Origin of the sequence: Curtobacterium sp. MCBD17_021 (genome assembly GCF_003234525.1) — a bacterium.
In the GTDB taxonomy this organism is placed as follows: domain Bacteria; phylum Actinomycetota; class Actinomycetes; order Actinomycetales; family Microbacteriaceae; genus Curtobacterium.
In genome coordinates this window covers 56,544-112,876 of sequence record NZ_QKTS01000009.1, presented here as the reverse complement: position 1 = coordinate 112,876, position 56,333 = coordinate 56,544, and the positions used below count along the sequence as shown (strand labels likewise).

General features: G+C 71.4%; 54 protein-coding genes (1 of these 54 only partly in view). 27 read left to right on the top strand and 27 right to left on the bottom strand.

Features of this window, described 5'->3' with window-relative positions:
- Nucleotides 1-80: 80 nt before the first annotated feature.
- The 5 genes from DEI83_RS09945 to DEI83_RS09925 all read left to right on the top strand — a co-directional run bounded on the left by DEI83_RS09945 (nt 81) and on the right by DEI83_RS09925 (nt 6,231).
- The gene (locus DEI83_RS09945) at nt 81-1,355 is read left to right on the top strand and encodes a glycosyltransferase family 4 protein (RefSeq protein WP_111081793.1); all 1,275 of its coding nucleotides are present in this window, start codon (nt 81-83) and stop codon (nt 1,353-1,355) included.
- Complete coding sequence (gmd, locus tag DEI83_RS09940) at nt 1,352-2,380, top strand: GDP-mannose 4,6-dehydratase (RefSeq protein ID WP_111081792.1); 1,029 nt, start codon at nt 1,352-1,354, stop codon at nt 2,378-2,380. The genes DEI83_RS09945 and gmd overlap by 4 nt, the downstream gene beginning before the upstream one ends.
- Nucleotides 2,380-3,351 (top strand): GDP-L-fucose synthase, encoded by a 972-nt coding sequence (locus tag DEI83_RS09935; protein WP_111081791.1) that lies wholly within the window; start codon nt 2,380-2,382, stop codon nt 3,349-3,351. Before gmd ends, DEI83_RS09935 begins: the two co-directional genes overlap by 1 nt.
- A 39-nt stretch (nt 3,352-3,390) precedes the next feature.
- Nucleotides 3,391-5,211 (top strand): DUF4012 domain-containing protein, encoded by a 1,821-nt coding sequence (locus tag DEI83_RS09930; RefSeq protein ID WP_181431159.1) that lies wholly within the window; start codon nt 3,391-3,393, stop codon nt 5,209-5,211.
- 456 nt (nt 5,212-5,667) lie between these two features.
- Nucleotides 5,668-6,231 (top strand): hypothetical protein, encoded by a 564-nt coding sequence (locus tag DEI83_RS09925; RefSeq protein ID WP_111081789.1) that lies wholly within the window; start codon nt 5,668-5,670, stop codon nt 6,229-6,231.
- A 337-nt stretch (nt 6,232-6,568) separates the two neighbouring features.
- Here the strand turns inward: DEI83_RS09925 and DEI83_RS09920 are convergent, their stop codons facing one another.
- The 3 genes from DEI83_RS09920 to DEI83_RS09910 all read right to left on the bottom strand — a co-directional run bounded on the left by DEI83_RS09920 (nt 6,569) and on the right by DEI83_RS09910 (nt 8,675).
- Entirely contained in the window at nt 6,569-6,904 is a 336-nt protein-coding gene (locus DEI83_RS09920) for a hypothetical protein (protein ID WP_111081788.1), read from the bottom strand.
- Nucleotides 6,901-8,061 carry an ATP/GTP-binding protein gene (locus tag DEI83_RS09915; protein WP_258371159.1) on the bottom strand — a complete coding sequence of 387 codons (1,161 nt, stop codon included), beginning with the start codon at nt 8,059-8,061 and terminating at the stop codon, nt 6,901-6,903. Before DEI83_RS09915 ends, DEI83_RS09920 begins: the two co-directional genes overlap by 4 nt.
- Before the next feature lie 71 nt (nt 8,062-8,132).
- Nucleotides 8,133-8,675 (bottom strand): VanZ family protein, encoded by a 543-nt coding sequence (locus tag DEI83_RS09910; protein WP_146243291.1) that lies wholly within the window; start codon nt 8,673-8,675, stop codon nt 8,133-8,135.
- 285 nt (nt 8,676-8,960) lie between these two features.
- Here DEI83_RS09910 and DEI83_RS09905 point away from each other — a divergent pair, with 285 nt between their 5' ends.
- Entirely contained in the window at nt 8,961-9,284 is a 324-nt protein-coding gene (locus DEI83_RS09905; protein ID WP_111081786.1) for a hypothetical protein, read from the top strand.
- A 339-nt stretch (nt 9,285-9,623) separates the two neighbouring features.
- Nucleotides 9,624-16,385 (top strand): Ig-like domain-containing protein, encoded by a 6,762-nt coding sequence (locus DEI83_RS09900; RefSeq protein ID WP_146243290.1) that lies wholly within the window; start codon nt 9,624-9,626, stop codon nt 16,383-16,385.
- A gap of 82 nt (nt 16,386-16,467) precedes the next feature.
- Here DEI83_RS09900 and DEI83_RS09895 read toward each other — a convergent pair whose 3' ends face one another.
- Complete coding sequence (locus DEI83_RS09895; RefSeq protein WP_111081784.1) at nt 16,468-17,199, bottom strand: SOS response-associated peptidase; 732 nt, start codon at nt 17,197-17,199, stop codon at nt 16,468-16,470.
- 66 nt (nt 17,200-17,265) lie between these two features.
- Here DEI83_RS09895 and DEI83_RS09890 point away from each other — a divergent pair, with 66 nt between their 5' ends.
- Nucleotides 17,266-17,904 carry an NAD(P)H-dependent oxidoreductase gene (locus DEI83_RS09890; RefSeq protein WP_111081783.1) on the top strand — a complete coding sequence of 213 codons (639 nt, stop codon included), beginning with the start codon at nt 17,266-17,268 and terminating at the stop codon, nt 17,902-17,904.
- On the opposite strand, the gene DEI83_RS09885 is transcribed toward DEI83_RS09890, so the two are convergent.
- The 3 genes from DEI83_RS09885 to DEI83_RS09875 form a co-directional block, all read right to left on the bottom strand.
- Nucleotides 17,889-18,566 carry a maleylpyruvate isomerase N-terminal domain-containing protein gene (locus DEI83_RS09885; protein WP_111081782.1) on the bottom strand — a complete coding sequence of 226 codons (678 nt, stop codon included), beginning with the start codon at nt 18,564-18,566 and terminating at the stop codon, nt 17,889-17,891. The genes DEI83_RS09890 and DEI83_RS09885 overlap by 16 nt on opposite strands.
- Nucleotides 18,567-18,601: 35 nt before the next feature.
- Entirely contained in the window at nt 18,602-19,276 is a 675-nt protein-coding gene (locus DEI83_RS09880; RefSeq protein WP_111081781.1) for a hypothetical protein, read from the bottom strand.
- A gap of 81 nt (nt 19,277-19,357) precedes the next feature.
- Entirely contained in the window at nt 19,358-20,143 is a 786-nt protein-coding gene (locus tag DEI83_RS09875; protein ID WP_111081780.1) for an SDR family oxidoreductase, read from the bottom strand.
- A gap of 92 nt (nt 20,144-20,235) precedes the next feature.
- Between DEI83_RS09875 and DEI83_RS09870 the strand changes: the two genes are divergently transcribed.
- The 3 genes from DEI83_RS09870 (at nt 20,236) to DEI83_RS09860 (ending at nt 21,797) form a co-directional block, all read left to right on the top strand.
- Nucleotides 20,236-20,820: a TetR/AcrR family transcriptional regulator gene (locus DEI83_RS09870; RefSeq protein WP_111081779.1), complete on the top strand. Its 585-nt coding sequence runs from the start codon at nt 20,236-20,238 to the stop codon at nt 20,818-20,820.
- Nucleotides 20,821-20,953: 133 nt separating this feature from the next.
- Complete coding sequence (locus tag DEI83_RS09865) at nt 20,954-21,379, top strand: organic hydroperoxide resistance protein (protein ID WP_111081778.1); 426 nt, start codon at nt 20,954-20,956, stop codon at nt 21,377-21,379.
- Nucleotides 21,380-21,416: 37 nt separating this feature from the next.
- Complete coding sequence (locus tag DEI83_RS09860; RefSeq protein WP_111081777.1) at nt 21,417-21,797, top strand: YchJ family protein; 381 nt, start codon at nt 21,417-21,419, stop codon at nt 21,795-21,797.
- 151 nt (nt 21,798-21,948) lie between these two features.
- Here DEI83_RS09860 and DEI83_RS09855 read toward each other — a convergent pair whose 3' ends face one another.
- Nucleotides 21,949-22,821 carry a shikimate dehydrogenase gene (locus DEI83_RS09855; RefSeq protein ID WP_111081776.1) on the bottom strand — a complete coding sequence of 291 codons (873 nt, stop codon included), beginning with the start codon at nt 22,819-22,821 and terminating at the stop codon, nt 21,949-21,951.
- Nucleotides 22,822-22,891: 70 nt separating this feature from the next.
- On the opposite strand from DEI83_RS09855, the gene DEI83_RS09850 reads away from it, so the two are divergent.
- On the top strand, nt 22,892-23,911 hold the full coding sequence (locus DEI83_RS09850; RefSeq protein WP_258371158.1) for an iron-siderophore ABC transporter substrate-binding protein: 1,020 nt from the start codon (nt 22,892-22,894) through the stop codon (nt 23,909-23,911).
- A 185-nt stretch (nt 23,912-24,096) separates the two neighbouring features.
- On the opposite strand, the gene DEI83_RS09845 is transcribed toward DEI83_RS09850, so the two are convergent.
- A complete protein-coding gene (locus DEI83_RS09845; RefSeq protein ID WP_220034282.1) occupies nt 24,097-24,501 on the bottom strand; it encodes a DUF1304 domain-containing protein in 405 nt (134 codons plus the stop codon).
- 78 nt (nt 24,502-24,579) lie between these two features.
- Between DEI83_RS09845 and DEI83_RS09840 the strand changes: the two genes are divergently transcribed.
- The gene (locus DEI83_RS09840; protein ID WP_110823490.1) at nt 24,580-24,897 is read left to right on the top strand and encodes a chorismate mutase; all 318 of its coding nucleotides are present in this window, start codon (nt 24,580-24,582) and stop codon (nt 24,895-24,897) included.
- Nucleotides 24,894-26,078: a beta-propeller fold lactonase family protein gene (locus DEI83_RS15935; protein WP_181431158.1), complete on the top strand. Its 1,185-nt coding sequence runs from the start codon at nt 24,894-24,896 to the stop codon at nt 26,076-26,078. Before DEI83_RS09840 ends, DEI83_RS15935 begins: the two co-directional genes overlap by 4 nt.
- Nucleotides 26,079-26,129: 51 nt before the next feature.
- On the opposite strand, the gene DEI83_RS09825 is transcribed toward DEI83_RS15935, so the two are convergent.
- From DEI83_RS09825 to purS, 4 genes are read right to left on the bottom strand one after another with little or no spacing between them, the layout of a single operon-like run.
- Complete coding sequence (locus DEI83_RS09825) at nt 26,130-27,065, bottom strand: 2-hydroxyacid dehydrogenase (protein WP_111081775.1); 936 nt, start codon at nt 27,063-27,065, stop codon at nt 26,130-26,132.
- Between the two features lie 5 nt (nt 27,066-27,070).
- Entirely contained in the window at nt 27,071-29,452 is a 2,382-nt protein-coding gene (gene purL, locus DEI83_RS09820) for a phosphoribosylformylglycinamidine synthase subunit PurL (protein ID WP_258371157.1), read from the bottom strand.
- A 47-nt stretch (nt 29,453-29,499) separates the two neighbouring features.
- Complete coding sequence (gene purQ / locus DEI83_RS09815) at nt 29,500-30,195, bottom strand: phosphoribosylformylglycinamidine synthase subunit PurQ (protein ID WP_111074887.1); 696 nt, start codon at nt 30,193-30,195, stop codon at nt 29,500-29,502.
- Nucleotides 30,196-30,197: 2 nt separating this feature from the next.
- Nucleotides 30,198-30,446, bottom strand: a complete 249-nt coding sequence (gene purS, locus DEI83_RS09810) for a phosphoribosylformylglycinamidine synthase subunit PurS (protein WP_110823495.1) — start codon at nt 30,444-30,446, stop codon at nt 30,198-30,200.
- Nucleotides 30,447-30,606: 160 nt separating this feature from the next.
- Between purS and DEI83_RS09805 the strand changes: the two genes are divergently transcribed.
- Both DEI83_RS09805 and DEI83_RS09800 read left to right on the top strand, forming a co-directional pair.
- Nucleotides 30,607-31,233: a PadR family transcriptional regulator gene (locus DEI83_RS09805; RefSeq protein WP_111081773.1), complete on the top strand. Its 627-nt coding sequence runs from the start codon at nt 30,607-30,609 to the stop codon at nt 31,231-31,233.
- Nucleotides 31,230-32,882, top strand: a complete 1,653-nt coding sequence (locus DEI83_RS09800; RefSeq protein WP_375334662.1) for a DHA2 family efflux MFS transporter permease subunit — start codon at nt 31,230-31,232, stop codon at nt 32,880-32,882. Before DEI83_RS09805 ends, DEI83_RS09800 begins: the two co-directional genes overlap by 4 nt.
- 192 nt (nt 32,883-33,074) lie before the next feature.
- Here the strand turns inward: DEI83_RS09800 and DEI83_RS09795 are convergent, their stop codons facing one another.
- Entirely contained in the window at nt 33,075-34,445 is a 1,371-nt protein-coding gene (locus tag DEI83_RS09795) for an acyltransferase (RefSeq protein ID WP_111081772.1), read from the bottom strand.
- 164 nt (nt 34,446-34,609) lie between these two features.
- Here DEI83_RS09795 and DEI83_RS09790 point away from each other — a divergent pair, with 164 nt between their 5' ends.
- Nucleotides 34,610-35,098 carry a Fur family transcriptional regulator gene (locus DEI83_RS09790; protein WP_111081771.1) on the top strand — a complete coding sequence of 163 codons (489 nt, stop codon included), beginning with the start codon at nt 34,610-34,612 and terminating at the stop codon, nt 35,096-35,098.
- 123 nt (nt 35,099-35,221) lie between these two features.
- Nucleotides 35,222-36,724, top strand: a complete 1,503-nt coding sequence (locus DEI83_RS09785) for a catalase (RefSeq protein ID WP_111081770.1) — start codon at nt 35,222-35,224, stop codon at nt 36,722-36,724.
- A 220-nt stretch (nt 36,725-36,944) separates the two neighbouring features.
- On the opposite strand, the gene DEI83_RS09780 is transcribed toward DEI83_RS09785, so the two are convergent.
- A complete protein-coding gene (locus DEI83_RS09780) occupies nt 36,945-37,511 on the bottom strand; it encodes a GNAT family N-acetyltransferase (RefSeq protein WP_181431157.1) in 567 nt (188 codons plus the stop codon).
- Between the two features lie 240 nt (nt 37,512-37,751).
- On the opposite strand from DEI83_RS09780, the gene DEI83_RS15930 reads away from it, so the two are divergent.
- Nucleotides 37,752-37,901: a hypothetical protein gene (locus DEI83_RS15930; protein ID WP_181431156.1), complete on the top strand. Its 150-nt coding sequence runs from the start codon at nt 37,752-37,754 to the stop codon at nt 37,899-37,901.
- A gap of 32 nt (nt 37,902-37,933) precedes the next feature.
- Nucleotides 37,934-38,224 carry a hypothetical protein gene (locus DEI83_RS09775; protein ID WP_146243289.1) on the top strand — a complete coding sequence of 97 codons (291 nt, stop codon included), beginning with the start codon at nt 37,934-37,936 and terminating at the stop codon, nt 38,222-38,224.
- A 173-nt stretch (nt 38,225-38,397) separates the two neighbouring features.
- Here the strand turns inward: DEI83_RS09775 and DEI83_RS15715 are convergent, their stop codons facing one another.
- From DEI83_RS15715 to DEI83_RS09755, 3 genes are all read right to left on the bottom strand, one after another.
- Nucleotides 38,398-38,787 carry a hypothetical protein gene (locus DEI83_RS15715; RefSeq protein WP_146243288.1) on the bottom strand — a complete coding sequence of 130 codons (390 nt, stop codon included), beginning with the start codon at nt 38,785-38,787 and terminating at the stop codon, nt 38,398-38,400.
- Between the two features lie 190 nt (nt 38,788-38,977).
- Nucleotides 38,978-39,877 carry a VOC family protein gene (locus tag DEI83_RS09760; protein ID WP_111081765.1) on the bottom strand — a complete coding sequence of 300 codons (900 nt, stop codon included), beginning with the start codon at nt 39,875-39,877 and terminating at the stop codon, nt 38,978-38,980.
- Nucleotides 39,878-39,919: 42 nt separating this feature from the next.
- Nucleotides 39,920-40,699 (bottom strand): SDR family oxidoreductase, encoded by a 780-nt coding sequence (locus tag DEI83_RS09755; RefSeq protein WP_111081827.1) that lies wholly within the window; start codon nt 40,697-40,699, stop codon nt 39,920-39,922.
- Between the two features lie 106 nt (nt 40,700-40,805).
- On the opposite strand from DEI83_RS09755, the gene DEI83_RS15925 reads away from it, so the two are divergent.
- On the top strand, nt 40,806-40,961 hold the full coding sequence (locus tag DEI83_RS15925; protein WP_181431155.1) for a hypothetical protein: 156 nt from the start codon (nt 40,806-40,808) through the stop codon (nt 40,959-40,961).
- Nucleotides 40,958-41,653 (top strand): signal peptidase I, encoded by a 696-nt coding sequence (lepB, locus tag DEI83_RS09750; RefSeq protein WP_258371156.1) that lies wholly within the window; start codon nt 40,958-40,960, stop codon nt 41,651-41,653. The genes DEI83_RS15925 and lepB overlap by 4 nt, the downstream gene beginning before the upstream one ends.
- Before the next feature lie 28 nt (nt 41,654-41,681).
- Here the strand turns inward: lepB and DEI83_RS09745 are convergent, their stop codons facing one another.
- Nucleotides 41,682-42,005 (bottom strand): hypothetical protein, encoded by a 324-nt coding sequence (locus tag DEI83_RS09745; protein WP_111081764.1) that lies wholly within the window; start codon nt 42,003-42,005, stop codon nt 41,682-41,684.
- A gap of 103 nt (nt 42,006-42,108) precedes the next feature.
- Here DEI83_RS09745 and DEI83_RS09740 point away from each other — a divergent pair, with 103 nt between their 5' ends.
- On the top strand, nt 42,109-43,311 hold the full coding sequence (locus DEI83_RS09740; RefSeq protein ID WP_111081763.1) for a GAF domain-containing SpoIIE family protein phosphatase: 1,203 nt from the start codon (nt 42,109-42,111) through the stop codon (nt 43,309-43,311).
- A 15-nt stretch (nt 43,312-43,326) separates the two neighbouring features.
- On the opposite strand, the gene DEI83_RS09735 is transcribed toward DEI83_RS09740, so the two are convergent.
- Nucleotides 43,327-44,202, bottom strand: a complete 876-nt coding sequence (locus tag DEI83_RS09735; RefSeq protein ID WP_111081762.1) for a phosphoribosylaminoimidazolesuccinocarboxamide synthase — start codon at nt 44,200-44,202, stop codon at nt 43,327-43,329.
- A complete protein-coding gene (gene purD / locus DEI83_RS09730) occupies nt 44,199-45,467 on the bottom strand; it encodes a phosphoribosylamine--glycine ligase (protein ID WP_111081761.1) in 1,269 nt (422 codons plus the stop codon). Before purD ends, DEI83_RS09735 begins: the two co-directional genes overlap by 4 nt.
- A gap of 57 nt (nt 45,468-45,524) precedes the next feature.
- On the opposite strand from purD, the gene DEI83_RS09725 reads away from it, so the two are divergent.
- Entirely contained in the window at nt 45,525-45,884 is a 360-nt protein-coding gene (locus tag DEI83_RS09725; protein WP_111081825.1) for a sterol carrier family protein, read from the top strand.
- A 330-nt stretch (nt 45,885-46,214) separates the two neighbouring features.
- On the opposite strand, the gene DEI83_RS09720 is transcribed toward DEI83_RS09725, so the two are convergent.
- Nucleotides 46,215-48,791, bottom strand: coding sequence for a LuxR C-terminal-related transcriptional regulator (locus tag DEI83_RS09720; RefSeq protein WP_111081760.1), 2,577 nt, complete (start codon nt 48,789-48,791; stop codon nt 46,215-46,217).
- A 113-nt stretch (nt 48,792-48,904) separates the two neighbouring features.
- On the opposite strand from DEI83_RS09720, the gene DEI83_RS09715 reads away from it, so the two are divergent.
- Nucleotides 48,905-49,303 (top strand): hypothetical protein, encoded by a 399-nt coding sequence (locus DEI83_RS09715; protein ID WP_111081759.1) that lies wholly within the window; start codon nt 48,905-48,907, stop codon nt 49,301-49,303.
- A 143-nt stretch (nt 49,304-49,446) separates the two neighbouring features.
- Here the strand turns inward: DEI83_RS09715 and purF are convergent, their stop codons facing one another.
- On the bottom strand, nt 49,447-50,904 hold the full coding sequence (gene purF, locus DEI83_RS09710) for an amidophosphoribosyltransferase (RefSeq protein WP_111081758.1): 1,458 nt from the start codon (nt 50,902-50,904) through the stop codon (nt 49,447-49,449).
- Between the two features lie 71 nt (nt 50,905-50,975).
- On the opposite strand from purF, the gene purM reads away from it, so the two are divergent.
- On the top strand, nt 50,976-52,070 hold the full coding sequence (gene purM / locus DEI83_RS09705; protein ID WP_111081757.1) for a phosphoribosylformylglycinamidine cyclo-ligase: 1,095 nt from the start codon (nt 50,976-50,978) through the stop codon (nt 52,068-52,070).
- Between the two features lie 294 nt (nt 52,071-52,364).
- Here purM and DEI83_RS09700 read toward each other — a convergent pair whose 3' ends face one another.
- A complete protein-coding gene (locus DEI83_RS09700) occupies nt 52,365-52,568 on the bottom strand; it encodes a DUF3073 domain-containing protein (protein WP_111081756.1) in 204 nt (67 codons plus the stop codon).
- Between the two features lie 162 nt (nt 52,569-52,730).
- Between DEI83_RS09700 and DEI83_RS09695 the strand changes: the two genes are divergently transcribed.
- A complete protein-coding gene (locus DEI83_RS09695) occupies nt 52,731-53,870 on the top strand; it encodes an FAD-dependent oxidoreductase (protein WP_111081755.1) in 1,140 nt (379 codons plus the stop codon).
- Between the two features lie 82 nt (nt 53,871-53,952).
- Here DEI83_RS09695 and DEI83_RS09690 read toward each other — a convergent pair whose 3' ends face one another.
- From DEI83_RS09690 to DEI83_RS09675, 3 genes are all read right to left on the bottom strand, one after another.
- A complete protein-coding gene (locus tag DEI83_RS09690) occupies nt 53,953-54,201 on the bottom strand; it encodes a DUF3072 domain-containing protein (protein WP_111081824.1) in 249 nt (82 codons plus the stop codon).
- Nucleotides 54,202-54,332: 131 nt separating this feature from the next.
- Nucleotides 54,333-55,202 (bottom strand): hypothetical protein, encoded by an 870-nt coding sequence (locus DEI83_RS15920; RefSeq protein ID WP_181431154.1) that lies wholly within the window; start codon nt 55,200-55,202, stop codon nt 54,333-54,335.
- Nucleotides 55,203-55,262: 60 nt separating this feature from the next.
- Nucleotides 55,263-56,333 carry the 3' portion of an APC family permease gene (locus tag DEI83_RS09675; RefSeq protein WP_258371155.1) on the bottom strand. The gene runs 1,173 nt beyond the window's last position, so only the last 1,071 of its 2,244 coding nucleotides appear in the window; its start codon lies off the right edge, out of view; the stop codon is at nt 55,263-55,265.

Here is a 56,333-nt window from a genome sequence, read left to right as displayed (position 1 = left end):
CGAGCTCAGCGTCGAGCTGCTGCTGTAGGGCGGTTGGCTGCAGGCACGGAACTGTTTAGCCGTGCTGCTATCGTCAGGACGTGAAGAAGCGTCAGTCGGTCTTGATGGTCGGCATCAACTACGCGCCGGAGAGTACGGGGATCGCGCCCTACTCGGCGGGGCTGGCGCGAGAGTTGGTGGGCCGAGGCTTCAAGGTCCGGGTGATCTCTTCGTTCCCGCATTACCCGCAGTGGTCCTTCGGCAGTGGGCGTCCGCCGAGGTCAACAGCGGACGACGAAGACGGGGTGCGGGTGGTGCGTCGGCGCCATCGCCTCCCCATGAAGCCGGGTGGTTTCGCCCGGGCTGCTTCTGAAATCTCGTTCGGGTTGGCTGCGGTTGGCACGAGGTTCGGACGGCCTGATGTGGTCGTTCTCGTCTCCCCAGCGCTACTTGCGTCCGCGGTGGCGTTCGTGAAGGTCCGACTCCGGACAGTGCGGCGTACGCCGGTGGTCATCTGGGTGCAAGACCTCTACTCGCTTGGCCTTCGAGAACTGAGTGACGAGAAGCCAAGCATGGCTGAGAGGATCGTCTCGAGGGTGGAGCGGTGGGTCCTTCGCTCCGCCGATGCTGTCGTGGTCATCCACGAACGGTTTCGGGACACAGTGGTCAACGAGATGGGCGTGGATCCCGAACTCGTCACGGTCGTTCGCAACTGGTCACACATGGAAGCAGGCGAGCAGGCGGACCGTCAGGCGGCTCGACGCGAGCTCGGCTGGTCTCCTGAGGACTTCATCGTCCTGCATGCCGGAAACATGGGCTTGAAGCAGGGGCTTGAAAACGTGGTCGAGGCCGCCCGGCTCGCGGACGCGACAAGCAGCCGTGTTCGGTTCGTGCTCATGGGCGACGGGAATCAGCGCGTCCATCTCGCGGAACTCGGTACGGATGTTGCCGCACTATCGATGATCGGCTCGTTGCCGGATCGGGACTTCCGCAACGCACTCGGCGCAGCGGACGCGCTCTTGGTGAACGAGCGGAGCGGAGTCGCTGGCATGGCCGTCCCCAGCAAGCTGACGTCGTACTTCAGTACCGGACTCCCGGTCATCGGCGCCACGGACCCTGGAAGTGTGACCGAGAGCGAAATCCTCCTCGCCGGTGCAGGCCCGGTGGTTCCCGCTGGAGATCCGAGGGCCCTGCTCGACGTAGCCGAACAACTGGCGGCAGAGCCAGACGTCGCTCGACGCATGGGCCAGAGCGGCCTGCGCTTCCGGTCTACCCGGTTAACTCCGCGAGCATCATTCGATATCTTTACCGGGCTACTCAGGGGGCTGGCAACGAGCCGGAGCGCCTCCTCCATCAGGGAATCGGGGAACGGTTGACCAAGCGCGCGCTCATCACGGGCATCACGGGGCAGGACGGGTCCTACCTCGCGGAGCTGCTGCTCCGAAAAGGATACGAAGTGCACGGAGTCATCCGCCGGGCGTCCACTTTCAACACTTCGCGGATCGACCACCTCTACGTCGATCCGCACAACCCCGAAGCCAAGCTGTTCCTGCACTACGGAGACCTGGGAGACGGAGCTCGCCTGGTGAGCCTCCTCGGGGAGCTCAAGCCGGACGAGGTCTACAACCTCGCAGCGCAGTCGCACGTACGGGTCTCGTTCGATGAGCCGGAGCACACCGGCGACGTAACGGGCGTCGGTTCGATGCGCATGCTCGAGGCGGTCCGGATGTCTGGGATCCACACGCGGTTCTACCAGGCGTCCTCCTCCGAGATGTTCGGTGCGACACCGCCTCCGCAGAACGAGGAGACTCCGTTCTGGCCGCGCTCCCCGTACGGCGCCGCCAAGGTGTACAGCTACTGGGTGACCCGAAACTACCGCGAGGCGTACGGGATGTTCGCCGTCAACGGGATCCTCTTCAACCACGAGTCCCCGCGTCGCGGAGAGACCTTCGTCACCCGGAAGATCACGCGGGCAGCGGCTCGCATCAAGGCGGGGCTCGAGGACCACGTGTACCTCGGTAACCTCGACTCGGTTCGCGACTGGGGGTACGCCGCCGAGTACGTTGAGGGAATGTGGCGCATGCTGCAGGTCGACGAGCCGGACGACTTCGTGCTCGCGACGGGTGGCGACTTCACGGTCAAGGACTTCCTCTCGACTGCGTTCTCGCACGCAGGGCTGAACTGGGAAGACCATGTCCGGTTCGACGAGCGCTACCTGCGACCCAGTGAGGTCGACGCTCTGGTCGGTGACGCGTCGAAGGCCAAGGAGAAGCTCGGCTGGGAAGCCACGGTCGACACCGCGCAACTGGCGCGCATCATGGTCGACGCTGACATCGAAGCGCTCGAGCACGAGGGCCGCCCGTGGATCGACAAGGTGAAGCTCGCGAGCTGGGAGGCGTGATGTCGGACAACGAGTTCGTCCCCGGGCCGCTCGACAGGACGGGGCGCGTCTACGTCGCCGGGCACCGGGGCCTCGTCGGTTCCGCAGTCTGGCGGAAGCTTGAGTCCGAGGGGTTCACGGACCTGGTTGGACGCACTTCTTCGGAGCTCGACCTGAAGGACCGCGATTCGGTTTTCGCGTTCTTCGCCGAGCAGCAGCCGCGGTATGTCGTCCTGGCGGCGGCCAAGGTCGGGGGCATCATGGCGAACAACACGTACCCGCACGATTTCCTCAGCGAGAACCTCCAGATCCAGGTGAACGTCATGGACGCCGCCGTCGAGCACGACGTCGAGCGCCTCATGTTCCTCGGGTCGTCGTGCATCTACCCGAAGTTCGCGGAGCAGCCGATTCACGAGGACTCGCTGCTCACGGGTCACCTCGAGCCGACCAACGATGCCTACGCCATCGCGAAGATCGCCGGCATCATGCAGGTCCAGGCGGTTCGCCGTCAGTACGGCAAGCACTGGATTTCGGCGATGCCGACGAACCTCTACGGACCCGGCGACAACTTCTCGCCGCAGGGGTCGCACGTCCTGCCCGCTCTCATCCGCCGGTACGACGAGGCGGCGAAGTCTGGTGCGGACCGTGTCGAGAACTGGGGGACCGGTTCGCCCCGACGTGAGTTCCTGCATGTCGACGACATGGCCGCAGCAGTCCTGCACCTGATGGAGCACTACGACGGGCCGGAGCAGGTCAACGTCGGCACCGGTTCGGACGTGACCATCAAGGAGATCGCCGAAACGGTCGCGACGATCGTCGGGTTCGACGGGGAGACCGTCTGGGACACAACGAAGCCCGATGGCACTCCCCAGAAGCTGCTCGACGTGTCCAAGCTCGCGGATGCGGGTTGGACCGCCGGTATCGGTCTCGAGGACGGGCTTCGGAGCACCATCAGCTGGTATCGCGAGCACGTCGGGACGATCCGCGAATGACAACGCAGGTCGAACATGAGCAACCGTAGGATGAGTGCCATGTCCGACCTGCCCGAGTCGCGACGCACTGCTGCAGGCCGGGGTTCCAGGGCCCGGATCGTGCTGTGGATCGTCCTTGCGCTCGTCCTCCTCTTGATCGTCGCCGTTGCCTGGGTCGGAGTTCGCGGGCTGCTCGCGAAACAGCACCTCGAGCAGTCGGTCGCCCTCGTGAGCACCCTGCGCTCGCAGATCACTGACGGCGATACATCGGCGGCGCAGCGCACGGCGAAGCAGCTGGAAGACCATGCGTCGTCGGCGCGGAGCTTGACGAGCGATCCCATCTGGAGCGCCGCGCAGATCACGCCCTTCTTCGGGTCGAACCTCCGGGCCGTACGCGAGGTCGCGGTCGTCGTGGATGAAGTCGCAACCGGGGCAGTGCGACCGGTCACCGAGGTCATCGGCGACCTCAATCAGGACGCGCTCACACCGAAGGGCGGTCGCATCGAACTCCAGCCGCTCGTGGACGCGCAGCCGTCAGTCGCCCGCGCGACGAAGACCTTGGCGAAGGCCAGTGGTGAAGCGAAGGCCATCGACACGAGCGCGACATTGTCACCGGTGACGTCGGCGGTCAACCAACTGCGCAATGCGCTCGGATCGGTCGCCAAGCAGGCGGACGCGGCCAACAAGGTGGTGCAGCTCGCGCCGGCCATGCTCGGACACGACGGCGACCGCGACTACGTCCTGCTCTTCCAGAACAACGCCGAGCTGCGTGCCGGGGGCGGTATCCCTGGCGCGGTGGCCCTGCTGCAGGCGAGAGACGGGGCAATCGCGCTCGCTGATCAAGCCGCGGGGTCGTCCTTCGGGCCGTATGACAAGCCGGTGCTACCGCTGTCGGCGGCGACGACGAGCCTGTACGGCGACATCACGGGTCGCTACATGCAGGACGTGAACCTCACGCCGCGCTTCGACGTCACGGGTGCCTTGGCGCGCGAGATGTGGAAGCAGAAGTTCGGGCAGGAGGTCGACGGTGTCCTTGCCATCGATCCAGTGACCCTCGGCTACATCCTGCGCGCAACCGGTCCGGTGCAACTGCCGACGGGTGACACTCTGACGTCAGAGAACGCCACGAAGCTCCTGCTCAGCGATGTCTACGCCAAGTACCCGGACCCGGCGGTGCAGGATGCGTTCTTCGCGTCCGCGGCGAGTGCGGTGTTCGAGAAGGTATCGAGCGGCGGGTTCGACTCGAAGAAGTTCATCGCCGCGTTGACGGACGGTACGAGGGACGGGCGCCTTCGGCTGTGGAGTGCCGACAAGGCGGAGCAGGTACAGATCGCCGGGACAGCTGTAGCAGGTGATCTCCCGACCGCATCGATGCAGACGCGGGAGTTCGGCGTCTACCTGAATGACGGCACCGCTTCGAAGATGGACTACTACCTCGACAAGAAGGTGTCGGTCGGCAGCTCGGTGTGCCGGAAGGACGGGCGACCAACTTCCGTGGTCGAGGTCACGCTCAAGAACACGGCACCAGCCGACGCGGCAACCAGTCTTCCGGCGTACGTGACGGGCGGAGGGGCACTCGGCACCGAACCGGGCAAGATCAAGACGCTGATGGCGGTCTACGCGCCGCCGAACGCGATCTACCTCGGCGCCTCGCAGGACGGCAAGGGAGCAGCGCTGCAGACCGCCATGGACGGCGAGCACCCGGTCGCGCAGATCCAGACTCTCCTCGCCCCCGGACAGAGCACGACGTTCCGCGTGGCCTTCCTCGGTGAAGCGAAGTTCGCGAAGGCCGGTGTTCAGGCGGAGTCGACACCGGGGGTCCGGCAGACCAAGGTGGAGCCGCTGCAGTTCGACTGCACCGAGCCGGTCCCGGTCGGCTGAGGCGTCGGGGCGCAAGGGCGAACTGTAGGCCTGTCGACCGGTGTCCCGTCGGCAGGGCAGGACGGCGATTCGCCGCTATGCGCGCTCCGTGGATGTCCCCAGTCCGGGGGGCCTGGGCTTGCCTGAGTTGATCGCAAGGCGTGTCAAGTCGATCGGGGGCCGGCGCCAACGGCACGGTGACGCCGCTGGATCCTCCTGTGAACTGGGATTTCGCGTGAGGTCGGAACCTGCTGGTCGCGCCTCGACCGAGCGATCACGCCGCGCCTGGGAGCTGACCCAGCCCCTGTTCACGAATTCGTTGCACGAAGGGTGGCAACAAACTGTGAACATCCGCTACATTGAGGGAACTTCGCCAATCGCACCTGCCATGTCTGTGGTCACGGGGGGATTGACATCTGCGGAGGCAGGGCTCTGGTATCAGGGTCTGTCGGATCAGATCACTAGGGGAACCACTTCATGAAGAAGCTCATCGCCGCGGTCGTGCTGGCTGGCGCCGCACTGCTCGCCACTCCCGCCGCTGCAAACGCTGCTGGCTACGCACCCGACTCGGACGTCTCGATCTCCGGCAACTACGTTGCTGGTGGCATCGTCGTCATCAACTTCAGCGAAGGCGCCTTCCAGGACAACGAGACGGTCAACGTCCAGATCACCGGCGCCGGCGTCAACGACGCCACGCTCGGTGCCCTGCCCGTGACCACCGTCTCGCGTGCGTACGTCGCCGACGCTGACGGCTCGCTCGACGTTCGCGTCACCCTCCCGGTGGGCGGCTCGGGCAGCTACAACCTGACCGCCACGGGCGCCACCTCCGGTGTCGTCGGCGTCGCGTCCTTCACCATCGCCCCGGCTGACGTTGCTGCTGGCGCCGGCTCGACCGGTGGCACCGGCACCAACGGTTCGCTCGCCTTCACCGGTTCGACCGTCTCCACCCTGGCCCTCTGGGTCGCCGGTGGCGCCGTCGTCCTCGGTGGCGGCCTGCTCGCCGTGCGCGGCTCGGTCCGTCGCCAGCGCGAGACCGTCTGAGCTTCAGCTCACTGAGCGAAACCCCCGGAACCGTGAGGTTCCGGGGGTTTCGTCGTGTTCAGGAGGTGCCGGTCGTCACGTGACGACGAGGAGGATCCCGACGACACCGATGACGGCGAGGGGGGCAACGACCCACAGCCACCACGGGAAGGCGGAGGGACGACGGTACTGTCTGCGATTCGGGTTCACGAGCCGACCGTACGTCGGGCGGACATCCGGCAAGGGTCCGGCTGCGCCTCCTGGCAGGGCCACGCGGCACATTCTCGGCTTCTCGTAACATACGCGGTGGTCGTGACCCCTCCCGGTCCTCCGGACAGCGGACACGGAACCGACTCCGCTACGGCGCCTTCGGCAGCTCCCACACCTCGTCGTACCGCTCCCGCACGAGCGGCCAGACCTGCGCGACCGCGTCGTCGACCGAGCGCACCGAGTCGCTGAGCGGCGGGGTCAGCACGAACTCGTGGGGGATCGGCCGCCCGGAGCGGTCCCGGCGTCCTTCCGGGTCGGGGAAGCGCACGGCGAGCATCCCTGACCGGCGACGCACCACGGCCGGCACGTCACGGACGCCGTCGAACGCCTGCTCGTAGCGCGTCAGCGGGTCCTGCCCGGGCTGCTCGGTCGCGAGGAACCGGAAGCCCCACGTCCGGCCCCGGGTCGCCCAGATGAAGCTCATGCGTCACCCCGGCGCAGGACGCGCTGTTCCACTCCGCGGTCCAGGTCCTCGCCGAATCGCGCCAGCACGCGGGAGGTGAACTCCTGCTCTGCCGCGGCGTCGTCCTTGAACTTCGCGACGCGCTTCGTGGCGAAGCTGACGGCCCGCGAACCGATGCCGCCGCCGATCCAGCCCGCAGCCGCACCGACGAGCGGGGACTTGCCGTAGCGCGAGGTGGCGAGGAACCCGACGATGGGCCCGACGAACTCGAGCAGCTGCTCGGCCACCTGGGCGCCCCGCTGCCGGGTCGTCGCCCACTTCGCGAAGCGCTCGAACGGCAGCATCGCGGTGATCGGCAGGAGCAGGTCCACTCCGGTGCGGTCGGTCACGTCGATGGACCCCGGCTCGAACTTCGCCGACGACAGCAGCAGGAAGTCCTCGCCGACGTCGAGCGCGTCGGGGTCCTGCACGAAGCTCTGCAGCACGGTGCGGAGTTCGTCGAGCTCGCCGCCGCCCTTGCCGATGACGACCTCCCGGAAGGCCTCGACGTCCATGTCGGGCAGCAGGTCGGACTTCGACAGGGCCAGGGTCCAGATCCGCGGGAAGCGGGTCAGCCGCTTGCCGTCCTCGAGCACGTCGTCACGCAGGGCGTAGAGCCCGGTGTGGAAGTCCGTCAGCAGGGCCTTCAGGTAGCGGTCCTCCTCGCCGGCGTGCTCGGCCAGCAGCTGTCCGTCCACCAGGAGCATGGCGACGTCGGCGCTGAGGAGCGAGCGGAAGGTCTCGACGCGGCGGGTGGCCTCGTCGGCGGAGCTCGGGTCCTCCTCGAACCACTCGCCGGGGTAGTCGTGCCACACGATCCGCAGGGGCTTCGATGCCTTCTGCTTCGAGCGGCCCTTCGGCACGGACTCCGCCGACGGCTCGATGACGAAGCGGTACGAGGTCGACGCGAAGCGGGTCGAGCTCGGCACGGTGTCACCGTCGCGCATGCCCAGGTAGTTGCGGTGCAGGGTGCGGCCCTGGGCACGGTCCTCCGCGGTCACGGCGTACCGGTTCGCGCGACGGACGCTCGGCTCCTGCGCCGCGCCGTAGAACGACGAGAGCAGCACGGTCTTGCCGCTGCCACTTCCTCCGAAGACGGCGATGTGCTGTTCCATCATCGGGGTGCTGTTCGAGGCCATGCCCCCGACCGTAGGCGGGTGGACGTGCGGAGAGGCTGAGCCGCCCTCGGTGAACCGCGTGCGACCGGCCGTCAGGACCGCCGTCGCCGCGCGCCCACCCCGAGCAGCACGACCCCGAGCAGCGCACCCACGACGGCGCCCATCGTGTTCGCCACCACGTCGTCGATGGTCGCGACCCGCGCGGGCAGGAACAGCGCCTGCCCGGTCTCGATGGCCGCGCTGACGAGCAGCCCCGCCGCCGCGCCGGCCCACCACCAGCGCGCCCCGGCGAGCAGCACGACGAGCAGCCCCAACGGCACGAAGAACGCCACGTTCGCCAGGGACTCGAACAGCTCGTACCCGAACCAGCTCGGCGCGCCACGGCGCTGCGCGGCGGCGATGAGCCGGTCCAGCAACGGCTGCGCCCGCGCGTCGACGGGGGAGCCCCAGAACCCGATGAGGACCACCGCCACCCCGTAGCCGACGGCGAGCACCCCGGCCACGCTGCGGCTCCGCCCCGTCGCGTGCGCGCTCGTCCTGCCACGGCGACGCAGGGCGCTGCCGGACCCGGCCATGCGGCCGACCGACGGCGGCGGCACATCGCGCACGCGGTCGTCCGGGTGATCAGGGGTCACAGGGAGTGACGCTACCGGGGCGGGCCTCCCGGCCGCGTCCGCCGTCTGGCGGACAACCGGACGGGAGGCCCGGCCCACGTTGCTGGATTCCGTCCACATCGCGAGTACCCCGGTTTGTCCTCTGTACCCCGGAAACGTGACGTGTTGTCCCGGTTTTCCGGGGGTCCGGACCGACGCGGATCAGGAGAACCCGTGAATCCACGGGGCTGGCTGGAGACCAGGGGTCGTCCCCCGTACCGTTGTCACCGCAAGCAGATGTACCCCAGAACGTGAAGGAGCAGGGCCATGACGATCATCAGCCACGACGTGCACCAGGTCGAGGTGACCCTCGACACGGACACCGTCGACACGATCGCCGTGCTCGAGGCCCAGGTGGCCCACACTCCTTCCCGCGCCGCGCTCACGTGGACCGAGGTCGAGACCGGCCTCTGGTCCGCCAACTACGGCGGCTACTTCGGTGGCACGGTCGACAAGCGGGACGGGCACTACTTCGTGTCCGACACGTTCGGCCAGTACGTCGGGGACTTCCGCTCGCTGGAGGACGCACAGTCGCGTCTCGCCGAGCGCCTGCACATCGTGCTCCCGTCCGTCATCCGACCGGTCGACTGACCGACCGCAGCACGGAGCACGCAGAAGCGAAGCACCACCCGGAGGCATGACCCCCGGACCAGCATGACCGAGGCCCCGCCGGAACACCGGCGGGGCTTCGACGTTTCCGGAGCGCGTGCGTTCCGGCGGTGACGTCCCCGATCCGGGGGGGTGTACCCCCGGATTCCGCCACTGGTCCCCCCTACTGGGGACTCCGGTTGTCCCCGCACCGTTCAGGTTCCTGCCAGGATCGAGAACGGCGCCGACGACCGTCCCCGAGCTCCTCGGGTCGTCGACCGCGCCAGGCTCGCTGTCTCGACCCGAAAGTGACCCATGCTGCCTGCTCCCCAGGGCACTGCTGTGCCTCGCCGTGCGTTCGGCCTCCGCCCCCTCGCCATGCTCGGCGCTGCCCTGCTGGTCGGAGCCGGTCTCAGCACGACGGCCACCGTCGTCACCGCTGCTCCGGCGTCGGCCGCGGTGCAGGCCACGGACGGCGGGCACTTCGTCTGCGACCAGAACACGCTCTACGCCTCGAACAGCGCCGGCAAGGTCGTCGCGATCGACATCACGCAGGGCACGAGCAAGGGTTCGACGGTCGACGTCGCGGACCTCGGCACCGGGGCCAACAACGGTCTCGGCATCTCCCGCGAGGGCACGGCGATGTACGCCGCGGGCAACAACACCACCGCGACGCTGCGCTCGTTCGACCCGAAGACGAACACCGCCTCCGCGCCGGTGACCACCGACAAGGTGCGCACCGTCATCCGCGGTGCCGTCAACCCGGTCACGGGCATGTACTACTACGGCGACAACGCCGGAGCGCTCCTGGCGTACGACCCGGCCACCCGGAAGGCGATCGGACAGGTCGGTCAGATCACCGGTCTGAAGTCCGGCAACGGGGACTTCGCGTTCAGCTCCCAGGGGCTCTTCTTCGTCGTCGCGGCGGACAAGGTCTACCGGGTGGACAACGAGACCGTCCCCACGGCGCCGGGAACCACGGCACTGACCACCACCGAGATCGCGACGCTGCCGGCGGGCACGAACAGCCCCGGCATCGCGTTCTCGTCGGACGGCTACCTCTACGTCTCGAACACGACCACCACCGGGTCCGGCACGAGCGCCGTCTCGACGACGACGATCTACCAGCTCGACCCGACCTCGGGCACCCAGGTCCGGAGCTTCCCGGTCACCGGGAACTTCGGGGCGAGTGACCTGGCCAGCTGCAACTACGCCGACACCGTCACCGGCCGCACGAGCGTCGACCAGCGCTGGAACACCGGCGACCAGTTCCACCTCGCCATCAGCGGGAAGGACGTCGACCCGACGAGTGCGGGCGCGTCCGCCACCACGACCGGCGACACCACCGGGCTGCAGAGCAGGAAGGCCGGCGCGATCCTCACGACACCCGGCAAGCAGTACACGGTGACGCAGACGGCTGCCGGGACCACGAAGCTCGCTGACTACGACACCACGTGGAGGGCGGTCGACGTCAACAGCGGGACCGTCGTCGCTTCCGGCGTCGACCAGGTCGCTTCCTTCACCTTCCCGCAGGCCGTGGGATCCGACGGCACCGACGTCGTCGTGACGTTCACGAACCGGATGAAGCTCGTCCGGGCCGCCACCACGGCGGACACGTACTCGACCCCCGTCGGCACCGCGCTCGCCGTCCCGGCCGCCGGCGTGCTGCGGAACGACACGGGCACCGGCCTGACGGTCACGAAGCACACCACGCCGGCCAGCGGCACGCTGACCATGACGGCGACCGACGGCAGCTTCTCGTACACCCCGGCCGCCGGCTTCTCCGGTACCGACCAGTTCGACTACACCGCGACGGACGGTGGCGGGCAGAGCTCGACGAGCACCGTCACCATCACGGTCACGCCGGCCGCCACGGACGACGCGTTCAGCGTGCACGCCGGCTCGACCGTCACCGCGACCGCCGCCGACGGCGTGCTCGCGAACGACCGCGGCTCCCGGCTGACCGTGACCGGCAACACCGCGCCCGCGCACGGCTCCCTGACGCTCGACGCCGACGGCTCGTACTCGTACACACCCAGTGCGCGGTTCTCCGGCCAGGACTCGTTCACCTACACGGCGGAGGACTCCGCCGGCATGACGATCGCCGGCGCCGTCAGCATCACCGTCCTGCCGACCGCCGAGGCCGACACGATCGCGGCCACCGCCGGTGAGACCACGACCGTCGCGGCACCCGGGCTGCTCGGCAACGACCTCGGCTCCGGCCTCACGGTCACCGGCACCACGACGCCCGCGCACGGCACCGTCACGGTCGCGGAGGACGGCACCACCGTCTACAAACCGGCCCCGGGGTACTCCGGCACGGACAGCTTCGACGTCACCATCACCGACGGCAACGGGAAGTCCGACACCGTCACCGTGACCGTCCGCGTCGCGCCGAAGGCCGTCGACGACACCGCCACGGTGGACGCCGGCCGCTCGGTCAGCACGACCACCCGGGCGGCGGGGGTCCTCGGCAACGACTCCGGGGACCGCCTGCGCGTGACGACCTCGACCGACCCGGCGCACGGCACCCTGGTGCTCGACGCCGCCACGGGCACGTACACCTACACGCCGGCCGACGGGTTCTCCGGCACGGACCGCTTCGACTACACCGCTGCGGACGCCACCGGCGCGACGACCTCGGCCACGGTGACGATCACGGTCCGACCGTCCGCCACCGCCGACACGGCGACCACGCCCGCGAACCGACCCGTGACCGTCGACGTCCAGGCGAACGACCACGGCAAGGGCCTCACCACGGCGGTCGTCACCCAGCCGGCGCACGGCACGGTCGCGGTCGGGACCGACGGCACCGTGCAGTACTCGCCGGCCGCCGGGTACTCCGGCACCGACTCCTTCACCTACGCGGTGACCGACGCCGCCGGGCGGACCACCGACCCCGTGGCCGTCACGATCACGGTCACACCCGTCGCCACGGCCGACACCGCCGGCGGCAAGGCGAGCCAGACCGTCACCATCCCCGCCGCCACCCTCCTCGGCAACGACTCCGGCACCGGCCTGACGGTCACGAAGGTGACCGGTGCCGCGCACGGCAGCGCCACCCTCGGCGCCGACGGTTCCGTCGTGTACACGCCGGAACGCGGGTTCTCGGGGACCGAGACCCTCACGTACACGGTGACCGACGCCTCCCGGCAGTCGACCACCGCGACCATCACCGTCGTCATCGGCCCGATGGCGATGCGCGACAGCGCGACCACCACCGCCGGGTCCATCCTGACCGTGTCGGAGGCGGACGGCGTGCTGGCCAACGACCGCGGCTCCGACCTGACCGCGAAGGTCGACCAGGTGCCGGCGAACGGCACGCTCGTGCTGCGGGCCGACGGCTCGTACACGTACACGCCGGCCGACCGCTTCTCCGGCAAGGAGACCTTCACCTACACGGCGACCGACGGCTCCGGCAACCAGGCGACCGGGCTCGTGACCATCACCGTCACGCCGCGTGCGGGCGACGACACCCTCACCACGGTGGCGGGCCAGGCGCTCGTCGTGACCTCGGGAGCCCTGACCGGCAACGACTCCGGCGTCGGCCTGACCGTCACCGCGGTGTCGGACGGGGCGCACAGCACCGTCACCCTCGGCACCGACGGCTCGATCACGGTCACCCCGGCGGACGGCTTCTCCGGCACGGACACCCTCACCTACACGGTGACGGACGCGAACGGGTCGACCAGCACCGGGACCGTGACCGTCATGGTCGCCCCCGTGGCGAAGCCCGACTCCGGCACGGTCCGGGCGGGGGAGACCCTGGCCCGCACCACCCGCGCGACCGGTGTGCTCGGCAACGACTCGGGCACCGGCCTCACCGTCACGAGCCACACCGAGCCGACCTCCGGCGTCCTCGTCCTCGACCCGGCCACCGGTGCGTTCCGGTACACGCCCGTCGACGGCTTCTCGGGCGACGACGCGTTCGCCTACACCGCCACCGACACCGCCGGCACCCCGGTGACCGCCGCGGTCCGCCTCGTCGTCACCCCGGTGGCGCAGGACGACACCGCCACGACCTCGGCGAACCGGCCGACGACCATCGCCGTACAGGGCAACGACTCCGGGTCCGCGCTCCGCACCGCCCTCGTCACGGAGGCGACGAACGGCACGACCGTCGTCGAGCGCTCCGGCTCGGTCACCTACACGCCCGTCGCCGGGTTCTCCGGCACGGACTCCTTCACCTACCGGGTGACCGACGCAGCCGGGCGGACCACCGACCCGGTGACCGTGACGATCACCGTGCGACCGGTCGCGATGGCGGACACCCTCGGCACCGCATCCGGTCGCCCCCTGACGGTCCCGGCGGCGACGCTCCTCGGCAACGACTCCGGCACCGGTCTCACGGTCACGAAGGTTTCGGGTGCCGCCCACGGTACCGTCACCCTCGCTGCGGACGGCTCGGTCGTCTACACGCCGGAGCGCGGGTTCTCCGGAACCGAGACCCTGACGTACACCGTGACCGACGCCTCCGGGCAGACAGCGACCGCCACCGTCATCGTCGTCGTCGGCCCGATGGCGATGCGCGACAGCGCGACGGCGACCGCCGGTGCGACGCTGACCGTGTCGAAGGCGGACGGCGTCCTGGCGAACGACCGCGGCTCCGACCTGACCGCGGCGGTCGACCGGGCACCCGCCCACGGCGACCTCGTGCTGCGGGCCGACGGTTCGTACACGTACACACCCGCCGACGGCTTCTCCGGACGTGACACCTTCACCTACACGGCGACCGACGGCTCCGGCAACGTGGCGACGGGTGTCGTCATGGTCGTCGTCACGCCCACCGCGGGCGACGACGTCCGCACCACTCCGGCCGGGCAGCCGGTGACCGCGACCTCGGCCGCGCTCACCGCGAACGACTCCGGCACCGGACTGGTCGTCACCGGCGTCACGAACGGTGCGCACGGCACCGCCACGGTCGCCGCCGACGGCTCCGTCACCTACGTGCCCGCAGCCGGGTGGTCCGGCCGGGACACCGTCACGGTCACCGTGGCCGACGCCGTCGGCGGCACCGCGACGAGCTCGCTGACCATCACGGTCACGCCCGTCGTCGCCGCCACCGACACGAGCGCCACCGCCGACGGTGAACTCGTCGTCCCCGCCGACCAGGGCGTCCTGCACGGCTCCACCGGCACCGACCTCGAGGTCACCGACCACACGACGCCCGACCACGGCACCGTCGAGGTCGACCGGGACGGCTCGTACACGTACACGCCGAAGCCCGGCTACTCCGGCCCGGACACCTTCGACGTGACCGTGACCGACGGCTCCGGCACCACCACGACCGGCACCGTGACGATCACCGTCGTCCCGAAGGCCGTCGACGACACCGCCACCACCACGGCGTCCACGCCGGTCGCGGTCGACGTCACCGGCAACGACTCCGGCACCGCGCTGCGGGTCAGCGGCGTCGGCACCGCAGCGCACGGCACCGCGAGCGTCACCGGTGCGGGCACGGTCACGTACGTCCCGGCCGACGGGACCTCGGGCACCGACACCTTCCGGTACACCGTCGTCGACCCGACCGGAGGCACCGCCTCGGCGACCGTCACCGTGACCGTCACCCCGACGGCCGTCGACGACGCCGTGAAGACCCCCGCCGGCACGCCGGTCGCGATCGCCGCGTCGACGCTCCTCGGCAACGACTCCGGCACCGGCCTGACGGTCACCGGACACGGCGACGCCCGCCGCGGCACCGTCACCACCGGCACGGACGGCGGCCTCGTCTACACGCCGGCGGCCGGGACCTCCGGGACCGACCGGTTCGAGTACCGGGCGACCGACGCCTCCGGGCAGACGACGACCGCCACCGTCACCGTCCTGGTCGGCGCCGTCGCGGTCGACGACTGGAGCACCACGAAGACGAACGGCGTCGTCCGGATGTCCGCCGCCAGGGGCGTCCTGTCCGACGACGCCGGCAGCGGACTCTGGGCGTCGCTCGACCGCGCACCGCAGCACGGCAGGCTCGCGTTGGAGAAGGACGGGTCGTACGAGTACACCCCGACGGCGAACTGGTCCGGCCGTGACTGGTTCACCTACACGGCACACGACTCCGAGGAGAACACCGCCGTCGCCCTCGTCGCGATCGACGTCACGCCGACCGCGCTCGACGACGCCGCGCGCACCGGTGCCGGTCGCCCCGTCACCGTGCGCGGCCCCGGCGTGCTCGGCAACGACTCGGGCACCGACCTGACCGTCGTGTCCGTCGGCAGCGCGGCGCACGGCACCGCGACCCTCGCCGCGGACGGCACCTTCGTCTACACCCCGGCGAAGCGGTTCTCCGGCGTCGACACGGTGCCGTACACGGCGCAGGACGCCACCGGACAACGCACCGAGGCGACCGTCACCGTGACGGTCGGCGTCACCGCGACCGACGACGCCGGTGACACCGTCGCCGGCACGCCGCTCACCGTCGACGCCCGACACGGCCTGCTCCGCAACGACGACGGCACCGGGCTCTCGACGAACCTGCACCGGAAGGCGGCGCACGGCACGGTCCGCGTGCACGCCGACGGGTCGTACGTCTACACGCCGTCGGCCGGCTTCACCGGGACGGACACCTTCGCCTACCGCGTGACCGACGCCTCGGGGCAGACGACCACCGCGACCGCGACCATCCGGGTCGTCGCCGCAGCGGTCGCCAGCGACGACGCGCGCACCGGCAGCACGGGTGAGCCCGTCACGATCGACCCGCTCGAGAACGACACCCCGACCGGCGGAGCCACGTTCGACACCGACACGCTGCACCTGCTCGACCCGGCCACCGGACACATGACCGACCGCTTCACCGTGGACGGATCCGGCACCTGGAGCGTCGAGGACGGTGCGGTCACCTTCACCCCGGAGGGCGACCACCACGGCACCGTCACGGCGGACTACACCGTGCAGGACAGCGCCGGGCAGGTCGTCACCGCGACGATCACCGTCACCTACCCGACCGGGCTCGCCGCCGTCGCGCACGTCGCGGAGCTCGCCTTCACCGGCAGCACCGGACTGCTCGGGCTGGGGCTCGGGGCGCTCGCCCTCGTCCTCGCCGGTGCGGCGCTCCTGCTCCGGCGGCGGGTGGCCGCACCGGTGGTGGGACCGCGTCGCCGGGGGTAGGTCCGCAGCACCGGACGGGAGGCCCGGCCCACGTCAGCCGACAGGCTCGCGTGGGCCGGGCCTCCCGTCCGGCCCCGCCGGGTCAGGGGACCGGGTCGATGAGGTGCGGACCGTCGTTCCGGACGCTGTTCACCGTGCGGGCGACCTCGTACTGCTGCAGGCCCGCCGCGACCTCGAGCGACTCCCGGTCGAGCAGGGCGAGCAGGTCGTCCGTGCCGGCACCCTCGCCGAGCCAGGCGTCGTAGCCGTCCGGGGTGAGGAACGCCGGCATGCGGTCGTGCACCTCGCCCGGGGCCACGTGGGCGCCCCGCGTGATGATCGCGAGTGACAGGCGCCACTTGTCCGGGTCGTCCTCGGGCTTGGTCGGGTCCGGCCACGCGCTCACCACGCCGGCCATCGCCAGTGCACCGCCGGGCTCGTGCACGAAGTGGGGTTCCTTGCCGTCCTCGCGCACGACCCACTCGTAGTAGCCCTGCGCGGGGACGATGCACCGGTTCGTGGCGAACGCCCGCTTGAACATGCCGCTCGTGGCCACGGTCTCGATGCGGGCGTTGATCGGCTTCGGGCGCTGCTTGGCGAAGTCCTTCGCCCAGCTCGGCACGAAGCCCCAGCTGATCTGCGGGAGCTCGCGCTGCCCGTGCCGCTGCCGGACCGCGTACACCGGGTCGGTCGGCGCGACGTTCCAGCTCGGGGCGAGACCGGAGTGCACCTCGCCGGTGTCCTCGTCGACGTGCTCGGTGCGCGCGGCGAGCTCCCCGACGAGCTCGGGCAAGAGGTCAGCGGTGGTGTCGGAGACGACGAAGCGGCCACACATGCCACCAGTGTGCCCGGCGCCGCCGACGTCGGTGCGGGCTCAGCCGGGTCCGCTTGACTGACCGCCGTGCAGACCCTCATCGTCACCGCCCACCCCGACCCGGACTCGCTCACGGCGGGCATCGCCCGACAGCTGCAGGCCGCCCTGCACCCCGGCGAGGTCGAGCTCGTCGACCTCGCCGCCGAGGGCTTCGACCCGCGCTTCGGCCCCGCTGACCGGGACGCCTACCGCGGCACCGGGACGCTCCCCGCCGACGTCGTCCGCGAACAGCAGCGGCTCGACACCGCCGACCACGTCGTGCTGGTGTTCCCCGTCCACTGGTGGTCGATGCCGGCGCTCATGAAGGGCTGGATCGACCGCGTGTTCGTCAACGGGTGGGCGTTCGACATCGACCCCGCCGGCGGGACGCGGCGGAACCTCGGGCGGCTCACCGTGCACCTGCTGCCGGTCGCCGGTGACGCGGCCGGCACGTACGAGCGACACGGCTACGAGCAGGCGCTGCGGACGCAGATCGAACACGGGATCGTGGACTACTGCGGGGCGGTCCGTGGGGCGACGGCGTTCGTGTACGAGTCGGAGCAGGACGACGACGCGGCCCGCCGAGCCCTGGTCGACGACGCCGTCCGGCGGATCGCACGGGCCGTCACCGGTGCTGCCGGCGCCGTCGGTGCTGCCGGCGTCGCCGACGGTCAGAGTACGGAGTAGCCGGCCGGCAGGGTGCCCCGGCCGGTCAGGGCGGCGAGCAGCAGGGGGCCGTCGCCGCGGTGCGCCCCGACCTCGGCGAGCAGCACGGCGGCGGCGACCACCGCTTGCTGCGGCGGGGCGAACGGGACCGAGGCGCCCGCTGCGGCCGCGGCGCGCGTGATGTCGCTGCCGTGCACGACCAGTTCGACGATGCGGGTACGGAGGTACTCCTCGACCGGCAGGCGGAGGCCGCCGACCACCGAGATGCGGGCACCCGTCGGGACCGCCGCGAGAGCAGCCAGGGCCTCGTCGCGAGCGGCCGTCACCGCGGCCTCCGGGTCGGTGCCGAGCGCTGCTCCGGCGGCGACACCGCGCGCAGCGACCTCGTCCGGGTCGGTCGCCGTGCCGGTGGCGGTCTCGAGGTAGTCCACCGCGTCGGAGAGGTCGGTCACGGTCGTCGAGGTGCGTCGGGACTCCAGACCGGTCCGGTCATGGTGGAGCGCCGTGGCGTACGTCGCCACCGTGACGAGCGCCCGGTTCGTGTGTCCGACGAGCGCGCGGAGGTCCCAGACGCCGAGCGCTGGCGAAGCCCAGAGCGCTGGGTCCTCGGCGGGGGAGGGCAGCGCGGTCACCAGGTCGACGAACGACGACGCGGTCGGGGCGAACAGTGCGCGGATGTCCATGGGCTCATCCTGCCGCGGCCGTCACCGGGCGGGGGTCAGACGTCGGGCAGGCCGACCTTCGACCCGGACGGGAACCGGTTCCGGCCGGTCGGGGTGGTCGATCCGGGCTCTGTCGGCGGGAGGGCAGCGGCGGCACGGTGGGCGCGCTCCGTCCGGCCGAGCCGGAGGATGCGGTCGGGAACGAGTCCGAGGTAGCCGAAGACCCACAAGAACGCGAGCGCAGACCGGCCGCCGAGCAAGAAGAGCGCGATGCCGGCGAACGCGAGTCCGATGAGGCCAGGAGCTGCCCGCATCACGTCGACGACGAGTGTCCGGCGCACCAAGGCAGTGTCGTTGAGGACGGCATCCCGGTCGTCGGGCTCGATGTCGGGCATCCGCCGCCCGAGGTACCGCTGCACCGAGGCCCGAGCGATCCGCATCGTGTCCGGCCGCACCTGGTACCCGTTGATCGTCGCCAGCGGTTCGTCCCTGCGTCGCATCGGGAAGCACGACACCGTGATGAGTCCGGCCGCCAGCGCCCCCAGGACGACGATGAGTGGGGACAGCCCCGGACCGGCGTCGATCCAGCCGGTCCCTGCGTCGGTCACTGCGAGCAGCACCCCGATGGCGACCGCGACGACGACGCCGACCAGCAGGGCGCGTCGGAGCCGGTCGACGGACACGTCCTGCCGGAACCGCGCGCGGAACACCTGCCACCCGAGTCGGTACACACCACCTGTCTACCGCTCAGGCCTCCTCGGCGGACGCTCGGTGCAGCGACGAGGTCAGGCAGTCCCGGTGCAGCGACGACGTCAGGCCGTCGTCCTCGGGGACGAGTCGGCCAGGCGCAGGACCGTCCGCCTCGGCAGCAGCGGCGCGATGCGACTGGTCCGCGTGTTCGCGTTGCCCGAGACGGCACTGACCGGGGGCGTCGACTTGTCGAGGGCACGGAGGGCCGCAGCGACGACCTGCTCGGGCGTCTCGAACCGCACCCGACCTTCGTCGGTGCCGGAGTTCCGGTAGAACTCGGTCTTCGTCGGACCGGGCGAGAAGGCCATGACGGTGACCCCGGAGTCGCGCAACTCGTACGCCAGCGCTTCGGTGAACCGCAGGACGAAGGCCTTCGAGGCTGCGTAGACCGCCATCCCCGGCGTCGGCATGTAGGCCGTGAGGCTCGCGACGTTGAGCAGCACGCCGCGGCCGGCGGACACGAGCCCGGGGAGGAACGCGTGGCACACGTCGACGACGGCGTCGATGTTGACGGCGAGCTGGTCCGCGAGTTCGGACGGCGTGCTGTCCACGAAGTCGCGGGTCAGACCGATGCCCGCGCAGTTCACCACCGTGTCCACGCGGACGCCCAGCCGGGCGAGCTCGGCGAGGAGGCGCGTGCCGCTCGACGGCTGCGTGAGGTCGAGCGGCACGACGGTCACCACCCGACCGTGCGCAGCCCGGAGCGACTGCGCCAGCTCCTCGAGGACGTCGGCCCGGCGTGCGACCAGCACCAGGTCGGCTCCGCGCGCGGCCAGGGCACGGGCGAACTCCCGACCGATGCCGGAACTCGCGCCGGTGACGAGGGCGGTCGTGTTGCGGTGGTCCATGCACTGCTCCTTCGGGGGCGACGGGTTGACGGGTGTAAACCTATGCGCTCGGTTGACGGGTGTCAACCAGCCCGTTGTGCGACAGTGGCTCCATGACGAACGCGTCGCGTACCCGCACGGGCGACCAGCTGCGCGACGACCTCCTCGCAGCCGCGACGGATCTGTTGTCGCAGCGACTGGCCGTCACCCCGCCGTCCCTCAGGGAGACCGCGCGCGCGTGCGGTGTCTCGGCGACCGCCGTGTACCGGCACTTCCCGTCGCAGCAGGCGCTGCTCATCGCCGTGGCCAGCCAGAGTCTCGCCGCGCTCGCCGCCGCGATCGAGGACTCCGGCGCGAGCGCGTCGACCGACGACCGCGCCTCGGCTCTCCGGCGCACCGCGAGCGCGTACGTGACGTGGGCGGTCGCGAACCCCGGGGCGTACCAGCTCTTGTTCGAGGGGCGGGACCTCCTGGAGGACCCGGCGCAGATCGAGTCCGGGATCGACCGACTGCAGAGCCGTCTCGACGCCCTCCTCGTCGGCCTGCCCGCGGGGGACCGCGACGAGCGGTTGCAGGCCGACCTGCTCTGGATCTCCCTGCACGGGCTCGTCGTCACCCGTATCCGGAAGACCCGACAGCAGTGGGAGCGCACGGTCGTCGAGGACGCCACCGCGCTCGTCGACGCCTTCATCGGCTGAGCCGGGCCGCCGCACACCCCCGTGCGCCGCCAGCACCCGGACACGCCCGACGCCGTGCACCAGCGGAACCGGTGAGCAGCCCGCGGCCGGGCCTCCTCAGCGATCGTCCAGCGACGGTCGATGACCTGGGCTCATGACTCTCGACATCGTCTACACCGCAGCCGCCCACGCCACCGGAGGCGGCCGCGACGGACACGTCCGCACCGAGGACGACCGCATCGACCTCGACACCCGCCCGCCGAAGGAGATGGGCGGCAGCGGTGAGGGCACGAACCCCGAGCAGCTCTTCGCCGCCGGGTACGCCGCGTGCTTCCTCGGCGCGCTGCACGTCGCCGGCAAGCAGCTCGAACTCGACACCACCGGCGCCGAGGTCTCCGCCGAGGTCAGCATCGGCGGCAACGGCGCGGGCGGCTTCGGTCTCGCGGTCGAGCTCGACGTCTACGCCCCTGCGGTCGAGGGGTCGTCGCGGCAGCGTCTGGTCGAGCTGGCGCACACCATCTGCCCGTACTCGAACGCCACCCGCGGCAACATCACGGTGACGCTCTCGCTCGTCGACTGAGCGCCTGGCGGTGCTCGCCGCTCCCTAGGCTGGAGCGGTGAGCACCGAGCGCTGCCCCTGTCTGAGCGGGAACCCCTACGACGAGTGCTGTGGCCCCCTGCACTCCGGCGCGCCCGCCCCCACCGCCGAGCGGCTCATGCGGTCGCGCTTCTCCGCCTTCGCGCTCGGCCTGCCCGCGTACCTGCTCGACAGCTGGCACCCGAGCACGCGCCCGGCGACGCTCGACCTCGACCCGGCGCAGCGGTGGACGCGGCTCGACATCGTCGCGGCCCGGTCGGGAGGCCCGTTCGACACCGCGGGCACGGTCACGTTCCGCGCGTGGTGGCGCACCGACACCGAGCGCGGGACGCTCGAGGAGACGAGCGAGTTCGTCCGCGAGGCCGGGCGCTGGTACTACATCGACGGCGTCGTGGCCTGACCGACCACGCTCGAGCCGGTACCGGGCGGGACGGGGGCGCCTGCGCGAGACGCCGCCGGATCGAGCGGCGTCTCGATCACTCGGCGGCGTCGAAGACAGACGGGGGCGTCTCGCGGCACCGCGCGCAGCGGTCGCGTGCAGTGGCCGCGCGTCAGCCGATCGTCGGCGGCAGTCCGACGGCGGCGCGCATCGACCGGCGGACCTCGGCCTCGTCGGGCAGCAGCTCGTCCTCGTCACCCGTCAGGAAGAAGCGGATCTGTCCGACGGCCTGCTCGCTGAGCATGTCGAGGCCGTTCAGCACGCGGCCCCCCGCCGCGTTCCACGCCGTGGAGGCCCGGGTCGGCCACGGCTCGTAGGCCACGTCGAACAGCACCGCGTCCGGACCCGACGGCACGAGGGGCAGGTCGTCCGCGGCGCCGCCCGGGAGGGTCGACACCACGAAGCCCATCGGCCCGGCGGACGACAGGTCGTCGAGCGGATGCACCTCGAGCGTCACGCCGAGCCGGGCGGCGAGCATGACGAGGTCGCCCGCCTTGCCGGTGTCGCGGAGGAACACCCGGACCAGGGACGCCCCGAGCCGCAGGGACGCGGTGAGGGCGCTCGCCGCGGTGGCTCCTCCACCCAGGATGGTGGCCTCGCCGGGGACGTGACCGAGTGCGGCGACCGGCCGCACGAGCCCGGCGACGTCCGTGTTCGCGCCGGCGAGGACGACCGAGGACCCCTCCTGGCGGAACGCGACCGTGTTCGCGACCCCGAGCTCGTCGACGAGCGGGGTCGTCCGGTCGAGGAGCGGTAGCACCTCGCGCTTGAGCGGCATCGTCAGACTGAGGCCCCGCCATTCCGGACCCAGCCCCGCGACGAACGCGGCGAGTTCGCCGGACGCGATCTCGTGCCTCCCGTACGAGAAGGGGAGACCGAGCACGTCGTAGGCCGCCGCGTGCAGCGCGGGGGAGAGCGAGTGGGCGATGGGGGAGCCGAGCACGGCGAGCTGCGTCCGGTCGGCGTCGGGGAAGGTCGGGGCCACGCGCGCAGCCTATCCGCGGGGCCCTCACCAGGCCTCCCGGAGGAGGAGCGCTTAGGTTAGGCTACCCTTCGTGATCCGTACCTCCCTCCCCAAGCGCCGCCTCGGGCGCGTGCTCGCCGCGGCCGGTGCCGTCGTCGCCGCCACCCTGGTCCTCTCCGGCTGCTCGTCGTCGAGCACGCCGTCCTCGTCCGACTCCTCCGACGGAGGCTCGTCGGACGGCGCTTTCCCGGTCTCCATCACGACCGGACTCGGCACGACGACGATCGACTCCGCCCCGAAGCGCGTCGTGGCCCTCGGCTGGGGCGACGCGGAGACGGCACTCGAACTCGGCGTGCAGCCCGTCGGCGCCAGTGACTGGCTCGCCTTCGGGGGCGAGGGCGTCGGACCCTGGTTGAAGGGTGCGTACGACAAGGCCCCGAAGATCATCGAGACGCTCGAGCCGAGCTACGAAGAGATCCTCAAGCTCGATCCCGACGTGATCCTCGACGTGAAGAGCTCGGGCGACAAGGACCGCTACGACAAGCTCTCCGCCATCGCCCCGACCGTCGCGATCCCGAAGGGTGGCGAGAACTACCTCGCCTCCACCGAGGAGCAGGTCGACATGATCTCGAAGGCGCTCGGCAAGGAGAGCGAGGGCAAGCAGCTCCTCGCCGACCTCGACGACTCGTACGCGGCAGCGCGTGAGGCGCACCCCGAGTTCGACGGCAAGACGGCTGCGATCGGCGCCTACACGTCCGAGGGCTTCGGCGTGTACGCCTCCCGCGACAGCCGGGCGACCTTCATGCAGAACCTCGGGTTCACGATCCCGGAAGCGATCGACGAGGCCGCCGGCAAGGAGTTCTCGGTCTCGCTGTCGAACGAGAACCTCGATCTGCTCGACGCTGACCTGACCGTCGTGCTGCCGATCTACGTCGAGGCGTCGAAGGCGTCGTCGGACCCGCTCTTCAAGAAGGTGCCGTCGGTCGAGGCCGGGCACGCCATCGTGATCGACGACTCGGACGTCTCGACGGCGTTCTCGCTCGGCACGACCGCGGCGATCGAGTGGGCGCTCGAGCGCCTGCCGGACGAGTTCGCGGCGAAGCTGGGCTGACGGCTGACGGCGGTCGGCGCTGGAGAGCGGCCTGCTGGCGCCGACTGGCCCTGCTGGCGCCGACCGGCCCTGTACGACGAGAACCGGCTCGAACCGCGGAACGACGCGGTTCGAGCCGGTTCGTGTTGGGCCGTGGCCGTGGCCGGGGCCAGCGACCGCAGGCGCGGGGGCGCCGCCGCGCGCGGTCAGGCGCCGAACGTCGACGCGAGGAACGCGAAGAGCAGCGCGATGAGCGGGAACGAGCCCTGCACGAAGGCCGAGTTCAGGTACTTCCGACCGGTGCCTGCCAGGACGACCGCCGCACCGAGCATGCTCGCGCAGGCGAAGACGACGAGGGTCCACCCCGTGGCGCCGTTGCCCGCCAGCACCAGCACGACACCGAGGACCGCGCCGATCGCGAGGAACAGGTTGTAGAAGCCCTGGTTGAAGGCCAGCGAGCGGGTGGCCTGCGCGTCGGCGTCCGAGGCGATCCCGAAGATGCGGCGGACGCGGGGACTCGTCCAGGCCACGGACTCCAGGAAGAAGATGTACACGTGCACGAGGCCCGCCAGGACCGCGAAGACGCCGGAGATCGCCAGCAGAACCGTCATGCAGCCATCATCTCAGGAGTGGAGGTGTGCTCTGGTCCGCCCCTCGTCGCGTCCGCGCTCGGTCAGTAGGCTCGGGGCATGAACGAGGCCCCGAGCACGAACGACGAAGACGCCGTCGCCGAACTCCAGAGCATCCGGCAGAGCATCGACAACATCGACGCCGCCGTGATCCACATGCTCGCCGAGCGCTTCAAGTACACACAGCGGGTGGGGTACCTCAAGGCCGCGGCGGGGATGCCGGCAGCCGACCCCTCACGCGAGCAGATCCAGGTCGCACGGTTGCGGTCCCTCGCTGCCGAATCGCACCTCGACCCGGCGTTCGCCGAGAAGTTCCTCAACTTCATCGTCGCGGAGGTCATCCACCACCACGAGCGCATCGCGGTCGGCGAGCTGTGAGCCTGCCGGGGCAGCACCTGCCCGAGCTGCACCTGCTCATCGGGTCGTACACGGCCACCGGCGGGGGGAACGCGACCGGCATCTCGATCGTCGGGTCGAGCGGTGCCGGCGCCGACGGGCCTGCGCTCGTCGCGTCGACCGTCGCCGTGCTGGACGACCCGTCGTTCCTGGCCGTCTCGGGGGACCGCGTGTACGCCGTCTCCGAGACCACCGACGGCGGGGTCCACGCCTTCCGCCGATCGGGTTCGTCGCTCGAACACCTCTGGGACGCATCCGCCGGTGGTGACGCGCCGTGCCACATCCGGGTCGACCCCGCCGGCGCGCTCGTCGTCACGACCTACGTCTCCGGCACCGTGACGGCGGTCTCGCTCGAGGCGGCCGAGTCGTACGCGGCCTCGGTGTCGGCCAGTGACGGGATCGTCGGCGGGCCTGGTGCCGCAGTCGGGGCCGGGGCCGGGGCTGACGGCGCCGGTACTGCCGCCGGACACGGGGTCGCCGGGCGGGGGACCGGGGTGTCCGCCGTGCTGCCCGACGCGGCCGTCGCGACCGAGGTCCTGCCCGACGCGACCGGTCCCGACGAGGACCGTCAGGACCGCCCACACGCGCACCAGTCGACCGCCACCCCGGACGGCACCGTCCTGGTCGCCGACCTCGGGGGCGACGCCCTGCACGAGTTCCGGGTCGCAGCGAACGCGACCTCGGTGTCGATCGAGCCCCTGCGGGTGCACCACGTCGCACCGGGGGCGGGGCCGCGGCACATGGCCTGGTTCGACGGGGACCTGCTCGTCGCCGGGGAGCTCGACGGTCACGTGTACCGGATGCGACGGGACGGGTCGGGGTCGTTCCGTGAGGTCTGCACGGCCGCCGCCTTCGACGGGCCGGTCGAGACCTCCCTGCTCAGCCACATCGAGGTCGACGAGCACGGGCTCGTCACGGTCGCGGTCCGGGGCCGCGACCAGATCGTGGTGCTCGACGCATCCGACGGCGGGCTCCGGGTCGTCGGGGCAGCGTCGGCGGGCGGCGTGTGGCCGCGGCACTTCGCGCGGGTGCCCGGGTACCTGCTCGTCGCGAACCAGATGTCGGACGCCGTCGCGGTGCTCCCCGTCGGCGACGACGGCGTGCCGGGCGAGGCGGTCGCGCAGATCGCCGTGGGCAGCCCGACCTGCATCGTGCCGCTCTGACCCGGGCTCGGGCGGGTCAGGCCGAGCAGCCCCGACCGGGGTTCACCCCGGTCAGGCCTGGTGGACCGGGACCTCGACGAGGTTCTCGAACGGCCGACCCTCGGCGAACGCCGACACCTGCCGGCGCACCAGGTCGAGCGATCGCGGCACGCTGAGGTCCGTGTTGCCCCCGACGTGCGGCGTGAGCACGGTGTTCGGCGTCGTCCACAGCGCATGACCGGCGGGCAGGGGCTCCGGGTCCGTGACGTCGAGCGCCGCCGACAGTCGGCCGGACCGCAGCTCGGCGACCAGGGCGTCGGTGTCCACGACCTTGCCGCGCGCCACGTTCACCAGGAGGGCGCCGTCGGGCAGCGCTGCCAGGATCCGCGCGTCCACCAGTCCCTCGGTCTCGTCGGTGAGCGGCGTGATGAGCACGAGTACGTCGGTGGTGCGGGCGAGCTCGGGCAGGTCACCGAACGCGTGCACCTGCCGGCCGTCCTGCTCCCGTGCGGTCCGGGCCACCACGGTCACCTCGGTGCGGAACGCCTCGAACCGTGTCGCGATGGCCGAGCCGATCGCACCGTAGCCGACCACGGTCACCCGACGGTCGGCCAGGGAACGGGTCTCGCGCGAGTCCCATCGCTGCTCGGTCCGGTCGAACTGGAACGCCGAGATCTCGCGGAGGGACGTCAGTGCGAGACCGACCGCCAGTTCGGCCGTCTCGTCGTCGTGGATGCCCCGGCCGTTCGCCAGGTGCGCGTGGCCGGGCACGTGCGGGATCGCCCACTCGTACCCGGCGCTCGGCAGCTGCAGCAGCTCGAGGTTCGGCAGGTCGTGCACGTACTGCCACCGGTGCCGTCCGCCGAAGTAGAACGGCAGGAAGGCGATGGCGACCTCATCGGCCCGGGGGTGCGGCGCTTCGACGTCCCAGACGTCGAGTTCGATGCCGTCCGGCACCGGGCCGAACCGGTCGACCAGTTCCTGGAAGGGCAGCGTGACGATCGGCACCGTGCTCAGGCGTCCGTGCGGGGCGAGAACGCGCCGTGGTCGTCGAGCGGCCCACGACCGATGTAGCCCTCGGTCACGTTCTCCTGGATGACGTCACCGAAGTGCGACGGCAGCGTGGCGCCGTGGGCACCGCGGAGCTCGTCGATCGTCGCCTCGAACGCACCCTGGACCTCGAGGGAGCCCGACGCCGCATCCGTCACGCCGATGCGCAGGACCGGGTAGCCCCGACCGTTGCACAGGCCCTGGAAGCGGACGTCGTCCTCGCGGCGGACGGTCACGATCACGCGACCGGTCGACTCCGAGAACAGCGCGGTCGCGGTGTCCACGCCGTCACGGGACTCGAGCTCGTCGAGCACGACGCGGGCGCCGAGCCCGAAACGCAGGACCGACTCGGCGAGGGTCTGGCCGAGGCCGCCGTCCGCCAGGTCGTGCGCGCTCGTCAGCAGCTGCTCGTCGGCAGCGGCGGCGATGAGCTCCGCCAGTGCCTTCTCACGCTGCAGATCCACCGCCGGCGGGCGTCCGCCGAGGTGCCCGTGCACGGTGCCGGCCCACGCCGAGCCGTCGAGCTCGAGGCTCGTCGTGCCGAGCAGGTAGATGTTGTGGCCGTCGTCCTGCCAGCCCGAGGGGATGCGCTTGGCGACGTCGTCGATCACGCCGAGCACACCGACGACGGGCGTCGGGTGGATCGGGGTGTCACCGGTCTGGTTGTAGAACGACACGTTGCCACCGGTGACCGGGATGCCGAGTTCCATGCAGCCGTCCGCGAGGCCTTCGACGGCCTCCGAGAACTGCCACATAACCTCGGGGTTCTCCGGCGACCCGAAGTTCAGGCAGTCGGTCACCGCGGCGGGGACGGCGCCGGTGACGGCGACGTTGCGGTAGGCCTCGGCCAGGGCGAGGCGAGCGCCCTGCTTCGGGTCGAGCTGGCAGTACCGGCCGTTGGCGTCCGTCGCGATGGCGACGCCCAGGCCGGTCTCCTCGTCGACGCGGATCATGCCGCCGTCGTCGGGGAAGGCGAGCGCGGTGTTGCCGAGCACGTACGTGTCGTACTGGTTCGTGACCCAGCGCTTGTCCGACAGGTTCGGGGACCCGAGCAGCTGCAGGAACTGCGCCTTGAGCGCGGGGCCCGTCTCCGGACGGTCGAGCGACTCGGCGCCGTCGGCCTGCAGCGCGTCGATCCACGTCGGGTAGGCGACGGGGCGCTCGTACACGGGGCCGTCGACCGCGACGGTGCGGGGGTCGACGTTGACGATCTCCTGGCCCTGCCAGTCGATGACGAGGCGGCCGGTACCGGTGACCTCGCCGAGGACGCTGGTCTCGACCTCCCACTTGCCGACGACCGCGAGGAACGCGTCGAGCTTCTCGGGGCGGACGACCGCCATCATGCGCTCCTGGCTCTCCGACATGAGGATCTCCTCTGCCGTGAGCGACGGGTCGCGCAGCAGGACGTCGTCGAGGGAGATGTGCATCCCACCGTCTCCGTTGCTCGCGAGCTCGCTCGTCGCGCAGGAGATGCCCGCGGCGCCGAGGTCCTGGATGCCCTCGACGAGCTCCTTCTGGAAGAGCTCGAGGCAGCACTCGATGAGGACCTTCTCGGCGAACGGGTCACCCACCTGGACGGCCGGGCGCTTGGTCGGGCCGCCCTCGGTGAAGGTGTCGGACGCCAGGATCGACGCACCGCCGATGCCGTCGCCACCCGTGCGGGCACCGAAGAGCACGACCTTGTTGCCCGCGCCGGAGGCGTTGGCGAGGTGCAGGTCCTCGTGGCGGAGGACGCCGACCGCCAGCGCGTTCACCAGCGGGTTGCCCTGGTACACCGGGTCGAAGTAGGTCTCGCCGCCGATGTTCGGCAGGCCGAGGCAGTTGCCGTAGAACGAGATGCCACCGACGACCCCGTGCACGACGCGAGCAGTGTCCTCGTGGTCGATCGCACCGAAGCGCAGCTGGTCCATCACCGCCACCGGACGGGCACCCATCGAGATGATGTCGCGGACGATGCCACCGACTCCCGTGGCGGCGCCCTGGTACGGCTCGACGTAGGACGGGTGGTTGTGCGACTCGACCTTGAAGGTCACCGCCCAACCGTCGCCCACGTCGACGACACCGGCGTTCTCGCCCATGCCGACCATGAGGTTCTTCTTCATCTCCGGCGTGACCTTCTGGCCGAACTGCCGGAGGTAGTTCTTGCTCGACTTGTACGAGCAGTGCTCCGACCACATGACGGAGTACATCGCGAGCTCGCCCGAGGTGGGTCGGCGGCCGAGGATCTCGCGGATCTTGGCGTACTCGTCGGCCTTGAGCCCGAGTGCCGCGTACGGCTGCTCCTTGTCGGGCGTCTCGGCGGCGTCCTGGACGGTGTCGGGCTTCGGGCGGACGGGCGTGGTCACGGTGTTGTCGTTCCCTGTCACTGGAGTCGCGGGCGCTGGAGTCGCGGTCACTTGACGAGCGCGCGCTCGATCACGGAGGTGAAGAAGGTGAGGCCGTCCGTGCCGGAGGCCATGGCAGCGCGGGTGTCCGGGCCGAACCCGGGCTCCGTGGCGTGCTCGGGGTGCGGCATGAGGCCGACGACGTTGCCGCGCTCGTTCGAGACACCGGCGATGTCGTCGATCGACCCGTTCGGGTTGACGCCGACGTAGCGGAACACGACCTGGCCGTTGTCCTCGATGCGCTTGATCTCGTCCGCGTCGGCGACGAACCGGCCGTCGGCGTTCTTCAGCGGGATGGTGATCTCCTGCTGCGCGTCGAAGCCGGAGGTCCAGGCGGTGTCGGCGTTCTCGACACGGAGCACCTGGTCGCGCCGGATGAACTGCTGGTGGGCGTTCCGGGTGTGTGCTCCGGGGACCAGACGGGCCTCGGCCAGCATCTGGAAGCCGTTGCAGATGCCGAGGACCGGCATCCCCTTGCCCGCGACGTCGATGACCTCGGCCATGATCGGGGCCTTGGCGGCGATCGCACCCGCACGCAGGTAGTCGCCGTAGGAGAACCCGCCGGGGAGGACGATCGCGTCGACACCCTGCAGGTCGTGGTCGCCGTGCCAGAGCGCGACGGGCTCGGCTCCGGCGAGACGGACGGCGCGCTGGGCGTCGCGGTCGTCGAGCGAGCCGGGGAAGGTGATGACGCCGATGCGCATCGTCACTCGACCACGCTGACGGAGACGACGTCCTCGATGACGGCGTTCGAGAAGACGTCGACCGCGATCTCGCGGACCTCGGCGAGCTTGGCGTCGTCGACGGGACCGTCGACCGACACCTCGAATCGCTTGCCGATGCGGACGTTGGTCAGGTCGTTCTTGCCGAGGCGGGCGAGGGCGTTGCCCACCGCCTTGCCCTGGGGGTCGAGGATCTCGGCCTTCGGCATGACCTCGACGACGATCGTTGGCACGTGTTCACTCCAGCACAGGGGTCGGGTGGGGACGAGAACAGTCTAGGTGCCGCTCGGGACCGGCCCCAGCGCTTGTGGAGAACCGTTCGGCGACGTACTATTCCAACTCGAACATTCCGCTTCGATCATCCTGTACGGCCACTCATCTCCCGGAGGCACGGTGCCGGACCTCACGCCGCTCGCGTACGCGGCGCTCGGGCTCCTCAACGAGGGACCCGCGCACCCGTACGAGATGTTCCAGACGATGGTCCACCGGCGTGACGCCCGGAACGTCAAGGTCCGCCCCGGCACGCTCTACCACCAGGTCGGACGGCTCGTCGACCTGGGCTTGGCCGAGGCCGTCGGGACCGACCGCGGCGGCAACCGGCCGGAGCGCACGACGTACGCCATCACGGACCAGGGCAGGACGGTCCTCCACGACGGGCTGCTCCACCTGCTCGCCGAGCCCGCCGACGAGTACCCGGTCTTCCACCTGGCCGTCGCCGAGATCGAGAACATCTCGCTCGCCGAGGCGGTCGCAGCACTGACCGCGCGGGCCGCCGCGCTGGAGGGCAGGCGGGCCGACACCGACGAGATCCTCGGCGTCGTGACCGCCAAGGACCTGCCGGAGCGCTACTGGCTGGACGTGTCGTACGTCCGTGCCATGCTCACCGCGCAGATCGAGTGGTTGCACACCACCGTCGAGCGCATCCAGCGCGGCGACGTCCCCTGGGGTGGTCCGGACGCCGGAGCCGACGCCCCCGCAGACACCACGATGAACAGCAACAGCAAGGACACCACTCGATGACATCCGCCTCCACCGTCGCCGACCTGGAGCACGGCAAGAAGCCGTGGCCAGCGCTCTGGGCGCTCGTCGTCGGCTTCTTCATGATCCTGGTCGACTCGACGATCGTCTCGGTCGCGACGCCGACCATCTCCCAGGCCCTCGACGCCGACATCAACGCCGTCATCTGGGTGACGAGCGCGTACCTGCTCGCGTACGCCGTCCCGCTGCTCATCACGGGCCGGCTCGGTGACCGCTTCGGCCCGAAGGTGCTGTACCAGGTCGGCCTCGTCGTGTTCACCCTCGCCAGCCTCTGGTGCGGACTCGCCGGCTCGATCGAGGTGCTCATCCTTGCCCGCGTCGTGCAGGGCCTCGGTGCCGCGATGATGACCCCGCAGACGATGGCCGTCATCACCCGCATCTTCCCGCCGCAGAACCGCGGTGCCGCGATGGGCCTGTGGGGCGCCGTCGCCGGTGTCGCCTCGCTCGTCGGCCCGATCCTCGGCGGCCTGCTCGTCGACGGCTTCGGCTGGGAGTGGATCTTCTTCGTGAACGTCCCCGTCGGCGTCGTCGCGTTCGTGCTCGCGCAGAAGTTCGTGCCGTCCTTCGCCACGAACCGTCACCGCTTCGACCTGCTCGGCGTCGTGCTGTCCGCGGTCGGGCTCTTCCTGCTCGTCTTCGGCATCCAGGAGGGCGAGACCTACGACTGGGGCACCATCACCGGTCCGATCTCCGTCTGGTCGCTCATCATCGCCGGCATCGTGGTCCTCGCCGCGTTCGTCGTCTGGCAGGGCGTGCAGAAGGGGGAGCCGCTCCTCCCGCTCGGCCTGTTCACGGACCGCAACTTCACCCTCGCCAACGTCGCGATCACCGCGGTCGGCGTCGCCATCGCGTCCTTCGCGCTGCCGATCATGCTGTGGGCGCAGGACGTGCTCCGGTTCTCGCCGACGCAGGCCGCGCTCCTCCTGGTCCCGCAGGCCGTCCTCTCGGCCGCGCTCGCGCCCTACGTCGGCAAGCGGCTCAACATCTGGAACCCGCGCTGGGTCGCATCGTTCGGCCTCGCCTGCTTCTCCGGCGGACTGTTCTGGTTCGGCGCGCTCATCGCCGCGAACGCCGACTGGGGTTGGGTGCTCCTGCCGAGCGCGCTCCTCGGGCTCGCGAATGCCTGCATGTGGGGACCGCTCTCCGTCTCCGCCACGCGCAACCTGCCGCCGCGTCTCGCCGGCGCCGGCTCGGGCGTCTACAACACGACCCGTCAGATCGGTGCCGTGCTCGGCTCCGCCGGCATCGCCGCCCTCATGGAGGCCCGTATCCGCGCGGAGTTCCCGAGCCAGTCCGGTGGGTCCGGGATCAGCGCCGAGCAGACGGGGTCGCTGCCGGGCTTCCTGCTCGACCCGTTCTCGCGGGCGATGGGCCAGTCGTTGGTCCTGCCGGCCGTCGTGCTCATCGCGGCGATCGTCGCGGCCCTGTTCCTGACCAAGCCGAAGCAGACCGTGGCGTGGAAGCAGACCGGGTCCGTCGCCACCCAGCCGGACGGGGAGCAGGCCGGCGCCGATCAGGCAGGTGCCGGTGCGCACGAGCACGTCGGCGCGCACGCCTCCGCACCGGCCCCGGCGACCGCCGCGGACGAGCCCGCCGCCGACGACCACCACGGCAGGCACGTCGGCGCGTAGTCGCCCCCGTTCCGCTGGCCGCCGGCCGTCGGTCGCCGGCCACGCCGGTCACGGACCGCGAGCCCCGGTCCCTCGCTCGAGGGGCCGGGGCTCGCGTCGTGTCCGCCGTGCCGAGCAACGCCCGCCGCCGCTCCCGGCTCACCGTCCGGCAGCTGCCGGCCGGGCTCGTCGTCCCGGAGACCGCGGTGGGCGTCAGTGCTCTCGGGACGGGAGGCCCGGCCCGACTCCGGTGGACGAGGACCCGGACACGGTCGCCACGCCCCGGGTCGGCACCGTGCGCGTCAGCAGCCACACACCCGCCGGGATCAGGACGGCACCGACGAGCGCGATCGGGAACGACAGGTGCAGTTGCATGACCGCGAAGGCCGGGCCGATCGTGCAGATGGCTGCGACCGCGAGGACCGGCCAGGTCGGGCGGTCGGACCCCGGAGCCAGGCGGGGGAGCGGCCGGTCGGAGCGGCGGACCGCCCGCGCCACGCCGAGCGCCGTCGCGAGGAGCACCACGACCGCGAGCACCCGCGTCGCCCACCACGTCCCGGAGCCGGGCTCGGGGAAGGGCAGCCCGACGAGCAGGCCGATCCCGTTGAGCAGGATGAACAGCGGCAGGTGCCAGAGGTAGATCGCCATGCCGTCCCGACCGAGCAGGAACACGACGGCCTGCGCGGGACGGGCCTGCATGAGCCTCGTCAGCGGCGCGTGCACGACCTGCACGAGACAGGCCTGCCCGACGGCGAGGAACGCCAGCGGGAGCATCGGCGGGTTGAGGTCCTGCAGCATGTCCGGGGCCCAGAGGCCGACGGAGGTCAGGGGCACGAGCAGGCCGTACGCGGACCCCGCGATCCCGAGCAGCACCAGGCGCGACCGCCGGGCGAACCAGCCGTCGACCCACAGGAACCCGAGCTGCTGCGCGAACAGCCACACCGGGCCGAGGTTGAGGAGCCCCACCTCGGCGACGCCGGTCGCCAGGCGGACCGAGTCGACGACGGCGGCGAGCACGAGCAGCACGACGAGGGTCCACCAGGGCGCGCGTGCGTGCAGCCGGGCCATGAGGGGGACGCAGCACTGCGTGATGCCGTACGCGGCGAGGAACCAGAGCGGGGACCCGATGCCGAACGCGAGTTCGTCGAGCAGCTCGGCCGGGGTGCTGACGGCCGTGGCGACGCCGAGTCCGACCGCGAGCACCACGAAGAGGGGGACCGCCGGCCGGAACAACCGCACGAGCCGGGTCGCGACGTAGTCCCGCGCGGGGCTGCCGGAGGCATCCGTGCGGGCGACGGTGCTGCGCCATCCCATGGCGCTCGCGAACCCGCCCACCACGAAGAACAGCGGCATCACCTGACCGATCCAGGTCGCGCCGACGTACCAGGGCAGCTGCTGCAGGGGGCTCGTCACCCGGATCCCGGCGGCATCGGACGCGACGCCGACCATCGTGACGTGCACGACGACGACGATGACGACGCAGGCCGTCCGGATGAGGTCGACGACCAGGTCCCGCTGCGCGATGGTCCCCCGGACGTCCTGAGCGGTGTTCGCCGACGCTGCGTCGGCCTGCTGCATGGACATGGCTGGACGCTACCGGCCGTTCCTACCGTCCCGAGCGATGCTCAGCTGATCGCGACCGGATCGTGACACATCGTATTCCGCACCGCGTACGTGTCGTGGCCGCGGGGACGGGCCGGCCGTGTACAGTGAGCGTTGTCTTGAACGCTGCAAGAGAAGGGCTCCGCATGGTCGACGACACCGAACTCCTCCGCGGGGCCGGACTCCGGGTCACCGCGCCGAGGCTCGCGGCACTCCGCGCGATCGAGTCGTCGCCGCACACCACGGCCGACGACCTCGTCAGTGCGCTCGCGGCCGAACTCCCGACCACGAGCCACCAGGCGGTCTACGGCGTGCTGAACGCCTTGACCGGCGCCGGGCTCGTCCGCCGTATCGAACCCGCCGGCAGCCCGGCACGGTACGAGCGCCGCACCGGGGACAACCACCACCACATCGTCTGCACCATGTGCGGCGCCATCGGTGACGTGGACTGCGCCGTCGGCCACGCGCCGTGCCTGACCCCGTCCGAGACCCACGGCTTCGCGGTCACCACCGCCGAGGTCACCTACTGGGGCATCTGCGCGCAGTGCGCCGCTGCCGAGCGTGACGACACGGCGGAGGCTGCCGCGTCCGCCGTCGCGCCCAGCGCCACCGCCGTCGCACCCAGCGCGAGCTGAGCGCCTGCGCAGCACGGGCCTCCCGGCAAACCCGGGACGTCCGCTGTGCCCTGCCCAGCGCCGTACCCAGAAGACCAACCCGAGCCACCCTGACCGAATCAACCGTTCCACCGAGGAGGAACCGTGTCCGACCAGAACACGCCCACCACCACCAACAGCGGGGCTCCGGTCTCCAGCGACCAGCACTCCATGGGTGTCGGGGCCGACGGCCCCATCGCGCTGCACGACCACTACCTGGTCGAGAAGCTCGCCCAGTTCAACCGGGAGCGGATCCCGGAGCGCGTCGTGCACGCCAAGGGCGGTGGTGCCTTCGGTACCTTCACCGTCACCCACGACGTGTCGCAGTACACGCGCGCCGCGTTCCTCCAGCCCGGACAGACCACCGAGATGCTCGCGCGGTTCTCGAGCGTCGCCGGTGAGCAGGGCTCGCCCGACACCTGGCGCGACCCCCGCGGCTTCGCGCTGAAGTTCTACACGAGCGAGGGCAACTACGACCTCGTCGGCAACAACACCCCCGTGTTCTTCCTCCGCGACGGCATCAAGTTCCCCGACTTCATCCGCTCGCAGAAGCGCCTGCCGGGCTCCCACCTGCGCGACCACGACATGCAGTGGGACTTCTGGACCCTGTCGCCCGAATCGGCGCACCAGGTCACCTGGCTGATGGGTGACCGCGGCCTGCCCGCCAGCTGGCGCAACATGGACGGCTTCGGCTCGCACACGTACCAGTGGATCAACGCCGACGGCGAGCGCTTCTGGGTGAAGTACCACTTCATCACCGAGCAGGGCCACAAGACCCTGACGCAGGAGGACGCCGACCGCATCGCCGGCGAGGACGCGGACTTCCACATCCGTGACCTGCACGCCGCGATCGAGCGCCAGGACTTCCCGCGCTGGACCCTCAAGGTGCAGGTCATGCCGTACGACGACGCCGCGGAGTACCGCTTCAACCCGTTCGACCTGACGAAGGTGTGGCCGCACGCGGACTACCCCCTCATCGAGGTCGGCACGATGGAGCTCAACCGCAACCCGGAGAACTACTTCGCGCAGATCGAGCAGGCGACCTTCGCCCCCTCGAACTTCGTGCCCGGCATCGCGGCGAGCCCCGACAAGATGCTCCTCGCGCGCATCTTCAGCTACGCGGACGCCCACCGCTACCGCGTCGGCACGAACCACGCGCAGCTGCCGGTGAACGCCCCGAAGAACGAGGTCCACTCGTACTCGAAGGACGGCGGCATGCGCTTCGACTTCCAGAAGTCCGAGGTGCCGGTGTACGCGCCGAACTCGCTCGGTGGTGCCCACGCCGACCCGAACGCGACCGACGACGCGCCGGGCTGGGAGTCCGACGGTGCGCTGCAGCGCTCCGCCGCCACCCTGCACCCGGAGGACGACGACTGGGGTCAGGCCGGCACGCTCTACCGCGAGGTCCTCGACGACGCCGCCCGTGAGCGTCTCGTCGGCAACATCGCCGGGCACGTCTCGAAGGTGACGCGCGACGACCTCCGCGAGCGCGTCTTCGCCTACTGGACGAACGTCGACCCCGACCTCGGAGCGCGCGTGCGCGCCGCGGTCGTGCCGAGCGCGCCGGGCTCGAACGAGGACCCGGAGAAGGTCGCCGTCGAGGCGTAGCCGACGCTGGAACTGCCGGGAGGCGCGGTGCGAGTCGGACTCGCACCGCGCCTCCCGTCCGTGATCCGGCGGTCGCCGGGTGCCCCTGGGCGGAGCGCCGCCTGGTCGGGATGTTCCGCGCAGTGCCGTCGAGTAGTCACGGCCTGTCGTCCCGGGAGGTCCGATGCGACCGTTCCTGACCGCTCGGCGACCGCGGTCGGGCGCGTCGGGAGGGGGGCGATCAGACCTGCTGGCCGTTGAGCAGGATCGGGCCCTCCGGCCAGTCCTCGAGCCGGGCCGTCACGGGTCGGACCATCCAGCCGCCCTGCTCGGTCTCCACGACCCCGGCACCGTCCGCCGTGAACGCACTGAAGGTGCCGACCGCCTCCGGGAACTCGTGCCAGCCCATGTGCGCGTAGAAGGGGACCCGGTCCTCGCCCGCGCCGAGGAACCCGTACGGCACGCGCAGCCCGTCGAGGACGTCGTGCACGCGGTCCATCAGCTCGCAGCCGACGCCCGTTCCCTGCAGTCGCGGCGAGACGCCGACCAGGCCGGTGTCGCCGACCAGGACGTCCTCGCCGCCGACCGTGACGAACATCCGCCGGATGCCGACGTGCGCCAGGACGACGCCGTCCTCGGTCCGCCCGATGACCCGGCGTTCGGGCTGCATCCCCGCCCAGCTCCGGCCGCCGACGTACCAGTGCGACCAGTCCGGGAAGGCCTGCGCCAGCATCGCCGCGATCGCTTCGTGGTCGGTGAGCGTCAGCGCGCTCTCCTCGACCACCTCCCACCGGATGTCGTCAGTCATCCGACCATCCTGCCCGGCGAACCGCATCGTGCACTGACCGCCCGCGTATGTCGTGTACCGGGAAGTGGCATTCCGGGATCGCGTCGTTCTACGTTGCAGATCGGTCGTGGGTGGAGCAGTACCGAGAATCACTCCGCAAGTCGGCCATTCGACATTCGGCATGAGCCCTTGCGTCAGGCCGAGAACGCTCATGCATTACACATCACGCTGCGACGGTCGCGGCGATGGAGGGGAACGAACATGATGGTCTCGAAGCTGATCCTCGGAGTCGCGATCGTCGGGACAGTCCTGAGTGCTGGCGTCGCCGTCGACGCAGCGACGGCACCGGGGGCAGAGGCTCGGGCGTGCTGGGGACAGATCACGCAGTACGGCATGATCCGAGCGGCGTGATCAGCCGAGGTCGCTGGTGCGTCGTTGCGATCGTGGTCGCTCTCATCAGCACGGCGAGCGCGTGCAGCGCGTCGCGTACGGAGCGGGGCAGCGACGGGCCGATCTCCCTCCTCGGGGCGGGGCCGTGGGCAGATGAGTTCGCCACGGCGATCTCAGACGCCAGCGATTACGAGCCGGCCATCCTCGAGGACGGTGTGGTGACGCCGAAGGAACTGGCGGATGCGCAAGCCAAGATGCGGGAATGCATGGCTGAAGCGGGCTACGGGTCCCCAGAGGCGGTCCAGTGTCGCCTCGAGATGCTCGGACTCTGGCGGGAACCGTGAGTCGGAAACGCAGCACGACGGTCTCCGGCTCGCTCATCGGTCTCGGCAACCTCCTCGTCGCTGCGGCCGCTGCGGTCGGAGCGGTCGTCGCACTGCCGACGGATCCGCCCGCCGTCCTGCAGGCGGCGACCCCGGTCGAGACCGTCGCGGTCGCCGAGCGGACGGACCGCCCATTAGGTGGCGTCCGGTTCGGCGACCCGGGTCTTCACCGCGGCGGATCGGATCGACTGCCGGGCATGTTCGGCGCTCGTGGAGGAGCCGGACGTCCTGGCGGCCGGGGCACTCCGGAGGCTCGACGACGGCATGATGGTCTCAGCGCTCCCGGGGACCTCGATCTCGACCCACGAGGTCACGGCCGGGGCGACCGCGCTGTTCACCTCGTGTGGGGTGCGATCGGCGCCGTCCTGGCGCTCGCCGTGTCCGTGGTGCTGGTCCGGGGCCTCCCGTTCGGTGACGGATTGCCCGTCGTCGAGGGCGCCGCGCTCCTCTGCGGGCTCGGACTCGTCGGAGCGGTAACAGGAGGTGCGGCGGCCGTCCCGCTCGTCCGCGAGCGGGCGCTGCACCGCTACTTCCGCACCCGCTGACGCGAGCGGGCTCGGGACGCTGACGCGAGCGGGCTCGGGACGCTGACGCGAGCGGGCTCGGGACGCCGACACGAGCCTCCCGGCCGTGATCGCGACCCAGCCCGCCGGCCGCGCACCCGGACGGACCACGCGCGCCCCCAGCCGGGAGCCGCAGCTCGCGCCCGCCGACTCACCCGCGACCGGCGGTGGTCACCTCGATGCGGTTCGCCCAGGGGTCCTCGAACGCGACCGTCCGGCCGTCGTCCGCGGTTTGCACGCCGGCGTCCCGCATGCGCGCGGTGAGCGCGCCGAGGTCGTCGGCGGCCGGCACCTCGATGCGCACGAGGCCCAGCCCGAGGGCGAGCTGTCGGCGTCCGGCTCCGCGCGAGTTCCACGTGTTCATCGCCATGTGGTGGTGGTACCCGCCGGCGCTGACGAACAGTGCCTCCCCGCCCATCGCCGCGGTCGTGGCGAAGCCGAGCGTGTCGACGTAGAACGCCTTCGCGGCGGCGAGGTCCCCGACCGACAGGTGCACGTGGCCGACGCGACCCGGCCGGGAACCTGCGTGCTCCAGCGCCTCGGCCGTCAGGTGCTCCTGCAGGAAGGCGTTCGGGTCGAGGTACACGGTGTCCATGTCGACCGAGCCGTGCGTCCACGACCACTGCGTCCGGTCGCGGTCCCAGTACAACTCGACGCCGTTGCCCTCCGGATCGGAGAAGTAGAACGCGTTGCTGACCAGGTGGTCGGCGCTGCCGGTGAAGGACTGCGGGTAGCCGGTGGCGACGGAGTACAGCGCCGCGGCGAGGTCAGCCTGGGTGTCGAAGAGCACGGCGGTGTGGAACAGACCGGCCTGCCCCGGGCTGGCGTTCCGGAGCGACGGCTCGTGCTCGAGGACCAGGACCGGCACGGTGAGCCCTCCCGCGGCGTCCCCGGCCGCCGGGCGCCCGAGCACCACCCGACCGCCCTCCTGCGCGAGCACCGTCAGCCGGACGCCGTCCCGGTAGTACGCCGTCATGGCGTCGAGGTCGGCGACCCGGAGCGTGACGGCGCCCACCCCGGTGTCCGCGGCGAGGAGGTCCTGCGAGTGCATGCCCTCAGTCTGCGCCCGCTTCGGTGACACGTCAACGAGTTGTCACTTCGCGCTGAAGCCCCCGTCCGTCTTGAGCAGTTGTCCGTTCACCCACCCGCCGTCCGGCCCGCAGAGGAACCCGACGAGCGCCGCCGTGTCCGTGGGCATCGACGGCCGGCCGAGCGGAGTCTGGTCGACGGCCGCCTGCCGGATCTCGTCCGTCATCCATCCCGTGTCGTTCGGCCCCGGGTTGATGGTGTTCGCGCTGACCCGCACGTCCCCGAGTTCGATCGCCGCGCCGACGATCAGCCGGTCGAGCGCACCCTTGCTCGTGCCGTACGGCAGGTTGAACCCGACGTGGTCGCTCGTCAGCGCGATCACCCGGCGCCGGTCGAGCGGCGCGTCGGCTCCCTCGCGCAGTCGCCTCGCGTACGCCTGGACGACGAGGAACGGGGCGCGGACGTTCACGGCCAGGTGCTTGTCGAACGACTCGACGGTCGTCGTCGCGAAGTCGGAGTCCACCGACTCGCAGTGCGACATGACGACGGTCGCCACGGGCGCACCGGCTTCGGCCTCGGCGCGGCTGACGAGCGCGGCCGCCTGCTCCGGGTCGGCCAGGTCGACCGGGAGGCGCGTCACGGCGGCCCCCGCCGCCACACACTCCGCGACGACCGCGTCCACCCCCTCCGGGTCGGCACCCCCGTGCACCCGCTCGTCGTACGGCCCCCACCAGCTGATGGCGAGGTCCCAGCCGTCGGTGGCGAGCCGGATCGCGATCGCGGCACCGATGCCGGCCCGTCGGCCCACCCCGGTCACCAGGGCGAGTGGTCTGCGGTCGGTCATGTGGGCCTCCATCCCGACCGTGCAGCGGTGCGCGGTCCTGACCACCTTGGCATCACATCCGGGTGCTCGTCAGCCGGACCCGGCCGGGACGGGCCAAGATGGACCGATGCCCCCTGAACGCCGAGGCCGCCGACCGCGACCCCAGGACCTGCCCATCGAGCGCGCCCGTGACCGGCCGTGGCCGTCCCCCTCCGGCGCGATCGCCGTGCCGGCCGTCTCGATCGCGGTCGCGCCCGTCGCGACGGTCGTGGTGACGCCGTGAGCGAGACAGGTCCCTCGACCGCGAGCGAGCAGACCCGCCGGCGATCGACGACGCGGTTCCTGCGCGACCTGGTCGTGATCGTGGTGGCGGCGCTGGCCGTGTCCTTCCTGGTGAAGGCGTTCCTCGTGCGGTCGTTCTACATCCCGTCGGAGTCGATGGAGGACACCCTGCTCGTCGGGGACCGCGTCCTGGTGAACGAGCTCGTGCCCGACGTGATGTCGCTCGAGCGCGGTGACGTCGTGGTGTTCCGGGACCCGAACGCGTGGCTCGCGCCGGGGCAGGGCGAGGACCTCATCAAGCGCGTGATCGGACTGCCCGGGGACCGGGTCGAGTGCTGCGACGCCCAGGGTCGGCTGTCGGTGAACGGGCACGCGGTCGACGAGCCGTACGTGCGACTGCCCGCCGACGTCGATCGGGTGTCGGGCGAGGACTTCGCCATCACCGTGCCGGCCGGGCGCCTCTGGGTCATGGGTGACAACCGGTACGACTCCGCCGACTCGCGCATCCACGGCAACGTGCCCGTCGACGACGTGGTCGGTCGGGCGTTCGTGATCACGTGGCCGGTCGGCCGGTGGTCCGTGCTGTCCCGGTACGGCGAGGAGTGGGACGCGGTCCCCGACCCCGACCCCGGCCCCGGCCCGCGGTCCTCGATCCCGACCAGCGGTCCCGACCCCGACCCGAGCGGCCCCTGACCGCCGGTCGACGACCGACGGAGCCGGGTCAGCAGCCCGTGGCCGTGAGGGTCACGCGCGCGACGCGGTCCGCCACGACGGTCGTCCTCCCGGAGCAGAGGTCCCCGGCCCGGACGGTCACGTCTCCGAGCGGGATCCCGGCGAAGTCGGCGGTGTCGCCCGGGTAGACCTGCTGTCGTGCCGAGGGCTCGCCGTTCGGCAGGACGACCTGCACCCGGTACGGCCGATCGGCGGCATCGGGCGAGACCGTGACCGACACCCGCCCCGTCGGGTTCTGGACGCCCCCGCAGCCGGTGAGCGCGACGACGATGCCGCATCCGAGGGCGAAGGCGGGGACCACACGACGGAGCACCCGGTCAGGCTACGCGCCGGTCGCGGGGATGACCCGTCCACTGGGGGCATGCGTTGTGCGGAGCCCGGGAGGGCGTGTCCGGTATCCGCGTTAGCGTGGAGTCATGAGCACCGAGCACGTCGCACAGTCGATCCCCGCTTCCGCTCCCGGCGCGGCTCGGCGTGCCGCGGTCCTCGCCGCTCTCGACGTGATCGACGGCGGGCCCGAGGAACGGTTCGAACGCATCACCCGGATCGCCCGCGAGGCGTTCGGGGTGGCGGGTTCCTTCATCAACCTGGCCGGCGACGACCAGCTCTTCCACAAGTCGCAGCAGTCCGACCAGGTGTTCCCCGGGTCGACGCCGTTGCAGGACACCTTCTGCGGCCGGACGCTGCACCAGGACGGCCCCGTGGTGGTGCCGGACGCGCGTGCCGACCAGCGGTTCTCGGACCTGCCGATGGTCAACCTCGACCCCAACGTCCGCTTCTACGCCGGGGTCCCACTCCGGGTCGGAGCGGACGCCACGAAGGTCGGGACGCTCTGCCTCATCGACCCGAGTCCGCGTGCGCTCGACACGGACGACGTCGCCCTGCTCGAGGAACTCGGCCTCTGGGCGGAGCGGGAACTCGCCACCGGGCTCGACGTCGACCGGCTGCGCACCGTCCTGTCCGGCCTGCAGCCCCGCATGATCGACGTGCCGGGGTGGACCATCGGTGGGACGTCGATCCCGCACGGCATCGTCTCGGGCGACTTCCACGACTGGCGCTCGGCCGACGGCACGGTCGACCTCACCGTCGCGGACGTGATGGGGAAGGGCATGGCCGCCGGACTCCTGGCAGCGGGCATGCGCGGAGCACTGCTCGCCCGGTGCCACGAGGAGCCGTCCACCGCGATCGCCGAACTCGAGGAGCAGGTCGCCCCGGACCTCAGCGCCGCCGAGGCCTTCGCCACCCTGTTCCACGGTCGGCTCGACACCACGACCGGACACCTGGCGTTCGTCGACGCCGGTCACGGCCTCGTCCTGCACCTGCACGCCGACGGGACCGAGTCGGTCCTGCGCTCCGTCGACCTCCCGATCGGCCTCCACCCGGTCGGGATCGACCGCGCTGCCGGCGAACTCGTGCTCGAACCCGGTGACACCCTGCTGCTCGTCAGCGACGGTGCCCTCGAACTCTGGGACTCGACGCTCGCGTCCCTGTCCCGACTCGGGGCGCTCTACCGGGCGGCGCCGGACGTGACGACGTTCCTGGCCGGCGTCCGTGGCCGCGTGCTCGAGCACGACCCCGGCGACGACCTCACCGTCGTCGTCGTGTCGCGCGACGCCTGAGCACTCCGCCCGAGGTCAGGCGTCGAGGCGCTCGATCAGTTCCCGGTAGCGTGCCGCGGTCCGCTCGACGACCTGCTCCGGCAGGACGGGCGGCGTGCCGGTGCGGTCCCAGTTCGCGCTGAGCCAGTCGCGCACGATCTGCTTGTCGAACGAGTCCGTCCGGTTGCCCGACTCGTACGCGGCGGCGTCCCAGTAGCGGCTCGAGTCGCTCGTCAGGACCTCGTCGGCGATCCGGATCAGGCCGTCGGCGTCGCGGCCGAACTCGAACTTCGTGTCCGCGATGACGACCCCGCGCTGGAGGGCGATCGCCGCCGCCTCGGAGTACACGGCCAGCGACAGGTCGCGCAGCGCCGCGGCGTCGGCCGGACCGATGAGCTCCTCGGTGCGCTCGAACGAGATGTTCTCGTCGTGCTCGCCCTGCGGCGCCTTGTACGCCGGCGTGTAGATCGGTTCCGGCAGGCGGTCCCCGTTCGACAGGCCGGCGGGCAGCTCGACGCCGCACACGCTGCCGGTCTCCTGGTACTCGGCCCAGCCGCTGCCCACCAGGTACCCGCGCACGACGCACTCGACCGGGAACATCCGGAGCGGCATGACGTGCATGGACCGTGACTCGACCGAGGCCGGGACCGGCGTGGTCGTGCCGCTCGGGGCGAGCAGGTGGTTCGGGACGTCGCGGAGCTGGCCGAACCAGAAGCGGGACAGCCGGGTGAGGAGCTCGCCCTTGCCCGGGATCGGTGGTTCGAGCGCGAAGTCGTAGGCGCTGACGCGGTCGGAGGCGACGAGGAGGAGCTCGGTGGCACCGGCCACGTCCGCCGTGGCCGCGGGGACGTAGAGCTCACGGACCTTGCCCGACGAGACGTGCCGCCAGCCCTCGACGACGGGGGCGCTCATCGGGCGACCTTCGTGGCGATGTCAGTCCGGAACCGGCCGCCGGTGAGGGTGATGTCGTGCAGGCCCGCGTAGGCACGGTCGCGCGCTTCGGCGAAGTCGGATCCGGTGGCCACGACGCTGAGCACCCGCCCACCGGTCGCGACGAGTTCCCCGTCGAGGACCCCGGTCGCCGCGTGCAGCACCACGACCCCGTCCCGCGCGTTCGCGTCGTCGACGCCCGTGATCGTCCGGCCGGTCACCGGGCTCTCCGGGTACCCCTCGCTCGCGAGGACGACCGTCACGGCCGCCTGGTCGCGGAACTCCGGACGCGGGACCGAGGCGAGCTGCCCCGAGGCCGCGGCGAGCAGCAGGCCGCTCAGCGGCGTGGCCAGGCGGGGGAGCACGACCTGGGTCTCCGGGTCGCCGAACCGGGCGTTGAACTCGATGACCCGCACGCCCTGCTCGGTGACGATCAGCCCGCAGTAGAGCAGCCCGACGAACGGGGTGCCCTCGTGCTCGAGGCGTCGGACCGTGGGCAGGGCGACGAGCTCGGTGACCTCGTCGACGAAGGCCTGCTCAGATCCCCAGCGCTCGTCGAGCCACGGCAGCGGCGAGTACGCGCCCATCCCGCCGGTGTTCGGTCCGAGGTCGCCGTCGGCGAGCCGCTTGTAGTCCTGTGCCGGGGACAGCGCGCGGACGTCGTGCCCGTCGCTGAGGAAGAACAGCGAGACCTCTTCGCCGTCGAGGAACTCCTCGACCACGACGGGGCCGTGCTGCAGCCAGTAGGTGGCGTGGTCGATCGCCGCCTGGCGGTCGTCCGTCACGAGGACGCCCTTGCCCGCCGCCAGCCCGTCGGCCTTCACGACGTACGGTGCGCCGAGCTCGTCGATCGCCGCCACGGCTTCGTCGACCGTGCCGGCGGACACCGGCCGACCGGTCGGCACACCGGCTTCGGCCATGACCCGCTTGGCGAAGGCCTTCGAGCCCTCGAGCTGCGCGGCTGCCCTGCCGGGACCGAACACCGGGATGCCGCGGGTGCGCAGCGGGTCGGCGACACCGGCGATGAGGGGGGCTTCCGGTCCGACGACGACGAGTTGGACGTCGTTCTCGAGCGCGTACTCCGCCACCAGCGCGCCGTTCGTGGGGTCCAGCGACACCGTCTCGACGTCGGCGGCGATGCCGGCGTTCCCGGGCGCGGCCGTGATGACGTGACCGGCCTGCTCCGCCAGGAGGGCCGTGATGATCGCGTGCTCGCGGGCACCGGAACCGAGGACGAGGATTCGCACCCGATCACCCTACCGAGCCCGGGTCGCCGCCCGCAGTGCACCGGCTAGCCTGTGGAGATGCCGCCGAAGACCATCGACGACGCCGTGGGTCGGGCCGCGCTCGAGGCCGTCACCGCCGGCGCGACGGACCGCACCTCGGTCGCGACCGCCGTCCGCTGGACGTTGCAGCGCCTCGCCGAGGACGTGCCGGGCAACAGCGTCGAGGTCCGGGTCCCGCCGTTCGCCGCCGTGCAAGCCGTCCCGGGCCCGCGGCACACGCGCGGCACCCCGCCGAACGTGGTCGAGACGGACGCGACGACGTGGCTCGCGCTGGCCACGGGGCGGCTGCGGTGGGACGACCCGGAGACGACGAAGCGCGTCAGCGCCTCGGGCTCACGGGCCGACCTGGCGGCGTTCCTGCCCGTCCGGCTGCCCTGACCGACGGCGCGCGTCCGGGAGGCCCGATCCGCGTCGTGCTCGCCGGTGCCGGAACATCGTGCTCGCCGGTGCCGGACGACATCGGCGTCCCGAGGGGAACTAGGTAGGTCCTACCGATGTGCCGATGGCGCCGGCGTACCTACGCTGGGAGAAGTCGCCGGGATTCGGACCCGACCCGAACGGGTCCGAACCCGGCGACGCAGACAACGCTACGCGAAACCCGCCGACCTGTGTCAACAGGAGCGGCGAGTCGTGCTGCATCCCGCAACTTCTCCTGCGGTCCGCTCAGCACGTCCTGCCGGGCTCAGACCGTTCTGTCCCGGACGGCGGTCACACCAGTTCGGCGAGCTCCGACCGTGCGTGCAGGTCCCACTTCGAGAACACGCGCGACATGTGCGCGTCCACGGTCCGGACCGACAGCCCGAGCTGGTCGGCGATCCGTCGGTTCGAGTGGCCGCGAGCGGCGAGCTCCGCCACCTCGTACTCCCGCTTCGTGAGCGGCTGCTTCGTCCGCCCCGCGGTCACGGCCATCCCGCACGCGGCCAGCGCGGCCTGGGCGCTCGCGATCCACGCGCGATCGCCCGAGCGGAGCGCCGCGGCGTAGCCGGTGATCGCCGACGCGAGGGGACCGTCGACCCTGGTGGCGGCCTCCTCCATGCGCGCCAGGGAGGCGGTGGTGTCCCGACCGTGCAACGCGTCCATCGCGTAGTGCAGCGTCTGCGCGTACAGCACGTGCGTCCAGGCGCCCGAGGCCGTCCCGCGCAGGATGATCGTGTCCGCGCGCCGGAGTCCCGCGGGGTTGCCGAGCAGGGCCTCCGTCCAGGCGATCGTCGTCTCGATCTGGTCGCCGAGGATCCGCATGGCCCGGAGCGGCGTGCTGCGGGCGCGTTCCAGCGACTCCGCGGCCGCGTCCGGCGAGCCGGCGTACGCCTGCGACAGCGCCAGGCGCGACCACGCGTACGCGGCGAACCCGCCGGGGTCGGCGATCTCGTACCGTTCGCAGGCCGCCGTGAAGGCGGTCACCGCGTCCGACCACCGGCGCTGTCCGAGCGCCCGGTTCCCGATGCCGAACAGCTCCAGGGTGAAGTCGTACTTCAGGAACGGGTCGGACCGGCCGACCGGGACCTGCGTCAGCATGTCGGCGATGTCCCCGCGCCACACCTGGACCTGGTGCAGGACCGACACGATCTCCCCGACGCTCCAGGGCGAGTCCTCGAGGTGGACCATCGCGGTGGCAAGGCACGCCTGCGCGAGCCGGAGCGCGTCGTCGAGGCGCCCGCCGGTGCCCAGGGCCATCACGGCGACCGGGGCGATCGGCAGGAAGGACCGGGCGATCGTCGGTGAGTGCAGGACGCTGCTCCGCTCGAGCTCCTGCCGGACCTCGGCGAAGTCGCCGCCCCAGCCGAGGTGGGACAGTCGGAGGACGCGGAGCTGTTCGAACGTCCCCGGTCCGACGTGCCGGACGGCGATCTCGGTGAGGGCGACGGCGGCCGCGGTGTCGTCGTCATGGAACTGCCGGAGGTTCGCGAGGGTCTCGCAGGCCTCGACGACGGCGATGTCGTCGACGTCCGCCCCGGAGGTCGCCAGGCACCAGGCCGCTTCGGCGTCGACCCGTCCGGCCTCGCGTCCGCTGCTGTAGCCGTGCGCGAGCGAGCGCAGACAGTGCGCGCGGACACGCTCGGTCGGGGTGAGGTCCGACCCGAGCGCGGCGGACGTCAACGCGATGGCACTCTCGTGCTCCTGCAGGCCCTCGGCGACCCGGGCGGCGTCGAGCAGCTGGTCGACGGGTGGGACGACACCGCACTCGAGCGCCCAGAGCGTCGCGCGGAGCCGGGCGGCCGGTGGTGCACCCTCCTGCCGGTCGGTGCGGAAGGCGTTCGCCCGTGCGAACAGCGCGGTCCGCCGGGCGACGGGCACCAGGGCCCGGACGACCTCGCCGACGAGGGGGTGCGACGACCGTGCGACGGGACTTCCGGTGTCGGCGGAGTCGATCCGGACGAAGCCGAGGCCCACCGTCCGGTCGACGTCAGCGCCGTCCACCAGGGCCAGCAGCCGGGACAGCGGGATCGGGTCGGCGAGGGCCACGATCTCGACGACGTCGCGCAGGTCACCGGGGAGGCCCGCGAGCTCCGTCCGGTACATGTCGGCCAGGCTGTGCGACGCCGTGATCCGCCCGCGCCAGTACCAGCTCAGGGCGGTGTGCTCGAGTGCGCCCGAGGCGAGGCCGGCGCGGACGACCTCCCGCAGGTACAGCGGGTTCCCCTCGGTCGCGCGGTGCACCTGTTCGACCGAGGCCGGTTCGAGCGGCGCCCCGAGCGCCCGTCCGATGAGCGACGACGTCTCGTGGAGGTCGAGCGGCTCCAGGTCGATGCGCTCGAGCAGGTCGTCCTGCCAGAGGGCGCGCAGTGGTCCGGCGAGTGACGTGAAGTCCCGGCAGGTCAGCACGAGTCGGGCGCCCTGCTCGCGGACGAGCCAGGCGACGTACCGGGCGGAGAGCGCGTCGAGCAGGTCGGCGTCGTCGACGCGGAGCACGAGGTCACGCCCGTCCGTCCCGGCGGCCCGGCGCAGGCGCTCCTCGGCCGGCACGGGCTCGGTCAGGTCGTCGCCGAGCACGTCACCGAAGCGGTCGGAGACGGCGCCGAACGGCATCGACGACCCGGCGGCGACCGCGGTGATCGGCACGACGAGCGGCGCCGGCGCCGGTGTCTGGCGGACGACGCGGTCGGTCACACGGGCGGCGACGGTGGTCTTGCCGAGCCCGGGAGCGCCGACGAGCGCGACGCTCCACCGGTGCTCGCCGACGACGGCGACGGCGCGGTCCTCCTCGCGGCGGGTGAGGACCGGCCACGACAGCCGGGCGGGTGCGGTCGGTGGACGACGGTCGCCTGCTCCGGTCTCGTCGACCATGGCGCACCTCCGTCCTCGCTACTCCGCGGTACCCGCGGTGATGGACCATCATCTCGCGTCCGGGGGACGGACTACCGGGCGTGGCTCCTCCCAAGGTGGGGGACAATGGGGAGGTGAGCAACACCGACCGCCCCGACGAGCGTCCGGCCCCGGCGCCCGACGCGGTGACCACCCCGGACCAGGTCACCATCCGACGTGCCCCGCGCTTCAGCGTCTTCATCCTCGGCGGCGCCGTGCTCGGCTTCCTCGTGACCGTCCTCGTCGTGGCCCTCACCATGGGCATCGACCGCGGGGACCAGCAGGAGACCACCGGGTTCGCCGGCCTCGTCGGCTACTTCAGCCTCTACGGCGTCTCGATCGGCATGCTCGTCGGCGCGGTCGTCGCGGTTGTGCTCGACCGGGTCTCGACGCGCCGCGCCGCCCGGCTCACGGCGGAGCGGGTGGCGGTCGACCCCGCGCCCGAGACCGTCGACGGCGAGCTCGACGAGCCGGACGAGCGCCTGGATCGCTGAGCCCGCGGGGATCGGCAGGCGACGCAGGCGTTCCACCGTCGTGCGGCCTGCGGTCGCCGACGCGAGCAACCTGACGCACGCAAGGCCCGTCACCAGCTGGTGACGGGCCTTGCGTGCGTCAGGTGCCGACGTCCGTCGGGACGTCAGCTGAGCTGGTTCGCCTCGACCCAGGCGAGGTACTCCGGCGAGACGGACCCGGTGACGTACTCACCCGTGAAGCAGCTCATCTCGAGGTCCGTGACGTCGGACCCCTCGATGATCGCGTCCCGCATGTCACCGATCTCCTGGTAGATCAGGTGGTCGCTGCCGAGCACCCGGTTGATCTCCGGGATCTTCCGGTCGTGGGCGATGAGCTCGGCCCGCGTCGGCATGTTGATCCCGTACACGTGCGGGTACCGGACAGGCGGCGCGGCGCTCGTGAACGTGACCTCGTTCGCGCCCGCCGCCCGGGCCATCTCGACGATCTCGCGACTGGTCGTGCCGCGCACGATCGAGTCGTCGACGATGAGGATGTTCTTGCCCTTGAACTCGGAGGACATCGCGTTGAGCTTCTGGCGGACCGAGCGCTTGCGCTCCGCCTGGCCCGGCATGATGAACGTCCGGCCGACGTAGCGGTTCTTGTAGAAGCCCTCGCGGTACTCGATGCCGAGCTTCTGCGCGACCTGCATGGCCGCGGGCCGGGATGAGTCCGGGATGGGCATGACCACGTCGATGTCGCCGGTCGGGGCGTACTGCGCGATCGTGTCGGCCAGGCGGTTGCCGAGACGGAGGCGGGCGTCGTACACCGAGATGCCGTTCATCACGGAGTCCGGGCGGGCCAGGTAGACGTACTCGAAGGAGCACGGCACCAGGCGCGGGTCCTTCGCGCACTGCCGGGCGTGCATCGTGCCGTCCATCTCGATGAAGACGGCCTCGCCCGGTGCGACGTCGCGGACGATGTCGTACCCGCCGGACTCGAGCACGAGGGACTCGCTCGCGACGACCCACTCGCTCTTGCCGGCGTCGTCGAACTTGTGGCCGAGGATGAGTGGTCGGATGCCGTACGGGTCGCGGAACGCCAGCAGGCCGTGGCCGGCGATCGTCGCGATCGTCGCGTAGGAGCCCTCGACCCGCTCGTGCACGCGCTCGACCGCGTCGAACACCTGCCCGGCGTCGAGGTGGGTGCCGCGGACCTGGCCCTGCAGCTCGTGCGCCAGCACGTTCACCAGCAGCTCGGTGTCCGAGGTGGTGTTGAGGTGCCGACGGTCGATGTCGAACAGCTCCCGAGTGAGTTCGCGGGTGTTCGTGAGGTTGCCGTTGTGCACGAGGACGATGCCGTACGGCGCGTTCACGTAGAACGGCTGGGCCTCTTCCTCGTTCACCGCGGCGCCGCGGGTGGCGTAGCGGACGTGGCCGAGGCCCATCGTCCCGAGGAGCGCCCGCATGTCACGGGTGCGGAAGGCCTCGCGCACGTGGCCGCGGGTCTTGTGCATGTGGTGCACGTGCCCGTCGACCGTGGCGATGCCCGTGGAGTCCTGTCCCCGGTGCTGCAGGAGGAGCAGGGCGTCGTAGATGGATTGGTTTGCAGGCCCCTGCGCAACGAGGCCGACGATGCCGCACATTCGCGGGGTGCTCCAGACCGTAGGATCGGGTGGTACCGAACAAGTCTGCCATGCCCTGCGGAGGACGACGTATGCCCAACCCCTACGCCGAGGCCGGTGTCGACACCGCAGCCGGTGACCTGGCCGTCGAGCTCATGAAGTCCGCCGTCTCGGCGACGCACAACGCGTCGGTCCTGGGCGGGGTCGGAGGCTTCGCCGGGCTCTACGACGTCTCGTTCCTCAAGGACTTCGAGCGGCCGCTCCTCGCCACCTCGACCGACGGCGTCGGCACCAAGGTCGCCATCGCGCAGGCCATCGACAAGCACGACACGATCGGCCAGGACCTCGTCGGCATGGTCGTCGACGACATCGTCGTGGTCGGGGCGAAGCCGCTGTTCATGACGGACTACATCGCCTGCGGCCGGGTCGTGCCGAACCGCATCGCCGACATCGTCGCCGGCATCGCCCGCGGTTGCGCGGCGACCGGGACCGCGCTCGTCGGCGGCGAGACCGCGGAGCACCCGGGCCTGCTCGGTCCGGACGACTACGACGTGGCCGGTGCCGCGGTCGGTGCGGTCGAGGCCGGGTCGCAGCTCGGGGCGCACCTCGTGCAGGACGGTGACGCGGTCATCGCGATCGAGTCCTCCGGCCTGCACTCGAACGGGTACTCGCTCGTCCGGCACATCCTCGGGCAGCGCGGCATCGGGTACACCGACACGCTGCCGGAGCTCGGCGGCCTGGTGGGGGAGAGCCTGCTCGAACCCACGCGGCTGTACACGTCCCCGCTGCTCGAGCTCATCGAGCAGCACCCCGGTGCCGTGCACTCCCTGTCGCACGTGACCGGTGGTGGCATCGCGGCGAACCTGGCGCGCGTGCTGCCCGTGGGCTCGTGGGTCGAGGTCGAGCGCTCGACCTGGCAGCCGCTCCCGGTGTTCCGCGTGCTCGCCGACCTGGCCGGCACCCCGATCGAGGACACCGAGGGCACCTGGAACCTGGGCGTCGGCATGTTCGCCGTCGTGTCGGGGGCTGCGGCGGCCGACGTCATCGCGTCCCTCGGGGCAGCCGGTCTGCCCGCCTGGACGGTCGGCTCGGTGTCGACGAGTGCCCGCGACCTGACCGGGTTCGAGCAGGGCGCCAAGGGCGTCGACGGCGGAGCCGTGCGTCTCGTGGGGTCCTACGCCGGCTGACGCCCGCCCCCGCCCGCCGAGGCCGCGGCAGCACCCGGCCGCCGAGGTTCCGCAATCGCGGAACCTCGGCGTGCGAGATCCCGCGATCGTGGAACCGGGACGGTCGACCGACGGCGAGTCCTGGAACCCCGCGCGGCGGGCGGCAGCACGGGCGGAGCCGCGAGGCGGCACGTCGTGTGACCTCGGCCGAGCCCGGCGTGCCGGGCCGTGATGCACGTCGCCGGACGGCGGACCGTCCGGACACGACGAGACGCCGCGCTGCCCGGAGGCGCGCGGCGTCGTCAGACCGAAGGGTCAGGCGGACTTGTCGGTGTCCGACTGGTCCAGGTCACCGTCGTCACCGAACTCGTCGGCCCAGCGGTCGACGTAGTCGGGCTCGTCCGACTGTTGTGCGACGGAGAGTTCGCGTTCGAGAGCACCGTAGTTCGTGTCCGGGCTGAAGTACTTCAGCTCTCGGGCGACCTTGGTGTGCTTCGCCTTCTGACGGCCGCGCCCCATGCGTGACCCCCTCTGTGTCGGCTCGTGTCCGGTCTCGGCGGGCGAGGAGTGATCACCCGGGAAGAACAGACGGTTCGTGGTTTGAAATCTGTCGGCCACTTTACCATGTACCCCGTTGCCGGCTTCGCCCGGCGCGTCCGGAGCACAGCAGAATCGAGGGTGATGCGCACCGCCGTCCAGCAAGCCCGTGTCGTCGTCATCGGTGCGGGCCAGGCAGGCCTCTCGGTGGCGTGGCACCTCCAGCGCGCCGGCCTCAGCGCGGGCAGCGACCTCGTCGTGCTCGACCGTGCGCCGGGGACGGGAGGCGCGTGGCAGTTCCGGTGGGACGCGCTCCGTCTCGGTCTCGCGCACCGCGTGCACGACCTGCCCGGCATGCACGAGATGGGCCTGCGGTTCGACGAGGCCGATCGGTCGCGTCCGGCCCGCGAGGTCGTCGCCGAGTACTACCGCCGGTTCGAGGAGCACCACGACCTGCGGGTGCGGCGCCCGGTCGCCGTCACCGCGGTCCACCGCGAGGACGAGCGCCGTCCCGACGGGACCGCCGGTGCCCTGGTCGTCGAGACCCGAGAGGACGACGGCACCACCGGGGCGATCCGCTCGGAGGTGGTCGTCAACGCCTCCGGCACGTGGGGCACCCCGTTCGTGCCGTGGATCCCGGGCCGCGACGTGTTCCGGGGCCGCCAGCTCGACACGACGGGCTACCGCGACGCGGCGGACTTCACCGGGCAGGACGTCGTCGTCGTCGGCGGCGGGACGAGTGCGATCGGGTTCCTGCTCGAACTCGACGGCGTCGCCCGGTCGACGCGGTGGTTCACCCGTCGACCGGTGGTCTGGTCGGAGGACCGCGCCCTCGCCGTCGGAGCCGCGGTGTCGGCGGTCGAGGACCAGGACCGCGCGGCGAGAGCGGGGCGGACGCTGCCGAGCATCGTCAGCGGGACGGGCCTGCCGGTCACCCCACGGATCCGGCGCGGTCTGGCACGTGGGCTGCTGCAGCCCGAACCCATGTTCACACGACTCGACGCGGACGGGGTCGAGACCGCCACCGGCGAGCACGTCCGCGCCGACGCGGTGATCTGGGCGACGGGCTTCCGTGCGGACCTCCGGCACCTCGCGCCACTGCACCTGCGGACCGAGGCGGGCGGGATCGTCGTCGAGGACGGCCGTTCGGAAGCCGAACCCCGGCTCTTCCTCGCCGGTTACGGCCCGCAGGCATCGACCATCGGAGCGAACCGGGCCGGCCGACGCACCGCGCGTCAGGTGATGGCGGTGCTGGCCGCTGACGACACGGTCGCGTCCGCCTGACGACGGCAGGTGGGCGACCACCAGGGGACCGGCAGACGGCGGTCCGCAGGAGAGCGGACCGCCGTACGGCAACGTCTGTCCCTCAGGAACCGGAGCCGCGGCCCGTCTTCTCCTGCAGGCGCTCGATGTGCTCGGACGCCTCCGCCTTCGTGAGGTCGGCCGAGAGCTCCTCGCCGGCCTCACGCGCGAGGGTGTCGAGGTAGCTGCGCTGCGGGCCGGTCATCGGCTCGTCGCCGGTGACCCACTGCTCGGGGTCCTTGCTCGCGGTGGTCGACGGGTCCGGGCGCTCGCCGCCGAGGGTCTCCGGCTGGTTCTGGTCTGCATCACTCATGAGCGTGACGGTACGCCGCACCGCCGACGTCCCGCGCAGCACTGGCGTCCCCCGACGACCCGGGACGGACAATGGCCGCCACTCGGCGTGACCGGCCGGAGTCAGACCGGCCGGGGTCAGACCGGCCGGGGTCAGACCGGCGTCGCCGTGTACCGGACCAGGTCCCCGCCGACGTCGCTCGCCGCGATCGGCACGACCCGACCGCCCCGCTCGATCCACAGTGTGTTCGCCCGTTCGTCGAGCCGGTCCACCCGGTGCAGGGTGCCGCCGAGCAGGACGGACGCGGTCACGCGGACCCGCCCGGACGCGGGCCGGGGCGGCAGGCCGGGGACGTCGTCGGCGTACTCCGGGTACTCGCCGGGCGTCAGGACCGGTGCGACGGGTGTGGTCACGACCTCCACCCCGGTCGCCCCGGTGGCGGTGCGGGGGAGCGACTCCGCATCCACACCCGCACCGGCGGTGGCGCCGTGGCGACCCACACCCGCACCCGCACCCGCACCCGCACCCGCACCCGCAGTCGTCACGACCACGAGCCGCACCACCTGGTCCATCGGCAGCGGCACGTCCACCTTCGGTGACTCCGCCGACCCGGCCAGCGCTCGGAACGCCGGCCGACCGTCGGCGCCGAGGTGGGCCTCCTGGCCGTCGATCCGCACGCGACCGCGACCGCGTGAGTCGGCGTAGACGCCGGGCTCGAGCCCGGAACGGCGGGCCTCCAGGAGGCTCACCACCACCCGGTCCGGCCGGTACCAGTCCCGGAGCGTGGCCGGGTCGACCCAGCCGATGCTCGCGACCCCGCGCGCCAGTTCCGCCGAGTCGTCGGCCGCCCGCTCGTCGAGCGCGCCGAGGGGGTGCTCGCCGCGAACCGCGACGAGTCCGTCGTAGCGGCCGTCCGGCGAGACCGGCGGGCGGTGGTCGAGCACCTCGACGCGCTTCGGGACCTTGCCGCCGTGGCCGTCGAAGGTCGCGAAGGTACGGAGGTCCTCGGGAGCGGTCGTCATGGGGTCACATGGTACGACCGGGCACCGTCACGCGCGGTCATGGTCGGGCACCCGCCGTCCTCAGTGCTGGTCGTCGTGCGCGGACGGGACGGGCGGGGCGGTGGGGACGAGGGTGCGGACCTCACCGGTGCAGGTAGCAGGGTCGACGCCCTCCGCCGGGCCGGCCGGTCGGGTCGCGCGACGCGACGGCGTGCCGGTGTGTGCCAGCTTCTGCGGTTCCAGGCTGTTGCGCTGGGCCGAGCGGATGAGGCGGTCCTCCTCGGCCTCGGATCGGAAGACGCCGTGCGGCGAGCGACGGAGTGCCGGCCGGACGGGTTCGCCACGTCGGTCCTGCCCGGGGAAGGGGCGGGAGCGCTTGCCGTACAGCAGCTCCGACGAGTCGAGCAGCCACGGCACGAGGGCGACGGTGACGCCGTGCATGAGCAGGAGCTTCTTCCGGATGCGACGACCGCGGTGGTTGTGCAGCAGCCCCTCCCACCAGTGGCCGACGATGAACACCGGCGTGTAGACCGTGACGACCTCGGACCCGTGCTCGAGCCGGTGCGCCTTGATGTACTTGATGAGCGGCATCGAGATGTCGCGGTACGGGCTCGGCACCATCGTCAGCGGGACCTCGATGCCGTGCTCGGCCCACTGCTCACGGAGGCGGGCGGCCTCGGCGTCGTCGATGGCGACGTGCACCGCCTCGAGGTCGGCGTGCTTGGCGGCGATGGCGTAGTCGAGCGCCTTGAGGACCGGCTTCTGCAGCTTGTTGACGAGGACGATCGCGTGGTCGCCGGTGGCACCGAACTCGGTCTCGGCGTCCGCGGCGATCTCGTGCGAGACGTCGCGGTAGTAGCGGTTCACGCCGAGCATGAGCACGAACAGCACGGGCATGATCACGAAGACGAGCCAGGCGCCGTGGGTGAACTTCGTGATGGTGACGATGACGAGCACCACGAAGGTGAAGGTCGCACCGACCGAGTTGATGGTGAGGCTCCGGATGACCTGCGCGCGGTTCACCGGCTCACCGGCGGTCCCGGCGCGGTCCGCACGGAGCAGGCTCACCCAGTGCTTGACCATCCCGCTCTGCCCGAGCGTGAACGAGACGAACACACCGATGATGTAGAGCTGGATGAGGCTGGTGACGTT

What these genes read in the sequence shown, in the direction of transcription:
- DEI83_RS09780 (WP_181431157.1), bottom strand. Translation starts at nt 37,511, where the DNA reads ATGACTGACGACATCCGGTGGGAGGTGGTCGAGGAGAGCGCGCTGACG.
- purQ (WP_111074887.1), bottom strand. Translation starts at nt 30,195, where the DNA reads ATGCGCATCGGCGTCATCACCTTCCCCGGCTCGCTCGACGACCGCGAC.
- DEI83_RS09720 (WP_111081760.1), bottom strand. Translation starts at nt 48,791, where the DNA reads ATGGTCGACGAGACCGGAGCAGGCGACCGTCGTCCACCGACCGCACCC.
- DEI83_RS09895 (WP_111081784.1), bottom strand. Translation starts at nt 17,199, where the DNA reads ATGTGTGGCCGCTTCGTCGTCTCCGACACCACCGCTGACCTCTTGCCC.
- purM (WP_111081757.1), top strand. Translation starts at nt 50,976, where the DNA reads ATGCCCAACCCCTACGCCGAGGCCGGTGTCGACACCGCAGCCGGTGAC.
- DEI83_RS09695 (WP_111081755.1), top strand. Translation starts at nt 52,731, where the DNA reads ATGCGCACCGCCGTCCAGCAAGCCCGTGTCGTCGTCATCGGTGCGGGC.
- DEI83_RS09790 (WP_111081771.1), top strand. Translation starts at nt 34,610, where the DNA reads ATGGTCGACGACACCGAACTCCTCCGCGGGGCCGGACTCCGGGTCACC.
- DEI83_RS09920 (WP_111081788.1), bottom strand. Translation starts at nt 6,904, where the DNA reads ATGAGCTTCATCTGGGCGACCCGGGGCCGGACGTGGGGCTTCCGGTTC.
- DEI83_RS15925 (WP_181431155.1), top strand. Translation starts at nt 40,806, where the DNA reads ATGCCCCCTGAACGCCGAGGCCGCCGACCGCGACCCCAGGACCTGCCC.
- DEI83_RS15930 (WP_181431156.1), top strand. Translation starts at nt 37,752, where the DNA reads ATGATGGTCTCGAAGCTGATCCTCGGAGTCGCGATCGTCGGGACAGTC.
- DEI83_RS15920 (WP_181431154.1), bottom strand. Translation starts at nt 55,202, where the DNA reads ATGACGACCGCTCCCGAGGACCTCCGTACCTTCGCGACCTTCGACGGC.
- purF (WP_111081758.1), bottom strand. Translation starts at nt 50,904, where the DNA reads ATGTGCGGCATCGTCGGCCTCGTTGCGCAGGGGCCTGCAAACCAATCC.
- DEI83_RS09700 (WP_111081756.1), bottom strand. Translation starts at nt 52,568, where the DNA reads ATGGGGCGCGGCCGTCAGAAGGCGAAGCACACCAAGGTCGCCCGAGAG.
- DEI83_RS09930 (WP_181431159.1), top strand. Translation starts at nt 3,391, where the DNA reads ATGTCCGACCTGCCCGAGTCGCGACGCACTGCTGCAGGCCGGGGTTCC.
- DEI83_RS09935 (WP_111081791.1), top strand. Translation starts at nt 2,380, where the DNA reads ATGTCGGACAACGAGTTCGTCCCCGGGCCGCTCGACAGGACGGGGCGC.
- DEI83_RS09875 (WP_111081780.1), bottom strand. Translation starts at nt 20,143, where the DNA reads ATGGACCACCGCAACACGACCGCCCTCGTCACCGGCGCGAGTTCCGGC.
- DEI83_RS09845 (WP_220034282.1), bottom strand. Translation starts at nt 24,501, where the DNA reads ATGACGGTTCTGCTGGCGATCTCCGGCGTCTTCGCGGTCCTGGCGGGC.
- DEI83_RS09755 (WP_111081827.1), bottom strand. Translation starts at nt 40,699, where the DNA reads ATGACCGACCGCAGACCACTCGCCCTGGTGACCGGGGTGGGCCGACGG.
- DEI83_RS09870 (WP_111081779.1), top strand. Translation starts at nt 20,236, where the DNA reads ATGACGAACGCGTCGCGTACCCGCACGGGCGACCAGCTGCGCGACGAC.
- DEI83_RS09795 (WP_111081772.1), bottom strand. Translation starts at nt 34,445, where the DNA reads ATGTCCATGCAGCAGGCCGACGCAGCGTCGGCGAACACCGCTCAGGAC.
- DEI83_RS09905 (WP_111081786.1), top strand. Translation starts at nt 8,961, where the DNA reads ATGACGATCATCAGCCACGACGTGCACCAGGTCGAGGTGACCCTCGAC.
- DEI83_RS09885 (WP_111081782.1), bottom strand. Translation starts at nt 18,566, where the DNA reads ATGGACATCCGCGCACTGTTCGCCCCGACCGCGTCGTCGTTCGTCGAC.
- DEI83_RS09725 (WP_111081825.1), top strand. Translation starts at nt 45,525, where the DNA reads ATGCCGCCGAAGACCATCGACGACGCCGTGGGTCGGGCCGCGCTCGAG.
- DEI83_RS09690 (WP_111081824.1), bottom strand. Translation starts at nt 54,201, where the DNA reads ATGAGTGATGCAGACCAGAACCAGCCGGAGACCCTCGGCGGCGAGCGC.
- DEI83_RS09800 (WP_375334662.1), top strand. Translation starts at nt 31,230, where the DNA reads ATGACATCCGCCTCCACCGTCGCCGACCTGGAGCACGGCAAGAAGCCG.
- DEI83_RS09760 (WP_111081765.1), bottom strand. Translation starts at nt 39,877, where the DNA reads ATGCACTCGCAGGACCTCCTCGCCGCGGACACCGGGGTGGGCGCCGTC.
- DEI83_RS09735 (WP_111081762.1), bottom strand. Translation starts at nt 44,202, where the DNA reads ATGAGCGCCCCCGTCGTCGAGGGCTGGCGGCACGTCTCGTCGGGCAAG.
- DEI83_RS09915 (WP_258371159.1), bottom strand. Translation starts at nt 8,061, where the DNA reads ATGGCCTCGAACAGCACCCCGATGATGGAACAGCACATCGCCGTCTTC.
- DEI83_RS09740 (WP_111081763.1), top strand. Translation starts at nt 42,109, where the DNA reads ATGAGCACCGAGCACGTCGCACAGTCGATCCCCGCTTCCGCTCCCGGC.
- DEI83_RS09925 (WP_111081789.1), top strand. Translation starts at nt 5,668, where the DNA reads ATGAAGAAGCTCATCGCCGCGGTCGTGCTGGCTGGCGCCGCACTGCTC.
- DEI83_RS09865 (WP_111081778.1), top strand. Translation starts at nt 20,954, where the DNA reads ATGACTCTCGACATCGTCTACACCGCAGCCGCCCACGCCACCGGAGGC.
- DEI83_RS09840 (WP_110823490.1), top strand. Translation starts at nt 24,580, where the DNA reads ATGAACGAGGCCCCGAGCACGAACGACGAAGACGCCGTCGCCGAACTC.